This window comes from Billgrantia saliphila (genome assembly GCF_002930105.1).
Lineage (GTDB): Bacteria > Pseudomonadota > Gammaproteobacteria > Pseudomonadales > Halomonadaceae > Halomonas > Halomonas saliphila.
Genome location: NZ_PJRN01000011.1, coordinates 1 through 55870 on the forward strand (window position 1 = coordinate 1; position 55870 = coordinate 55870).

The 55870-nt window shown below is 63.6% G+C and carries 55 protein-coding genes, 1 tRNA gene and 1 pseudogene (1 of these 57 cut by a window edge); 25 read left to right on the plus strand and 32 right to left on the minus strand.

Going from position 1 to position 55870, the window contains the following annotated elements; genetic code table 11:
- Positions 1–160: 160 nt before the first annotated feature.
- A pseudogene (locus CYJ07_RS13000) lies at positions 161–403 on the plus strand (FAD-binding protein); the annotation flags it as partial.
- An 87-nt stretch (positions 404–490) separates the two neighbouring features.
- On the opposite strand, the gene CYJ07_RS13005 reads toward CYJ07_RS13000, so the two are convergent.
- The 6 genes from CYJ07_RS13005 to CYJ07_RS13030 all read right to left on the minus strand — a co-directional run bounded on the left by CYJ07_RS13005 (position 491) and on the right by CYJ07_RS13030 (position 9463).
- Complete coding sequence (locus CYJ07_RS13005) at positions 491–1609, minus strand: acyl-CoA dehydrogenase family protein (RefSeq protein WP_104204139.1); 1119 nt, start codon at positions 1607–1609, stop codon at positions 491–493.
- A 10-nt stretch (positions 1610–1619) separates the two neighbouring features.
- The gene (locus CYJ07_RS13010; RefSeq protein ID WP_104204140.1) at positions 1620–2813 is read right to left on the minus strand and encodes an acyl-CoA dehydrogenase family protein; all 1194 of its coding nucleotides are present in this window, start codon (positions 2811–2813) and stop codon (positions 1620–1622) included.
- On the minus strand, positions 2810–4231 hold the full coding sequence (locus CYJ07_RS13015; RefSeq protein WP_104204141.1) for an enoyl-CoA hydratase/isomerase family protein: 1422 nt from the start codon (positions 4229–4231) through the stop codon (positions 2810–2812). Before CYJ07_RS13015 ends, CYJ07_RS13010 begins: the two co-directional genes overlap by 4 nt.
- A gap of 8 nt (positions 4232–4239) precedes the next feature.
- Positions 4240–6264, minus strand: coding sequence for a TRAP transporter permease (locus CYJ07_RS13020; protein ID WP_104204142.1), 2025 nt, complete (start codon positions 6262–6264; stop codon positions 4240–4242).
- A gap of 65 nt (positions 6265–6329) precedes the next feature.
- Positions 6330–7490 (minus strand): TAXI family TRAP transporter solute-binding subunit, encoded by a 1161-nt coding sequence (locus CYJ07_RS13025; protein WP_104204143.1) that lies wholly within the window; start codon positions 7488–7490, stop codon positions 6330–6332.
- Positions 7491–7747: 257 nt separating this feature from the next.
- On the minus strand, positions 7748–9463 hold the full coding sequence (locus CYJ07_RS13030; RefSeq protein ID WP_104204144.1) for a SulP family inorganic anion transporter: 1716 nt from the start codon (positions 9461–9463) through the stop codon (positions 7748–7750).
- A 132-nt stretch (positions 9464–9595) separates the two neighbouring features.
- On the opposite strand from CYJ07_RS13030, the gene CYJ07_RS13035 reads away from it, so the two are divergent.
- Together CYJ07_RS13035 and CYJ07_RS13040 are read left to right on the plus strand one after the other, a co-directional pair.
- Positions 9596–10870 carry an O-acetylhomoserine aminocarboxypropyltransferase/cysteine synthase family protein gene (locus CYJ07_RS13035; RefSeq protein ID WP_104204145.1) on the plus strand — a complete coding sequence of 425 codons (1275 nt, stop codon included), beginning with the start codon at positions 9596–9598 and terminating at the stop codon, positions 10868–10870.
- Positions 10871–11072: 202 nt separating this feature from the next.
- On the plus strand, positions 11073–12665 hold the full coding sequence (locus CYJ07_RS13040; RefSeq protein WP_231489632.1) for a methyl-accepting chemotaxis protein: 1593 nt from the start codon (positions 11073–11075) through the stop codon (positions 12663–12665).
- A 24-nt stretch (positions 12666–12689) separates the two neighbouring features.
- Here the strand turns inward: CYJ07_RS13040 and CYJ07_RS13045 are convergent, their stop codons facing one another.
- Both CYJ07_RS13045 and rarD read right to left on the minus strand, forming a co-directional pair.
- Entirely contained in the window at positions 12690–13853 is a 1164-nt protein-coding gene (locus tag CYJ07_RS13045) for an NAD(P)/FAD-dependent oxidoreductase (protein WP_104204146.1), read from the minus strand.
- Between the two features lie 3 nt (positions 13854–13856).
- Positions 13857–14798 carry an EamA family transporter RarD gene (gene rarD, locus CYJ07_RS13050; RefSeq protein WP_104204147.1) on the minus strand — a complete coding sequence of 314 codons (942 nt, stop codon included), beginning with the start codon at positions 14796–14798 and terminating at the stop codon, positions 13857–13859.
- A gap of 166 nt (positions 14799–14964) precedes the next feature.
- Here rarD and CYJ07_RS13055 point away from each other — a divergent pair, with 166 nt between their 5' ends.
- Positions 14965–15780: an amidohydrolase gene (locus CYJ07_RS13055; RefSeq protein ID WP_104204148.1), complete on the plus strand. Its 816-nt coding sequence runs from the start codon at positions 14965–14967 to the stop codon at positions 15778–15780.
- Positions 15780–16481, plus strand: coding sequence for a pseudouridine synthase (locus CYJ07_RS13060; RefSeq protein WP_104204149.1), 702 nt, complete (start codon positions 15780–15782; stop codon positions 16479–16481). The genes CYJ07_RS13055 and CYJ07_RS13060 overlap by 1 nt, the downstream gene beginning before the upstream one ends.
- A gap of 3 nt (positions 16482–16484) precedes the next feature.
- Here the strand turns inward: CYJ07_RS13060 and CYJ07_RS13065 are convergent, their stop codons facing one another.
- From CYJ07_RS13065 to gloB, 7 genes are all read right to left on the minus strand, one after another.
- On the minus strand, positions 16485–18227 hold the full coding sequence (locus CYJ07_RS13065; protein ID WP_104204269.1) for a sensor domain-containing diguanylate cyclase: 1743 nt from the start codon (positions 18225–18227) through the stop codon (positions 16485–16487).
- Positions 18228–18403: 176 nt separating this feature from the next.
- Entirely contained in the window at positions 18404–19996 is a 1593-nt protein-coding gene (locus CYJ07_RS13070; protein WP_104204150.1) for an ABC transporter ATP-binding protein, read from the minus strand.
- Complete coding sequence (locus CYJ07_RS13075; protein ID WP_104204151.1) at positions 19989–21062, minus strand: ABC transporter permease; 1074 nt, start codon at positions 21060–21062, stop codon at positions 19989–19991. The genes CYJ07_RS13070 and CYJ07_RS13075 overlap by 8 nt, the downstream gene beginning before the upstream one ends.
- Before the next feature lie 4 nt (positions 21063–21066).
- Entirely contained in the window at positions 21067–22140 is a 1074-nt protein-coding gene (locus CYJ07_RS13080; protein WP_104204152.1) for a microcin C ABC transporter permease YejB, read from the minus strand.
- 39 nt (positions 22141–22179) lie between these two features.
- Positions 22180–24015, minus strand: coding sequence for an extracellular solute-binding protein (locus CYJ07_RS13085; protein WP_104204153.1), 1836 nt, complete (start codon positions 24013–24015; stop codon positions 22180–22182).
- A gap of 110 nt (positions 24016–24125) precedes the next feature.
- On the minus strand, positions 24126–25280 hold the full coding sequence (locus tag CYJ07_RS13090; protein WP_104204154.1) for a transglycosylase SLT domain-containing protein: 1155 nt from the start codon (positions 25278–25280) through the stop codon (positions 24126–24128).
- Between the two features lie 51 nt (positions 25281–25331).
- On the minus strand, positions 25332–26099 hold the full coding sequence (gloB, locus tag CYJ07_RS13095) for a hydroxyacylglutathione hydrolase (protein ID WP_104204155.1): 768 nt from the start codon (positions 26097–26099) through the stop codon (positions 25332–25334).
- A gap of 172 nt (positions 26100–26271) precedes the next feature.
- Here gloB and CYJ07_RS13100 point away from each other — a divergent pair, with 172 nt between their 5' ends.
- The 4 genes from CYJ07_RS13100 to nudC are packed head-to-tail and all read left to right on the plus strand — an operon-like array spanning position 26272 to position 29087.
- Positions 26272–27057, plus strand: coding sequence for a class I SAM-dependent methyltransferase (locus CYJ07_RS13100; protein ID WP_231489633.1), 786 nt, complete (start codon positions 26272–26274; stop codon positions 27055–27057).
- The gene (gene rnhA, locus CYJ07_RS13105; protein ID WP_231489634.1) at positions 27050–27547 is read left to right on the plus strand and encodes a ribonuclease HI; all 498 of its coding nucleotides are present in this window, start codon (positions 27050–27052) and stop codon (positions 27545–27547) included. The genes CYJ07_RS13100 and rnhA overlap by 8 nt, the downstream gene beginning before the upstream one ends.
- 2 nt (positions 27548–27549) lie before the next feature.
- Positions 27550–28311 (plus strand): DNA polymerase III subunit epsilon, encoded by a 762-nt coding sequence (gene dnaQ, locus CYJ07_RS13110; RefSeq protein WP_104204157.1) that lies wholly within the window; start codon positions 27550–27552, stop codon positions 28309–28311.
- Entirely contained in the window at positions 28311–29087 is a 777-nt protein-coding gene (nudC, locus tag CYJ07_RS13115) for an NAD(+) diphosphatase (protein WP_104204158.1), read from the plus strand. Before dnaQ ends, nudC begins: the two co-directional genes overlap by 1 nt.
- Before the next feature lie 65 nt (positions 29088–29152).
- On the opposite strand, the gene CYJ07_RS13120 is transcribed toward nudC, so the two are convergent.
- Positions 29153–29464 carry an SCP2 sterol-binding domain-containing protein gene (locus tag CYJ07_RS13120; protein WP_104204159.1) on the minus strand — a complete coding sequence of 104 codons (312 nt, stop codon included), beginning with the start codon at positions 29462–29464 and terminating at the stop codon, positions 29153–29155.
- A gap of 158 nt (positions 29465–29622) precedes the next feature.
- Here CYJ07_RS13120 and sohB point away from each other — a divergent pair, with 158 nt between their 5' ends.
- Positions 29623–30663 carry a protease SohB gene (gene sohB / locus CYJ07_RS13125; RefSeq protein WP_104204160.1) on the plus strand — a complete coding sequence of 347 codons (1041 nt, stop codon included), beginning with the start codon at positions 29623–29625 and terminating at the stop codon, positions 30661–30663.
- Between the two features lie 21 nt (positions 30664–30684).
- Here sohB and CYJ07_RS13130 read toward each other — a convergent pair whose 3' ends face one another.
- Positions 30685–31005: an ArsR/SmtB family transcription factor gene (locus CYJ07_RS13130; protein ID WP_104204161.1), complete on the minus strand. Its 321-nt coding sequence runs from the start codon at positions 31003–31005 to the stop codon at positions 30685–30687.
- A 370-nt stretch (positions 31006–31375) separates the two neighbouring features.
- On the opposite strand from CYJ07_RS13130, the gene CYJ07_RS13135 reads away from it, so the two are divergent.
- The 3 genes from CYJ07_RS13135 to CYJ07_RS13145 all read left to right on the plus strand — a co-directional run bounded on the left by CYJ07_RS13135 (position 31376) and on the right by CYJ07_RS13145 (position 34967).
- Complete coding sequence (locus tag CYJ07_RS13135) at positions 31376–33286, plus strand: propionyl-CoA synthetase (RefSeq protein ID WP_104204162.1); 1911 nt, start codon at positions 31376–31378, stop codon at positions 33284–33286.
- Between the two features lie 202 nt (positions 33287–33488).
- Entirely contained in the window at positions 33489–34160 is a 672-nt protein-coding gene (locus CYJ07_RS13140) for a 7-cyano-7-deazaguanine/7-aminomethyl-7-deazaguanine transporter (RefSeq protein WP_104204163.1), read from the plus strand.
- A gap of 24 nt (positions 34161–34184) precedes the next feature.
- Positions 34185–34967 carry an alpha/beta fold hydrolase gene (locus CYJ07_RS13145; protein ID WP_104204164.1) on the plus strand — a complete coding sequence of 261 codons (783 nt, stop codon included), beginning with the start codon at positions 34185–34187 and terminating at the stop codon, positions 34965–34967.
- A 20-nt stretch (positions 34968–34987) separates the two neighbouring features.
- Here CYJ07_RS13145 and CYJ07_RS13150 read toward each other — a convergent pair whose 3' ends face one another.
- Positions 34988–36265 (minus strand): ABC transporter substrate-binding protein, encoded by a 1278-nt coding sequence (locus tag CYJ07_RS13150; RefSeq protein WP_197038364.1) that lies wholly within the window; start codon positions 36263–36265, stop codon positions 34988–34990.
- Between the two features lie 144 nt (positions 36266–36409).
- Between CYJ07_RS13150 and CYJ07_RS13155 the strand changes: the two genes are divergently transcribed.
- The 3 genes from CYJ07_RS13155 (at position 36410) to CYJ07_RS13160 (ending at position 38946) form a co-directional block, all read left to right on the plus strand.
- The gene (locus tag CYJ07_RS13155; protein ID WP_104204166.1) at positions 36410–38116 is read left to right on the plus strand and encodes a potassium/proton antiporter; all 1707 of its coding nucleotides are present in this window, start codon (positions 36410–36412) and stop codon (positions 38114–38116) included.
- Positions 38117–38400: 284 nt separating this feature from the next.
- A complete protein-coding gene (locus CYJ07_RS20955; RefSeq protein WP_474082802.1) occupies positions 38401–38487 on the plus strand; it encodes a small membrane protein YohP in 87 nt (28 codons plus the stop codon).
- A 198-nt stretch (positions 38488–38685) separates the two neighbouring features.
- Positions 38686–38946 carry a hypothetical protein gene (locus CYJ07_RS13160; protein ID WP_104204167.1) on the plus strand — a complete coding sequence of 87 codons (261 nt, stop codon included), beginning with the start codon at positions 38686–38688 and terminating at the stop codon, positions 38944–38946.
- A gap of 58 nt (positions 38947–39004) precedes the next feature.
- On the opposite strand, the gene nhaD is transcribed toward CYJ07_RS13160, so the two are convergent.
- Positions 39005–40489, minus strand: a complete 1485-nt coding sequence (nhaD, locus tag CYJ07_RS13165; protein WP_104204168.1) for a sodium:proton antiporter NhaD — start codon at positions 40487–40489, stop codon at positions 39005–39007.
- A gap of 172 nt (positions 40490–40661) precedes the next feature.
- A tRNA-Ser gene (locus tag CYJ07_RS13170) sits at positions 40662–40751 on the minus strand.
- Positions 40752–40827: 76 nt separating this feature from the next.
- On the opposite strand from CYJ07_RS13170, the gene CYJ07_RS13175 reads away from it, so the two are divergent.
- From CYJ07_RS13175 to CYJ07_RS13205, 7 genes are all read left to right on the plus strand, one after another.
- Positions 40828–41265, plus strand: a complete 438-nt coding sequence (locus CYJ07_RS13175; protein ID WP_104204169.1) for an NUDIX hydrolase — start codon at positions 40828–40830, stop codon at positions 41263–41265.
- Positions 41266–41374: 109 nt separating this feature from the next.
- Complete coding sequence (locus CYJ07_RS13180; RefSeq protein ID WP_104204170.1) at positions 41375–42043, plus strand: Bax inhibitor-1/YccA family protein; 669 nt, start codon at positions 41375–41377, stop codon at positions 42041–42043.
- Positions 42044–42111: 68 nt separating this feature from the next.
- Positions 42112–42504, plus strand: a complete 393-nt coding sequence (tusD, locus tag CYJ07_RS13185; protein ID WP_104204171.1) for a sulfurtransferase complex subunit TusD — start codon at positions 42112–42114, stop codon at positions 42502–42504.
- Between the two features lie 23 nt (positions 42505–42527).
- Positions 42528–42905, plus strand: a complete 378-nt coding sequence (gene tusC, locus CYJ07_RS13190) for a sulfurtransferase complex subunit TusC (RefSeq protein WP_104204172.1) — start codon at positions 42528–42530, stop codon at positions 42903–42905.
- A gap of 28 nt (positions 42906–42933) precedes the next feature.
- Positions 42934–43224 carry a sulfurtransferase complex subunit TusB gene (gene tusB / locus CYJ07_RS13195; protein WP_104204173.1) on the plus strand — a complete coding sequence of 97 codons (291 nt, stop codon included), beginning with the start codon at positions 42934–42936 and terminating at the stop codon, positions 43222–43224.
- Positions 43224–43577 (plus strand): TusE/DsrC/DsvC family sulfur relay protein, encoded by a 354-nt coding sequence (locus tag CYJ07_RS13200; RefSeq protein WP_104204174.1) that lies wholly within the window; start codon positions 43224–43226, stop codon positions 43575–43577. Before tusB ends, CYJ07_RS13200 begins: the two co-directional genes overlap by 1 nt.
- 10 nt (positions 43578–43587) lie before the next feature.
- On the plus strand, positions 43588–44160 hold the full coding sequence (locus CYJ07_RS13205; RefSeq protein WP_104204175.1) for an acyl carrier protein phosphodiesterase: 573 nt from the start codon (positions 43588–43590) through the stop codon (positions 44158–44160).
- A gap of 15 nt (positions 44161–44175) precedes the next feature.
- On the opposite strand, the gene CYJ07_RS13210 is transcribed toward CYJ07_RS13205, so the two are convergent.
- From CYJ07_RS13210 to CYJ07_RS13230, 5 genes are all read right to left on the minus strand, one after another.
- The gene (locus CYJ07_RS13210) at positions 44176–45384 is read right to left on the minus strand and encodes a molybdopterin molybdotransferase MoeA (protein ID WP_104204176.1); all 1209 of its coding nucleotides are present in this window, start codon (positions 45382–45384) and stop codon (positions 44176–44178) included.
- On the minus strand, positions 45377–45898 hold the full coding sequence (gene moaB, locus CYJ07_RS13215) for a molybdenum cofactor biosynthesis protein B (RefSeq protein ID WP_104204177.1): 522 nt from the start codon (positions 45896–45898) through the stop codon (positions 45377–45379). Before moaB ends, CYJ07_RS13210 begins: the two co-directional genes overlap by 8 nt.
- Complete coding sequence (locus CYJ07_RS13220; protein WP_104204178.1) at positions 45895–46215, minus strand: DUF1244 domain-containing protein; 321 nt, start codon at positions 46213–46215, stop codon at positions 45895–45897. Before CYJ07_RS13220 ends, moaB begins: the two co-directional genes overlap by 4 nt.
- A 75-nt stretch (positions 46216–46290) precedes the next feature.
- Positions 46291–46923, minus strand: a complete 633-nt coding sequence (locus CYJ07_RS13225) for a helix-turn-helix domain-containing protein (protein WP_104204179.1) — start codon at positions 46921–46923, stop codon at positions 46291–46293.
- A 78-nt stretch (positions 46924–47001) separates the two neighbouring features.
- Positions 47002–47937 (minus strand): histone deacetylase family protein, encoded by a 936-nt coding sequence (locus CYJ07_RS13230; protein ID WP_104204180.1) that lies wholly within the window; start codon positions 47935–47937, stop codon positions 47002–47004.
- A gap of 105 nt (positions 47938–48042) precedes the next feature.
- Here CYJ07_RS13230 and CYJ07_RS13235 point away from each other — a divergent pair, with 105 nt between their 5' ends.
- Positions 48043–50790: a bifunctional acetate--CoA ligase family protein/GNAT family N-acetyltransferase gene (locus CYJ07_RS13235; protein WP_104204181.1), complete on the plus strand. Its 2748-nt coding sequence runs from the start codon at positions 48043–48045 to the stop codon at positions 50788–50790.
- A 45-nt stretch (positions 50791–50835) separates the two neighbouring features.
- Here CYJ07_RS13235 and pdxH read toward each other — a convergent pair whose 3' ends face one another.
- The 5 genes from pdxH to CYJ07_RS13260 all read right to left on the minus strand — a co-directional run bounded on the left by pdxH (position 50836) and on the right by CYJ07_RS13260 (position 53525).
- A complete protein-coding gene (pdxH, locus tag CYJ07_RS13240) occupies positions 50836–51477 on the minus strand; it encodes a pyridoxamine 5'-phosphate oxidase (RefSeq protein ID WP_104204182.1) in 642 nt (213 codons plus the stop codon).
- 79 nt (positions 51478–51556) lie between these two features.
- Complete coding sequence (locus CYJ07_RS13245; protein ID WP_104204183.1) at positions 51557–51970, minus strand: DUF2069 domain-containing protein; 414 nt, start codon at positions 51968–51970, stop codon at positions 51557–51559.
- A complete protein-coding gene (gene wrbA, locus CYJ07_RS13250) occupies positions 51967–52590 on the minus strand; it encodes an NAD(P)H:quinone oxidoreductase (RefSeq protein WP_104204184.1) in 624 nt (207 codons plus the stop codon). Before wrbA ends, CYJ07_RS13245 begins: the two co-directional genes overlap by 4 nt.
- A gap of 34 nt (positions 52591–52624) precedes the next feature.
- Positions 52625–52984 (minus strand): arsenate reductase (glutaredoxin), encoded by a 360-nt coding sequence (gene arsC / locus CYJ07_RS13255; RefSeq protein WP_104204185.1) that lies wholly within the window; start codon positions 52982–52984, stop codon positions 52625–52627.
- Between the two features lie 91 nt (positions 52985–53075).
- The gene (locus CYJ07_RS13260) at positions 53076–53525 is read right to left on the minus strand and encodes a gamma-glutamylcyclotransferase family protein (RefSeq protein ID WP_104204186.1); all 450 of its coding nucleotides are present in this window, start codon (positions 53523–53525) and stop codon (positions 53076–53078) included.
- Between the two features lie 136 nt (positions 53526–53661).
- Between CYJ07_RS13260 and smrA the strand changes: the two genes are divergently transcribed.
- A complete protein-coding gene (smrA, locus tag CYJ07_RS13265) occupies positions 53662–54255 on the plus strand; it encodes a DNA endonuclease SmrA (protein ID WP_104204187.1) in 594 nt (197 codons plus the stop codon).
- A 92-nt stretch (positions 54256–54347) separates the two neighbouring features.
- Here the strand turns inward: smrA and CYJ07_RS13270 are convergent, their stop codons facing one another.
- Positions 54348–54884 (minus strand): DUF934 domain-containing protein, encoded by a 537-nt coding sequence (locus tag CYJ07_RS13270; RefSeq protein ID WP_104204188.1) that lies wholly within the window; start codon positions 54882–54884, stop codon positions 54348–54350.
- A protein-coding gene (locus tag CYJ07_RS13275) for a nitrite/sulfite reductase (RefSeq protein ID WP_104204189.1) crosses the window boundary here: on the minus strand, positions 54877–55870 show its 3' portion. 659 nt of this gene lie beyond the right edge of the window; only the last 994 of its 1653 coding nucleotides appear in the window; its start codon lies beyond the right edge, outside the window — the gene reads right to left on this strand; its stop codon occupies positions 54877–54879. The genes CYJ07_RS13270 and CYJ07_RS13275 overlap by 8 nt, the downstream gene beginning before the upstream one ends.

Genomic DNA, 55870 nt, shown 5'->3' on the forward strand with positions numbered 1-55870 from the left:
GGGGCGATCCAGCACCTGGCCGGCATGAAGGACTCCAAGGTGATCGTGGCGATCAACAAGGACGAGGAGGCGCCGATCTTCCAGGTGGCGGATTACGGCCTCGTCGGTGACCTGTTCCAAATCCTGCCGGAGCTGGAGCAGAAACTCTGACCTTGCTCGTGCGGTGGACGCCGGCTTCGTGCCCAACGACATGCAGGTGGGGCAGACCGGCAAGATCGTTGCGCCGGAGCTCTACATCGCGGTGGGCATCAGCGGGGCGATCCAGCACCTGGCCGGCATGAAGGACTCCAAGGTGATCGTGGCGATCAACAAGGACGAGGAGGCGCCGATCTTCCAGGTGGCGGATTACGGCCTCGTCGGCGACCTGTTCCAGATCCTGCCGGAGCTGGAGCAGAAACTCTGACCTTGCTCGTGGCTACCCAGGCAGAGCGCAACGAGAAAGGCCCCACGCAGGGGCCTTTTTCATGAGGGCAGAGGAACGGCGGGTACGTCAGGCGGCGGTGAACCGCTCGCTGACGAACTCCAGGTGATGGTCGACGTCACCGAGGTAGTGATCGAACATCACCAGGCGCTTGGCGTGATGGGAAACCCGGCACTCATCGGTCATGCCCATGGCGCCATGTAACTGGATAGACTGTTCGGCGACGAAGCGCGCGGCCTCGCCGCAATAGGCCTTGGCTGCGGCGACGCGATAGTCGCGTTCGGCGGCGGGGCGCTCGAGGCTGGTGGCGGCAAGGATCGCCATGGAACGGGCCTGCTCCAGGTTCATGTGCATGTCGACCATGCGATGCTGCAGCACCTGGAAACTGGCCAGCGGAGCGCCGAACTGGCGGCGCTCCTTCAGATACTCAAGTGTCTGGTCGCAGGCGGCCTGCATGGCGCCTACCGCCTCGGCGCAGAGCGCGGCGCGCCCCAGCGCCAGTGTGGCGTCGAGGGCCTCGGCGGCGTCCCCGCCGAGGCGGGCGTCGTTGTGTACGGAGACCCCCTCCAGCCGCACGTCGCTGGCCGCCTGGTCGTCGAGAGTGCGGTAGTTCCGGCGGCTCAGGCCCGGGGTATCGGCGGGCACCAGGAAGACGCCGAGCGAGCCGTCGTCGACCCGCGCAGTGACCAGCAGCGCCTCAGCCGAGGACGCCACCTGCACTCCCTGCTTGGCACCGTCGAGCACCCAGCCGTGCGGCTGCCGCCGGGCGCGGGCATCGATGTCGTGGGCGTCATAGCGGGCTTCGGCTTCCTGCCAGGCCAGCGCCAGCCGGCGTTCGCCAGCCAGCAAGGGAGTCAGCCAGCGTTCCTGCTGTGGCTCGTTCGCCAATGTCGCCAACAGCGTACCCGGCAGCAGCAAAGCGGCAAGGTAGGGCTCGCGCACCAGGCCTCGCCCCAGCGCCTGCATCACGATCATGACGTCGATACCGTCACCGCCCAGGCCGCCGACCTCCTCGTCGAACGGCAGCTGCAGCAGCCCAAGCTCGGCGAAGGTAAGCCACAGGGCGGAGGGAGCCGCGTGCGCGGCACTCCTTTTGTGGGAGGCCGCCTCGGGTGCGCCCTGGTCGGCGATGAGGCGCTCCAGGGTGTCGGCGAGCATGCGCTGCTCGTCGCTATAGGAAAAGTCCATGTGGGGCTCCTTACATGCCGAGTAGCGTCTTGGCCACGATGCTCTTCTGGATCTCGTTGCTGCCACCGTAGATCGAGAGTTTGCGACGGTTGAAGTACTGGGCGCCCGCTGCGGCATGCTCGGCTTGTCCGGGTTCCAGCGCCTCGTCACCGTAGAGAAAATCGGCAAGGAAGGGCAGTGCTGACGGTCCCAGGGCGCGACGGGTCAGCTCGCTGAGCTCCTGGCGCAGCTCCGAGCCGCGAATCTTGAGCAATGAACTCTCGGCGCCGGGGGCGCCGCCGTCACGAGCGGCGGCGAGCACGCGCAGATGAGTAACTTCCAGTGCCATCAGCTCGAGCTCAGCCTTGACCACGCGCTGGCGGAAGCTCGCCAGCTCGAGCAGCGGGCGGCCGCGATGGCGGACACGGCCGGCCAGCGCCTTGAGGTGGCGCAGCGCCTGCTTGGCATGGCCGAGCCCGGCAATACCGGTGCGCTCATGCGTGAGCAGGAACTTAGCGCAGGTCCAGCCTTGGCCCTCATCGCCCACGCGGTTGGTCACGGGTACACGCACCTCGTCGAGAAACACCTCGTTGACCTCGTGGGCGCCGTCCAGAGTGACGATGGGGCGCACGCTGATGCCGGGGCTGTGCATGTCGATTAGCAGAAACGTGATGCCGGCCTGCTTCTTGACCTCGGGGTCGGTGCGCACCAGGCAGAACATCATATTGGCGTGCTGGCCCAGGGTGGTCCATGTCTTCTGGCCGCTGACGACGTAGTGCTCGCCGTCGCGTACGGCTCGGGTGCGCAGGCTGGCCAGATCGGAGCCGGCACCGGGCTCGGAGTAGCCCTGGCACCACCAGTCGCGGTTGGCGAGGATGCGCGGCAGGTAGTAGCGCTTCTGCGCCTCGTTGCCGAACTTCATGATTACCGGAGCGACCATACTGACGCCGAAGGGCACGACGGTCGGCGCGTGGGCGGCGGCGCACTCCTCGTCGAAGATATGCCGCCGCACCGGGCCCCAGCCCGGACCGCCGTGTTCCTTGGGCCAGTTGGCGCCGAGCCAGCCGCGCGCACTGAGTATGTTCTGCCAGCGTAGGTGATCGTCGGCGGAGAGGCGCCGGCCGAGGCGCACGCGTTCGCGGATGTCGTGGGGAAGTTCGGCGGCCAGGAAGTCACGGACTTCCCGACGAAACGCCTGCTCTTCGGGAGTGAAGTCGAGGTTCATGAGGCGCACCCTCCGGCTGTGGCCTGGCGGTGGGGGCCGCCCAGGTGACGCGGGTAGCCGAGTGCCTCGATAGCGAGCAGGTCGATATCGCTCTCACGGTAGGCCCAGCCGCGCTCGGCCAGCATCAGGCTCGCCGCCTCCATGGCGGCGTGTGGGTTGGCGGCATCGTCGCGAGCCGCCCCGCTCAGGGTGGCCAGCAAGCTGCCCACGCGGCTCACCACGACTGCCTGACGCAGCGCCTTGAGCGCGTTGGCCGCGGCCTGTTGCTGCGCTGCGTCGGCACGCAGCGCGACCAGCTCCGTCATGCCAGCCGCGTCAGGCGTCACCAACGCCAGGTCGGCGTTGATGGCATCGAGGTCGGCCGCCTCCACGCTCGTCAGCAGGGCGATGTGCAGGCAGTGGGCGGGGCAGGCCCGACCGGCTCCGGGGGGGACGAGGCAGGCCTGGGTATCTTCATCGGGGCGCTCGGTAAGCTCGATGCCGGCGCGCTCGGCCGCGCCCTGCAGACGGGCGAACAGCGCATGCTCGCCGAGCATGGCGATGCGGGCCAGGGCGGGCACTTCGCCGGCACTGGGCACCTTGTGCGGAGTGCGCGCGGCGAAGAAGGCATGAATCAACCCGGCGCGCTGGGGCGAATCCATGCAGGCAAGGAACAGCTCGCGCTCGCGGCGAAGGCCGTCGGCGAGGCTTCCTTCGCTGCTCGCGGCGATGGCGTCGACGCAGCGGAAGGGCGAGAAGAGTTCAGGGACTTCGGCTTCGAGCCGTGATCGGGCTCGCTCGATGGCCTCGGGAGCAGCTGCGGGGGGCGGGAGTTCGCCGGTGACACGCGGCGTTCGCCTGCCGTCGAGCACGTCGCGTGCCGCCGCCAGCCCAGCCTCGAACGGGTTGTCGACTTCGAGCACGGCATCGACGATACCGAGCTCGAGCGCCTCGTCGGCGGAGGCGAAGCGTCCGCTGGTGATCAGGTCCAGCGCCGCCGCGATGCCGACGAGTCGCGGCAGGCGCTGGGTGCCGCCGGCACCGGGCAACAGCCCCAGCTTGACCTCGGGCAGGCCGACCTTGGTGCCGGGCAGCGCCACACGTAGCTGGCAACCCAGCGCCACCTCGAGCCCGCCGCCAAGTGCCGTGCCGTGCAGGGCGGCGACGATGGGCTTGGCGCTGGCTTCGAGATGAGCGATCACCTCGGGCAGGATCGGCGTCTGGGGCGGCTTGCCGAATTCGCGGATGTCTGCACCGGCAATGAAAGTGCGGCCGCGGGCGACGAGCACCAGGACACGGGCCTCGGTGTCCTCGTTGCCCTGCGCGACGGCCTTCACCAGGCCTTGGCGCACGGCCTGGCCCAGCGCGTTGACCGGTGGATTGTCGATGGCGATCACGCCAATGTCGCCGTGGCGATGATAGCTGACGGGAGACGTCATGCGGTTCCTCATGAATCGATGGGTGAGGTCAAACGCGACGCGCGTTGCCCGGCCTGGCGCTGGCTCCAGCGAGACAGCACGACGGCGGGGATGAGAGCGGCCAGCGCAATGGCGAGCAGTTCGAGCTGGGAGAGCGGCACCATGCCGCCGCCCGGCAGGGCAAGCATGAGGCCGGCCAGCAGAACCAGGGCGCGCGCAATGCACTCGGACACGATGCCGGTGCCCAGCCGGCCCACGCCGATCAGGTAGCCCTGCATGGCCGAGGCGAACAGCACGATGCCCACCAGCGCCTGGACGAAGACAAGGCCGATCTGCAGCGGCTCGCCCTGCATGATCAGCGCCGGGTTGAGCACGAACAGGAACGGGATGAAGTAGATCACGCTGCCCAGTCGCATGGCCTGCAGGCCGGTGGCCATGGGTCGTGCGCCGGCCACGGTGGCGGCGGCGAAGGCGCCGAGCGCGACGGGAGGCGTGATGAAGCTGAGCATGCCCCAGTAGAGGATGAACATGTGCACCGCCATGGGATCGAGACCGCCGCCCTGGATCAGGGCGGGCGCCAGCGCCACGGCAAGGAAGATGTAGGCGGCAGTGACGGTCATGCCGATACCCAGCACGAAGCTGGTCAGCGCGCCCATTATCAGCAGCAGCGGCACGCTACCCCCCGCGATATGAATGAAGTCGTTGGCGATGGTGCCTGAGAGGCCGGTCATAGACAGCGCACCGACCAGCATGCCGACGCCGGCCAATATGGCGATAAGCTCGGCGAACAGCTTGGCCGCCGAGGAGAGCGATTCGCCCAGCTCGCGAAGCCCCCAGCGGTTGCGGGGAGAGAATTGGTTGAGTACCAACAGCAGGGCGGTGGCATAGAACGGCGCCACGGCTTCGCGCTGCATGATCAACAGCATCCACACCAGCAGGGCGAAGACGAAGATGAAGTACCATCCCTGCTTGAGGGTCTGCCACAGGGAAGGCAGCTCCTCGGCGGGCAGGCCCTTGATGTCATGGCGCGCGGCGTAGGCATCGATCTGGATGAACAGCCCCAGGAAGTAGAGGATCGAAGGGATCACCGCGGCCAGCGCCACGGCGGCGTAGGGTACGTCGAGGAACATCGCCATGACGAAGGCGGTGGCGCCCATGACGGGGGGCATCAACACCCCACCGGTAGAGGCGCAGGCCTCGACGCCGCCAGCGAACGAGCGGCCCATGCCGATGCGCCGCATGGCGGGAATCGATAGCACGCCGGTGGTTAGCACGTTGCTGATCACGCTGCCGCTCATCGAGCCCATCAGCCCGCTGGAGAAGATCGAGACCTTGGCGGGCCCGCCACGCACGTGGCCCAGCAGGGCAAAGGCGAGGTCGATGAAGAACTTGCCGCCACCGCTCTTCTGCAATACCACGCCGAAGACCAGAAAGCCGATGACCAATCCGGCGAAGGCCTGGAGCGGCACGCCCATGATGCTCTCGGTGCTCATGGTGTGGTACATGGCGGTTTCCTCCAAGGTGGAGGGAAACGCCTGTATCGGCCCGGGCACGATATCGGCGACCAGCGGATAGAGCGAGAACGTCGCCGCGATCACGGCGATGGGCCAGCCCCCGGCGCGACGAGCCGCCTCGATGATCAGCAGCCACCAGGCATAGCTGGCCATGATCGCGGTGTCGGGAGCGGCAAAGGCCCAGCCGCGCTCGAGGATCGACTCGGCGTGATAGACGAAATAGCCGCCGACGATCAGCGTCAAAAGGCTCAGCGTATAGTCGTACCACGGCACCGGACGGTACTGTCGCGACGAGGTGATCGGCCACAACAGGTAGACCAGCGGCAGCAGCAGAGCCACCACGGCATAATAGAACTGAGTCTCCAAGCCGGTGACGAAGCGCAGCCAGCCCAGGTTGAACAGGTAATCCAGGGTCATCAGCATCAGCGCCACCGTCACGGCGCCGGGAATCCAGCGCAGGGCGGTGGGCAACGGACGAACGTGTGTGACCTTTTCCTTGAGCTGGCGTGACGACTCGGGGGGCGAGGTGGTGGTGGTCATGGCGGCGTCCGTGAATCGGGAGAGGGGCGGCGTCGCCGCCCCGGGGCAGGCTCTCTACCGGTAGATCATTCGAAGACCGGATCGAAGCCGGCATCGCTGAGCGCATTCGCGCGCGCCTTCATCCAGGCGTCGCGGAACTCGTCCTCGTCCTCGGGAGCGTCCTCGAGGAAGGCGTTCCACGTTTCGAGCAGCAGCTCCTGACGCTCGACCAGAGAGTCCTGGTGGGCCTGCATCTCGTCGGTCCACTCGCCGATCTCCTTGTAGTACTCGATCACGGCATCGTGGAAGGGCAGCACCCAGGTCAGATCCTGCTGCTCGAAGGCGTAGCCCACGGCACCCGGCGCCGCGTCCTTGTACTCGTCGTAGTTCTCCTGCAGTGCCTTGATCAGACCGTAGGCCACCTTGTCGTCAAGATCCTGGTTGGCCACCACGATCGGGTAGGGGTAACTGGCGCTGGGCACGGGATTGTCGGCGCTGACGTCGCCGGCACCGGCGGTCACTTCGTGAGGCTGGAAATACGGCGCCACCGCCAGCATGCGCTCCCAACCCTCGGTGTCGTCGGGGTCGAGCACTGGCCAGCTGATACCGCGGGGGCTGCTGGCGAGCTGCTGGGCGGGTGGGGTCACGGTGGTGGTGAAGGAAGCATCAACGTCGCCGGCGATGATGCCGTCGAACGAGCGCGCATAGCCGGGGTAGTCGATGCGTTCGACGTCGTCCCATGTCAGGCCGCCGAAGGCCAGATATGCCTCGGTCCCCTTGTTCAGGGCATCGTCGCCGCGAATGTAGGCGATACGCTTGCCGGCGAGATCCGCCGGTGTTTCCACGCCCAGGTCTCCGGCCACGGCCAGCGATAAGCCGAAGGAGGCGGTGGAGGTAGTGATCACGCGGATCGGCTGCGGGCCCCACTCGCGGTTGGCGAACATCATTACCCCCTCGGCGCCGTAGTAGCTGGCGATGCCGCAGGCGCAAAGATCGACACGCCCCTGCTTGAGGGGTGTCATGCGCGACACGTCGTTGTCGCCGGGCAGGATACGCACCGAAGTGCCGTAATGTTCCTGCAGCATATTGCCGATGGCCACGGCCTGGGCATAGCCGCTGGAGTTGGTGCCGTAGGCAGTCCAGGCCATGGTGCCGGGTAGCTTCACTTCGGCGGCCTGGCTGCCGGCGCCAGCCAGCAATGCAAGCGGTAGAGCGGTCAGGGCAAGGGGACGGGCGAGCTGTCGCATAGGAGACTCCTGTGGTGGGATAACGTTGTTGTTTTGCTATGCGGTATTTAATTCCGAAACCGTGATCGATACTAGGAAGGCGTCGACCTAGTGTCAACGCGTGCTCGCGGGACTTGACGCAACGTTTTGTCCGCCTGGCGGAACGCGGCAGTCAAGGTCTTGAAAAAGCAAAAAAAGCGAGGGATTAGGGATACCGACGGTCAGGCACAAAAGCGTGTCGCATGCGACCAAGGTATAGCCCCGGGCGGCAGCCTCGATCAGTCGGTCGAGGGGCGGGCCAGCTCTCGCCAGGCGGCATAGGAGCTGAGAAAGACTCGCCCGGTCATGTCATCGAGGAAGTCGCTGCGCTTCAGGCGATCCATGACCGGTCCCTTCACCTCGGCAAGGTGCAGGGTGACCCGGGAATCCTTGAGCCGGGCGTTGATCGCGTCCAGGCTCTCGAGCGCCGAAGCATCGACCAGGTTGACCGCCGAACAGATCAGTACCACGTGCTCCAGCTCTGGACGGGTGGCCACGAGATCGTAGACCGTATCCTCGAGATAGCGGGCATTGGCGAAATAGAGGCTTTCGTCGATACGCAGCAGGGCCACGTGGCTGACGCTCTCGGTTTCGTGGCGTTCGACATTGCGGAAATGCTCGGTGCCGGGTATGCGACCGACCAACGCGCTATGGGGACGACTGGTACGATAGAGGAACAAGCCGATAGAGAGCGCAACGCCGCTGATGATGCCGGTTTCGACGCCTTCGACCAGCGTCAGCACGATCGTGATCGCCATTGCCGAGAAATCGCTGCGCGAATAGCGCCAGGTCTGGCGAATCATCGGAATATCGATCAATGTCAGGATCGAGACGGTGATCGTCGCCGCCAGGGTGGCAATGGGCAGGTGGTAGAGCGCCGGCGTGAACAGTAGCGTCACCGTGCCGATACCGATGGCGGCAAACAAGCCTGCCAGCGGTGTCTGGGCTCCAGCGTCGAAGTTGATCACGGTCCGGGTCAGCCCGCCGGAAACCGGCATACCCGCCGAAAAGGCGGCGACGACATTGGCGCCGCCCAGGCCGACCAGCTCCTGATTGGGCGAAATGCGCTCACGCCGTCTGGCCGCCAGCATCTGCCCCATGGAGACGGATTCGACGAAGCCCACCACGCTGATCAGCAGCGCCGGCACCAGCAGTGCCTGCCACAGCGAGAGGTCGAAGCCCGGCAGGGTCAGCGGCGGCAAACCCTGGGGGACCGCGCCGATGACCTGTACGCCGGTTTCGGCCAGCCGAAAATGCCAAGTGACGAGCGTGGTTGCGACCACGGCGAAAATGGGGCCGGCTCGGGTGAGCAGATCGGCCAGCGGCTTGGACAGACCCATACGGCGCAGGCTGGACCGTCCGTACTCGCGTAACAAAAGCAGAAACAGGAGGCTACCGCCACCGATGGCAAGAGTCGGAAAGTGGATGCCGGACAGGCCCATGGCAAGCTCCGCCAGCCGCGGCAGCAGGTCTCGGGCCTCGAGCTCGACGCCGACCAGGTAGCCCGCCTGGCTTGCCGCAATGAGAATGCCCGAAGCCGTGAGGAAGCCGGCAATCACGGGGTGACTGAGGAAGTTGGCCACGAAGCCCATGCGCAGCAGCCCCATGAGCAGCAGGATGATCCCCGAAAGCAGGGACAGTACCAGGGCCGCTTGCAGGTACTCAGCCGTGCCTGGTGCGGCGACGCCCGATAGCGCTGCCCCGGTCATCAACGCGATGATGGCGACCGGCCCCACGGCCAGGGTGCGGCTGGTGCCGAGCAGGGCATAAGCCACTGCCGGCAGCAGACTGGCGTACAGGCCTACGACTGCCGGCAGCCCGGCGAGTACGGCGTAAGCCAGTGACTGGGGAATCACCATCACGGTAACGATGAAGCCCGCCAGCAGGTCGGCGCCGCCCAGCCGGCGATTGTAGTGGGGCAGCCAGGTGAGAACGGGCAGGTAGCGTTTCAGCATTCGTCTCTTCGCTGTCGGGGGCTGGCGTCAGGAACGGTCACCAGACTAAACGATATTGGTGCATGGGTTGAGTGTTGGTTAGCATCTTGTGAAATAACACACTTCCGAATGACCTTCTTGCCAGGACACGACATGAAGCCCGAGACCATCGCCCTGCATCACGGTTACGCTCCCGACGATCAGAACGCCGTAGCGGTGCCGATCCACCAGTCCACCTCCTTCGCCTTCGACAGCGCCCAGCATGCGGCCGACCTGTTCGATCTCAAGGTCGAGGGCAATATCTATTCGCGCATCATGAATCCCACCTGCGCGGTACTGGAACAGCGCATCGCGGCGCTGGAAGGGGGAATCGCCGGGCTGGCGGTGGCTTCGGGAATGGCCGCGATCACCTACGCCATCCAGACCATCGCCGAGGCCGGCGACAACATCGTCTCGATCAGCGAGCTCTACGGCGGCACCTACAACCTGTTCGCGCATACCTTGCCGCGCCAGGGCATCGAGGTACGTTTCGCCGACAAGGACGACATCGACGGTATCGAGTCGCTGATAGACGCGCGCACCAAGGCGGTATTCTGCGAGAGCGTGGGCAACCCTTCGGGCAGCGTGATCGACATGGCGAAGCTGGCGGAGGCTGCCCACCGGCACGGCGTCCCGGTGATCGTCGACAATACCGTGCCGACGCCGTTCCTGTGGCGGCCGATCGAGCAGGGCGCCGATATCGTCGTCCACTCCGCCACCAAGTACATCGGTGGGCACGGTACGACCGTGGGTGGGGTGATCGTCGATTCGGGCAAGTTTCCCTGGGCAGATCATCCGCAACGCTTTCCGCTGCTCAACGAGCCGGACGTTTCCTACCATGGGGTGAGTTACACCCGCGACGTGGGTGAGGCGGCCTTCATCGCTCGGGCGCGTGTGGTGCCGCTGCGCAACATGGGCGCGGCGCTCTCGGCGCAGGCCGCCTGGAATCTTCTGCAAGGGCTCGAGACGCTTTCGCTGCGCATCGAGCGGATCTGTGACAACGCCCGCCAAGTGGCCGAATACCTGGAGGGGCATCCGGCGGTGACCTGGGTTCAGTACGCAGCTCTGCCCGGTCACAAGGATCATGCCCTGGCCCAGCGCTACATGAGCGGCCGCGCCTCGGGCATTCTCAGCTTCGGCATCCAGGGCGGACGCGACGCCGGGGCTCGCTTCTACGATGCGCTGGGGATGATCCTGCGCCTGGTCAATATCGGCGACGCCAAGACCTGTTCGTCGATTCCCGCCGCTACCACCCACCGACAGCTGAGCGACGACGAACTCGCCGCCGCCGGGGTGACGCCGGACATGGTGCGCCTGTCGATCGGTATCGAACACGTCGACGACATCATCGCCGACCTGGAGCAGGCACTGGCTGCCAGCCAGGCCTGAGGATGCGCCGGATGCCTTGCGCTTCAAGACGTCCGGCATCGCATCGTGTCGATGAAGAGCGCCGCGCTGGCCAAAGAAGCACTATCGGCCACTTGAGATAGCACTTGAGTAGCGCTTTGGTCTGTCAGGCGAAAGTGGTGATGCGAACTTCGCTTACATAAAGTTAAGCTTCGCAGACACCTATAACAAAGAGACGACACGCATGCGGATACTGATGCTCCTGCTGGCCGCGGTTGCGCTTGCCGCCGGCTTTTTGGTCAGCTACCGCGGCGGCGCCGAATGGCAGGCGCTCCTCTCCGTGGGGCTGGCGTCGCTCGCGGGTGCCATGCTCGCGCTGAGCGGCCTGGCCGCGATCTATCGCGCGGGCGCTGGCCCGTTGGCAAACGACCGTTTCCACGTCTGGCTGCCCGCTTCCCGCGACTATCTCTCGCTGCGGCGCATGGCGCATGGCCTGATTCAGCAGGCCAGCACCACGGCGATCGCTTCCGCCGAAGTGTCGCATCACGCCGATCGCATGGATCAGCGCCTGGAGCGTCAACAGCAGACCGTGCGTGAGGCGTCGTCGAGCATGGGCGCGATCACGTCGGCCATCGAGCAGGTCGCTGCCAGCGCCGCCAATGTCGCCACTCTGGCCAGCCGTTCTCGAGACGCCAGCCATGTCAGCCGTGAGTCGCTGGGACAGGTGATCGAGGAGATGCAGGCGCTCGCCGAACGTTCGGAAGAGGCGTTGGAGCTGCTCAACATGTTGAGCGAGAAGGCCGACAGCGTGCGTCACGTGACCTCCTTGATCGAGGAGATCGCCGAACAGACCAACCTGCTGTCGCTCAACGCCTCGATCGAGGCGGCGCGTGCCGGGGAACATGGACGCGGCTTCGCGGTGGTGGCCGGCGAGGTGAGGCAGCTGGCCGGGCGAACCGCTGACGCCACGCGCAACGTCGAGGCGCTGGTAGGCGATATCGGCGACAGCAGCCACCGGGTGGTCGACACCATCGGTCACCTGATGCAGCGTGTCGGCGATCGCGCCAAGGAGATGAGCAAGGTGGGCGAGCAGCTCACCGAGATGACCGGTCATTTCGACCAGGTGGAAGGCGAGATTCGCTCCATCGCCAACGCCATGGACGATACCAACCAGCATTCGCAACGGGTGGCGAGTACTCTCTCAACGCTGGAAGAGGACGCCGATCAGGGCAACCGCGACATGCACGGTCTGGCGAGCCAGGCACGGGCACTCATGGCCGGGGCCGAAGCCGTCGATGCTTCGCTAGCGCAGCAGCGTCTCGAAGGGCGGCATCAGCAGGTCTTCGAGGCCGCTCGCGGGGCCGCCGCCAAGATCGGGGCGCTGCTCGAATCGGCGCTCAAGCATGGCGAGCTGGACGAGCAGACCCTGTTCCATGCCCAGTACACGCCAATCCCCGGCACCAATCCGCTGCAGTACGAAACCGGTTTCGTCCACTACACCGACGAGCATTTTCCTGAGATCCAGGAACCGCTGCTGGAGCGGCTGGGCGTTGCCTACGCCATCGGCATCGATCGTCGTGGCTATATTCCCACGCATAATGCGCAGAGCAGCCAGCCGCCCACCGGCGACTACGATCATGATCTCAAGTTCTGTCGCAACCGGCGGATCTATGAGGACACCACCGGTCAACGTTGCGGTACCCACGAGGAGACCCTGCTGCTGCAGACCTACAAGCGCGATACCGGCGAGGTGATGCACGATCTGTCGGTGCCGATCTACGTAGGCGGCAAGCACTGGGGCGGTTTCCGCGTCGGCTACAAGCCGGAAAGCGCCTGAATCCTATTGCTGCGGTAACGGTCGTCAATGCCGGTACTGCGCCATGAAACGGCCGTCCAGCCAGCGTTTCCACCATAGGCTGGCACGGCCTGTCCACCATAGACGGCCGCGGATCGCCAGCGCCCGACCCTGTCCCAGGTCGAGGATGGCGAGCGCCCGGGCCTGGGGGACGTAGCGGCGCAGCGGCCGGCCGGCCAGGCTGCCCGCGAGGTTGTCGAGTAGCACCGGTGCCTGGCGCACGCCATACACACCGAGCCTGGGGAGCGGTCGATCGACCAGCGCGGCGCAATCGCCCGCGGCGAAGATGCCCGGATCGTCGATGCTTTGCAGCGTATCGCCTACTGCCAGGCCGCGCCCCTCGATCATCGCCAGCCCCAGCCGCTCGAGCACTGGCGGCGGCTTCAAGCCGCCGGCATGAACTACGTGGTCAGCGGCGAGCGGCCGAAGGTGATCCGCTACCGGGACAGCTCCCCCCAAGGCCATTTCCGCCGCCACCAGCAGGCCAGCCGGATGATGAGCGACGGCTTGCGCCCCACCCAGGAAATGTATGTCTCTGCGCAGCAGATGGTTCCGTAGCCAGCGCCTGGCCCCGAATGGTGCTTGGGCGAGCGGCTCGTGGCGGCGCGAGACAAGCGTGATCCTCGCGTCGACACGATGGCGGTCGGCCAGCGCGCGCAGGTTGCAAGCCAGTTCGATGCCACTGGCACCACTGCCGACCACGACCAGCGAGAGCGACTCGCGCCGGAGAAATGACGCTTCGAGGCGATGACGCAGAGCGATCAATTGCTGGATCGGTTTGACCGTCCAGACCTGTGGGCCATCGTCACAGGCTGGGAACACGGTAGCCGCCGAGCCCACGTTGAGCGACAACAGCTCGAAGGGTAGCTCCCTACCGTCATCCAGGCAGGCCAAGCGTCGGTTGAGAGAGAGCGATGCCAGGCGGCCGCGGATGGCCCTTACACCGTACCGACGAGCGAGAGGCATGGGATCGAGACGATCCTCGGCGGGGCTCAGGCGCGCGCCGAGGACACCGGCCGCCATGCCGGAGTACCAGAAGCTGCCCGGATCGACCAGGCTCACGTCGGCCTCGGCCAGACGCGAACGGTGGCGTACCAGATGCAGGTGTGCATGACCCGCTCCCACCAGCAGGATCCGCGGACGGCGTGAGGCTCCCGGCTTCACGCCCATGCGTCAGCTCTGCTGTTGCTGCGGCGGCGGTGCGCCGGCGGGCGCCAGTGGCGAGCGCGCTCGCTCGTTCCAGGCCGACCAGGAGTAGAGTGCCAGACCGAGCCAGATCAGCATGAACGTGGCCAACTGGATCGGTGATAACGGCTCTCGGAACACCAGCAGCGCGATGAAGAACTGGATGCTGGGGTTGAGATACATCAGGAAGCCCAGCGTCGCCAGACGTAGGCGACGCGCGGCACCGGCAAAGGCCAGCAGGGGCAATGCCGTGATGACGCCGCTGGCTACCAGCAGCAGCGTGGCGTAGGGAGCGGCGAGAAAATGGGAAAGCCCCGCGAGGCTCAGCCAGGCAAGAGCGAGCAGCCCCAGCGGCAGCAGTAGCAGCGTTTCCACGAACAGACCCGACAAACCATCGAGCGGGACCTGTTTGCGTAACAGGCCGTAGGTGCCGAATGAGAGCGCCAGGGTCAGGCTGATCCAGGGCAGTTCTCCAAGCAGCAGCAGTTGTATGACGATGGCTGCCCCCGCCAGCAGGATCGCCAGGCGTTGCAGGGTGGCCAAGCGCTCGCGCAGCACCAGCAAGCCCAGGGCGACGTTGACCAGCGGGGTGAGGAAGTAGCCGAGGCTGGCCTGAAAGACCTGGCGCGTCTCGACGGCATAGATGTAGAGCCCCCAATTGATAGCGATCAGCAGGGCGCAGCCCAGCACCCGACCCAGCCGGCGGGGCTCGGCCAGCGCCGAGCGTATAGGCCCCCAGCGTTTGAGGATCGTCACCAGCGCGACCAGGAACAGGCACGACCAGATGATGCGATGAATCAGCACTTCATAGGCGGGAATGCCCTGGAAGAGCGCAAAGAACAGCGGGAAGCAGCCCCACATGCCATAAGCGGCCAGGCCAAAAGCCACGCCACGGGTGGCCTCACGATCGGTCAAGGACTGCGCGGACATGCCATGTTCTCGTGTCGTTGGTTCAATGAGATGTTTCTACTTAGCAGCCTATCCGAGTAGTGGGGCTCACCGCCAGCGCCGTGTCGGGCTTATGCCTTGGCGGCTGACGTTCGTGCCGAGCTGGGTTAGGCTGGTGCGGGAGGGAGCCATTGCAAGGGAAACCGACATGAGTGAGCTGCGTACGACCCTGGTGCAGTGTGACCTGCGCTGGGAAGACCCAGAGGCCAACTGCCGAATGCTCGAGGAGCAGCTGGGTGGGCTCGATGCCAGCCAGACCGATTTGATCGTGCTGCCCGAAATGTTTTCCACCGGCTTTACGATGAATTCGCGTGAAATGGCCGAACCGATGGAAGAGAGCTCGGCCGTGGCCTGGCTGCGTGAACAGGCCATTCAGCGCCAATGCGTCGTGACCGGCAGCGTGGCGGTGGTCGAAGATGGTCACTACTACAACCGGCTGGTGTGGGCCCGCCCGGATGGCAGCCGTGTCTGTTATGACAAGCGACACCTGTTCCGCATGGCCGGCGAGCATGAGCGCTATGCCATGGGGCACGATCGCGTTATCGTCACGCTCAAGGGCTTTCGCATACTGCTCAGCGTCTGCTACGACCTGCGCTTTCCAGTCTGGCTGCGGCAGAGTCCGGGACCCGGCGAGCATTTCGAATACGACGCTCTGCTTTGCGTCGCCAACTGGCCGGCGCCGAGGCGACATCCCTGGCGTATCCTGTTGCAGGCGCGTGCCATCGAGAATCTAGGTCCGGTGATCGGCGTCAACCGTGTCGGTGAAGATGCCAATGGCATGCGTTATGCCGGCGATTCCATGTTGGTCGACTTCAAGGGTGAGGCGGTCATCGACCAGCCACGCGATACCGCCTTCATCGAAACCGCTACGTTGTCGCGGGACGATCTCGAGGCCTTCCGCGAGAAGTTCCCCGCCTGGCGCGACGCCGATCACTTCACGCTTTCCGACGGGGTCGGCTTCTGATGCGTCTCGATCGCTTCCTGGCGGAGACTACGGATCTGACGCGCAGCCTGGCGAAGAAGGCGCTGCATCGTGGCGAGGTGAGCGTCAACGGGGAGATGACCAAGCAGTCGGCGCTCCACGTCGAGCCGACCGATCGCGTGGAGTGGGACGGCCGACCGCTGTCGCTTGTGGGGCTGCGTTACGTGATGCTCCATAAGCCGACCGAAGTTGAATGCAGCGCACGTCGCGGCCTCTATCCGCGTGCAGTGGACCTGATCGACCTGCCGAAGGCGGAACGCCTGCAGACGGTGGGACGCCTCGACGTCGATACCACGGGACTGGTGCTGCTTACCGATGATGGCCAGTGGTCCCATCGTGTCACCTCGCCGCGCCGACGCTGCGCCAAGGTCTATCGTGCGACCCTGGCGGAACCGCTCGAGGGGGAGGCGATGGAGGCGGCCAGGACTCGCTTTGCGGAAGGCATCCTGCTCGAGGGCGAGGACAAGCCGACGCTACCGGCCGAGTTGATCATGAATAGCCCATACGACGCCGAGTTGACCCTGTACGAGGGACGCTACCATCAGGTCAGGCGCATGTTTGCGGCCCTCGGCAACCGGGTCGTCGCCCTGCACCGGGAATCGATCGGGACGTTGTCGCTGGGCTCGCTCGGCGAGGGCGAGTGGCGCGAGCTGTCAACGGCCGAGATCGAGGCTTTCAACTGATCGTCAGTTGACCGGCGCCGAGGTCTCGCTCCTGTCTCGTCCGCGCCGCTTGGCACGGTAGAGCGCCATGTCGGCCAAGTGGATCAGCTCCAACGGGTCGCCGGCGTGCTCCGGATAGGTGGCGATGCCACAGGAGAGACTGACAGGGCCTAGCTCGCGTTCGGCGTGGACGAAGCGCTGCCGGCGCATCGCTTCCAAGAAGCGTTCGACCCTCTCGGCAGCCTGGTTCGCCGATGCGCCGGGCAAAATCACCACGAACTCCTCTCCGCCCAGGCGACAGACGACGTCGGCATCGCGAAAGTGCTGACTGAGCAGGTGGCTCGTTGCCACCAGCACCGTATCGCCTGCCTCGTGGCCGTGCAGATCGTTCAACCGCTTGAAGTGATCGATATCGAGCATGACCAGAGTGAGCGTTTTTCCGCGGCGGGCGTTGGCCGCCTCGTGGGCGAACACCTCGTCGAAGTGCCGGCGATTCTTCAGCCCGGTCAGGGGGTCCTGATAGGAGAAGGCGTGCAGCCTCTCGACCATTCCCTGCAAGGCTTGGGTGCGCTCCGCCACCTGTTTTTCGAGATGTTGGTTGAGCTGGACCAGTTCGCGCTGGGTGCGCGCGTAGTGGTGCAGTGAGATCGCCACGATAGCGAGGCTGAAGACCAACGCGCCAACGCTGACCGGTACTCGTCTCCAGGGAAGCAGGCCATGGGCCACGGCCATGTCGATCAGCAACAGTAGCGCGAACAGTCCGTAGGCGGCGATGATCAGTTTCTTCTCGCCGCTCAGGCGCCTCAACCGAGCGATCACCAAGGTAAACAGCACGGGCAGGGTAACGGCCAGCAGCGCGTCGAATACCGGGAAGGTGCTGGACAGGTTGACCGCGCCGCTTGCTGCCAATGCCATTGCGCCGAGCAGATAAGCCAGATGACCCTGCCACAGACGGCGAATCCAGCGCGAATGGCGCGACTCGAACCAGGGTTCTAGCAACAAGCCGATGCCGACCGGCAGGGCATAATAGCCTGCAGCGGCCAGATAGTCCCACAACAGGGGCGCCGCGATGAGTAGCTGGCTGGCCTGGCTCTCGGCGAGAATCATGATGCCGGAAGCCAACGAGAAGAGAGCGGTCCCGACGAAGCTTCGGCGCTCGGTTTGTATCACCGAGAAGATACCCGCCAGCAGGGATAGCAGCAGGCAGAAGGCGCTGACGATCAGCTCGTCGGCCGAGCGCTTGAGAATGTTGCCGAGCAGCTCAGGGCGATCCGCCAGCTTGACCTCACCCCATAGGCCGATATCGGTATAGTCGGAGAAGACACGAAAGGAGAGCTGGCGGCCGGCAAAATCCTCGGGCAGGCTGATCACGTGCCAAGGCCAACCGGCGAAACGTCCCTCACCGTTGGCATCGAAGCGGCCGTGCTGGTAGATCAGTTCCGTACCCAGGAAAACCTGTGCGATGAGATCGATGCTGTAGACGTACAGCACCGGATCGCGCCATTCACCGGCGGGCAGGGTGGTGCGGAACCAGACATGGCGGTTACCGTTGCGGGCCGGTGGGTTGGAAGGAAAATCGATGGCGTTCCATTCACCGGCGGAGGGCTCAAGAAGCCAGGTCGGCCGACCGTCTGCCTGTAGAGGCGAGTCGCCCCAGCGATATTCCCAGCCCGTATCGATATCCAGCGCGGACGCCGATGCTTGAACGATCGGAGAATGCAAGGTGATCAGCAAGAGTAACCACCAGGAGCCGGAAAGAAGTCGCATGGGGAGGATTACCAAGCGCGCCGCGAGGGCACCAGTATAGGGCAAGGCTGGGCACGAATATCCCTCCATTCGTCATGTGCGGTTCATGGTGTATAAACGCTAGGCTTATTTATACCGTTATCTTTTAGTAGAAAAAATTCATCCATCGCTCTCCGAATTCGTTCGTAGACCGAGCCTCAACCACTGAGGCCGGCGGCCTTGACCAACGCTTGCGTGTAAGCACTCGACGGTTCCGCCAGCAAGGTCTGGCAGTCTCCCTGTTCCACTAGGGCGCCTTCCTTGAGCACCATGACGCGATGTGCCATGGCTCGCACCACCGCCAGATCGTGACTGATGAACAGATAGCTCAGGCCGCGTCGTGCTTGCAGATCACGCAGAAGTTCGACCAACTGCTTCTGTACGGTGCGGTCGAGAGCCGAAGTGGGCTCGTCGAGGACAACCAGCTCGGGCTCGAGCACCAAAGCTCGAGCGACGGCGATGCGCTGGCGTTGCCCGCCGGAGAATTCGTGGGGATAACGGGCTGCACAGTCGACCGGCAGGCCGACCTCTTCGAGCGCCGTCCTCACGCGCTGCGTTATTTCGCTAGCGGAAAGGTCGGGGTAGTGAAAGCGAAGACCCTCGCTGACGATATCGGAGACCGGCAGGCGAGGAGACAATGAGCCGTAGGGGTCCTGGAAAACGACTTGAAAACGTCGACGCCGGCGGCGCAGGGCATTGCCCGAGAGACGATCGAGTCGCTCGCCGTCGAAGTCGATCTCGCCGCGACTCTCCACCAGCCGCAGCAGTGCCATGGCCAACGTGGTCTTGCCCGACCCCGACTCCCCGACAATACCGAGGGTTTCGCCGGGAGCCAGGTGAAGATCGATCGGTTTGACCGCTTCGAAGGCGGGCGGGCGCGGCGCAAAGAGTCGCCTGGGGCGCTGGAAGCTGACCGACACGCCACGCGCCTCGAGCAGTGGCTGGCGTGAAGTCGGCGGCGCCGGCCGGCCGGTGGGCTCAGCATCGAGCAGCGTTCGCGTGTACTCGCTGCGTGGTGATTGGAACACCTCGCTCACCGGCCCCGTCTCCTGTTCGACGCCATCGTAGAGAACGCAGACGCGATCGGCGTGACGCCTCACCAGGTTGAGATCGTGCGTAATGAACAGCATGCCCATGCCGTGGCGATCACGAAGCTCGGCGAGCAGGGCAAGAATCTCCTGCTGCACGGTGACATCGAGCGCCGTCGTCGGCTCGTCGGCGATCAGCAGCTCCGGATCGTTGGCAATCGCCATGGCAATCATTACCCGCTGGCGCTGCCCGCCCGAGAGCTGGTGGGGCCAGGCGTCGAGCAGCTCATCGGGGCGTGGCAGCCGCACCTGCTCAAGCAGCGTGCGGGTGCGCTCACGAGCCGCACGCCCCGACAACCCTTGGTGCAGGCGCAGCGTCTCGCCAATCTGCTTGCCAACCGTATGCAGCGGATTGAGCGAGGTCATCGGTTCCTGAAAGACGAAGCCCACGCGGCCACCACGAAGCGCCTGCCAATCGCGCTGGCGCAGCGTTGCCAGGTCCGTGTCGACCAGCCAGCGTCCGCCGCTGACCGTGGCATTGTCGGGGAGCAGGTTCATGGCGCCCAGCGCCGAGACCGACTTGCCGGAGCCGGATTCACCGACCAGTGCCAGGGTCTCGCCACGGCGAACCTCGAGCGAGAGTTTCTCGAGTACCGGCTTGCCGTCGAAGGTGATCGACAACCTGTCGAGACGCAGCAGAGGGGAGGCGCGAGAATCAGGCATTGGGCTGGGTCCTGGTCAACGGGGTGGCACTCGGTGCGTGCTGGATATGACGTGGGTCGAAGGCGTCGCGCAGGCCTTCTCCGATGAAGACAAGCAGCGAGAGCATCAGCGACAGGCTGACGAAGGCAGTAATGCCGAGCCAGGGCGCGTGCAGATTGTTCTTGCCCTGGGCGACCAGCTCCCCAAGCGAAGGGGAACCCGGCGGTAGCCCGAACCCGAGGAAATCGAGCGCCGTCAGCGTGGTGATCGCACCGGTGAACAGGAAAGGGATGAAGGTCAGCGTGGCGACCATGGCGTTGGGCAGAACATGCCGCCACATGATCAGGCGGGAGGGCAGGCCCATCGCCCTGGCCGCGCGCACGTATTCGAGATTTCGCGCACGCAGGAATTCGGCACGCACCACATCGACCAGGCCGAGCCACGAGAACAGCAGCATGATGCCGAGCAGCCACCAGAAGCCGGGCTGCACCAGGCTGGCCAGAATGATCAGCAGGAACAGTACCGGCAGTCCCGACCAGATCTCGGTGAGGCGCTGTCCGATCAGGTCGGTCTTGCCGCCGAAATAGCCCTGGATGCCGCCAATGAGCACGCCCATGACCAGCGAGCCGGCCGTCAGCACCAGAGCGAAGGCGACCGACAGACGAAAGCCGTAGATGACACGTGCCAGGACGTCGCGCCCCTGGTCGTCGGTACCCAGCCAATGCCGGCCGTCCGGCGGCGAGGGCGAAGGGCGCATCATCTGCATGTCCAGAGTCTGGTAGGAGTAGGGGATCAATGGCCACAGCGCCCAGCCGTGCTCCGCGATCTGCTCGCGTATGAAGGGGTCGTGGTAGTCGGTGCGGGTGGGTAGGAAGCCGCCGAATTCGGTCTCGGGATAATCGATCAGCAGCGGCATATACCACTGGCCGTCGTAGCGCATGACCAAGGGCTTGTCGTTGGCGATCAGCTCGGCCCCCAGGCTCACGACGAACAGGACGAGAAAGATCCACAGCGAGACGCGGGCGCGTCGATTTCGGCGGAAGACGCCGATGCGGCGACGGGCGATGGGAGAGAGCGCAAGAGGCATCGTGTCAGGACTCCCGTGTCTCGAAGTCGATACGTGGATCCACCCAGACATAGGTCAGGTCGGAGACCAGCTTCAGGATCAGCCCGATCAAGGTATACAGGAACAGCGTACCGAAGATTACCGGGTAGTCGCGCTGCATCACCGCCTCGAAGCCGAGCAGCCCCAGGCCCTCCAGCGAGAAGATCACCTCGATCAGCAGGGAGCCGGTGAAGAAAATGGTCACCAGAGCGCCAGGCAGGCCGGCAATGATGATCAGCATGGCGTTGCGAAACACATGCCCGTATAGGGTACGACGATCGCTCGCTCCCTTGGCCCGAGCGGTGAGCACGTATTGCTTGTGTATTTCATCGAGAAAACTGTTCTTGGTCAGCATGGTCAGGGTGGCGAAACTGCCGATGGTCATGGCCGTGACCGGCAGGGTGATGTGCCAGAAGTAATCCTTGATCTTGCCCCAGGCTGAGAGCTCCTCGAAGTCCGGTGAGGTGAGCCCGCGCAGCGGAAACAGATCCCAGTAGCTGCCACCCGCGAACAGCACGATCAGCAGGATGGCGAACAGGAAGCCGGGGATGGCATAGCCGACGATCACCAGGCCGGAGGTCCAGACATCGAAGCGCGAACCGTGGCGCAGCGCCTTGCGGATACCTAGCGGAATCGAGATCAAATAGACCAGCAGGGTGGTCCACAGCCCCAGTGAGACCGATACCGGCAGGCGTTCGATCATCAGCTCGACCACCGGTCGGTCGCGAAAGAAACTGTTGCCGAAATCGAAGGTGACGTAGTCGCGCATCATGCCCAGGAAGCGCTCGTGAGCCGGCTTATCGAAGCCGAACTGCTGCTCAAGCTGTTCGATGAAACGCGGGTCGACACCCCGGGCTCCGCGTGATTCGTCGCGCACCACCACGTCGCCTCCGCCGGCGTCCAGGCGCGTGCTCGCCATGCTGTCGAGGCCCTCGAACCGCGCCATCATCTGGTCGATCGGCCCGCCCGGTGCGGCCTGCACAATGACGAAATTGAGCAGCATGATGCCGATCAGAGTCGGTATCATAAGCAGCAGACGGCGAAGAATATAACGGCTCACGTCAAGGATACCCTCGTGCAGCGATGGCTGACTGGCGGCCTAGCGGCCCCGCAGGCGCTGGTTGATCTCGCGTTCGCGCTCGGCGTCGACCCACCAGGTGGTCAGGTCGAAGCCGTATTCGGGAAAAGCCTCGGGATAGCCGAACTTGTCCCAGATCGCGATGCGTGTCTCGCCGGAATGGTAGTGGGGGATCACGATGAAGCTCCACAACAGCACCCGATCCAGAGCGCGTGCCGCGGTATTGAGTTCCTCCCGGCTATCGGCGCGTATCAGTCGCTCGACCAGCGCATCGACGGCGGGGTGTTCCAGTCCCATCAGATTACGGCTCTGGGGACTGTGGGCGAAGTCACTGGTCCAGTATTCGCGCTGCTCGTTGCCGGGATTGTTGGATTGCGGGAACTGCCCGGTCACGATATCGAAGTCGAAGCTGCGCAGCCGATTGAGATACTGATTGATGTCGACGATGCGCAACCTGCCCTGGATGCCAAGGCGCGACATGTTGCGCAGCATCGGTTGCACGACCCGCTCCATGCCGCTGTCGAAAAGCATCACTTCCACGCTGAGCGGCCGGCCGCTCTCGCTGTCCACCAGCTTGTCACCACGCACCTCGTAGCCCGCTTCGAGCAGCAGCTCATAAGCCAGCCGAAGACGCTCGCGCCTGTCGTCGGGAAACTCGATGGGCAGCGGCGCGTCGAAGACCCGTTCCGGCAGTATGTCGCGGTAGGGCTCGAGCAGCTCGAGCTCCGCTTCGCTGGGCAGACCCTCGGCGGCCATTTCCGAATTCTGGAAAAAGCTCTCCGTGCGTTGGTAGGTGTCGTAGAACAGGTTGGCATTGAGCCAGGGGAAGTCGAATGTGAGGTTGAGCGCCTCGCGTACGCGCGGATCCTTGAACTTGTCGCGCCGCAGATTGAAGACGAAGGCCTGCATGCGGGAAGGCTGTCCGTCGGGTACGGTCAGGCGCTTGACCAGGCCCTCGTGGTAAGCCGGAAAATCGTAGCCGATGGCCCAGGTCGCCGCGCGCGCATCGGTGCGGTAGTCCAGCACGCCGGCCTTGAAGGCCTCCCAGGCGATATCGCGGTCACGGTAGTAGTCGTAGATCAAGCGATCGATATTGTGCCGCCCCACATTGACCGGCAAATCGCGCCCCCAGTAGTTCTCGACGCGCGCATAGACGATCCGGCGACCGGGCTCCACTTCGGCGATGCGATAGGGGCCGGAGCCGGGATGGCGCGCAAGCGTCGGGGAGCTGAAGTCGCGCTCCTCCCAATAGTGCTGAGGCAGGATGGGCAGCTGCCCGACGATCAGCGGTAGTTCGCGTGAATGGTTGGAAGCGAACTCGAAGCGCACGGTATGCGTATCGAGCGCCTCGACCCGTTCCACGTCGGCGTAGTAGCCCCGATAGAACGGATTGCCTTCCTCCATCAGCAAGTTGAAGCTGAAAACCACGTCTTCGGCGGTAACTGGCTCGCCATCGTGAAAGCGGGCTTCTGGGCGCAGGTCGAACTCGATCCAGAGACGCTCCGGATCCAGGCGTATGCCCTCGGCCAGCAGACCATAGACGCTGAACGGTTCATCGAGGTTACTCGCCAGCAGCGTGTCGTAGATCTCGCCGATACCGATTGCCGGCGTGCCTCGAATGATGAAAGGGTTGGTCGAGTCGAAGCTACTGCCGACCGCGGCCTGGGTCATGCTGCCACCCTTTGGCGCGTCGGGGTCGACGTAGGGAAAATGCGTAAAATCAGCGGGTAACGCCGGCTCATCGTAGAGCGCCAGGCCGTGGACGGTGGGAACCGTGTCATGATCGTCAGCCAGAGCCGACGACGACCAGGCAAGCACCAGGCAACAGACGAGTACGCAACGCAAGACGAACCGCATCAAATGACATCCTTGGTAGATCTGGCCCGGTTGGGTCGGGCATTACCGCCATAAGGTGTCAGGCCGTCCATCGCTTGTAAACCTTCGCCTGGCCTCGAACGTCACCCCCCTCAACGCGATGCCAGGCTACGCCTCGGAATATTCAATACCTGTCCTGCGTGGATGACGTCGCCACGCAGGCCGTTGTGCCGCCTCAGTTCGGCTATCGTGATACCGTGCCGGGTTGCGATGGCGGACAGACTGTCGCCGCGCTGGACGAGGTGCTGGGAATCGTCGGTGCTTGCGGGAGTCGGGGCGCTGAGCTCGGCCAGCACGGTCTCCTCGTGTTCGACTGGAACCAGTACCACCTCGACCGCGGCGGGGGAAGCGCTTCCGTTGGTCAGGCCTGGATTGAGCGCAGCCAGCTCCTCCGGCGCGACCCCGGTCACGTCGGCTAGTTGCGAGAGGTGGAAGTGTGTTTCCACTGGAACCGTGGCGAAGGCGGGTGCATCGTCGATCTTGGGCAGCGCAACGCCGTAGCTCTCGGGATCGTCGATAATGGCGGCAATGGCGTTGAGCTTGGGTAGGTACTGCATGGTCTCGCCCGGTAACTGGAGACCCCAGTAATCGCTTGGTGCGCTGCGCGCCGCTGCCGCATGACGGGCTCGGTTGACGGTGCCCGCACCCGCGTTGTAAGCCGCCAGGGACAGTTCGATGTCACCATCGTACCACTGCTCGGCCTGCAGTTCGATGTAGTCGAGAGCGGCCTGAGTGGAGGCTACGACGTCCAGGCGTCCGTCGTAGCCCTGTTGTCGCCTCAAACCCAGGGCATCCGCAGTACCGGGCATGAACTGCCATAGACCGGCAGCACCACGATGACTGCGCGCATGCGGATCGTAGGAGCTTTCGACGAAAGGAATCAGCGCGACTTCGCCAGGCAGGCCGCGTCGCTCCACTTGTTCGGTGATCCAGGCGATCCAGGGGCGGGCGCGCTCGATGATCTCAACCACGTTGCCAGGGTTGGCGCGATAGTGTTCGATCCACTGCTGCACGCGGGGGTCCTGGCGCCGCTCGTGCCAGGCCAGGCTGTCGCGCAAGCGCTCCCAGGCACTGCCTGGCATGGCTTCGAGCTGCAGATCGTCCCAGAAATGGTGAAGGGGAAGGGCCGGTGCGGCCCCGGGGTGGGGGGCGGCGTGAAGCTCGGGGCTGGCCGCTGCCAAGGCGCCGATCAGGGCGACTCCGCCGGCCAGACTCAAGGTCCACTGCCGCGTCGTTCGATAGGTCATTCTTCCTCCTTCTGGGCATGCATTCGCGATGCCTTTGGGATGCGTCGATGCTCAGAAACTGTCTTTCCAGGCGCGCAGGGTGGCAAACGTCGCCTGGTCGCTGTCGGTGCTGCCGTGTTGCGCAGCGGTGGCGCGAACGTCAGGCACGGCGCAGCGCAAAAACGGATTGATGTTCTTTTCGCGCCCCAGGTTGCTGGGCAGGGTGGGGCGATCGAGGTCGCGCGCCCGGCGGGTCTCGTCCAGCGCTGCGGTCACGTCGGGATTATTCGGATCGGCGGCCTGGGCGAAGGTGAGATTGGCCAGGGTGTACTCATGAGCGGCGAACACGAGGGTGTCGTCCGGCAGCGCGGCGAGCTCCCGCAGCGAATGGTACATCTGCTCGGGCGTGCCTTCGAACAGACGTCCGCAGCCGCCCGAGAAAAGGGTGTCGCCGCAGAACAGCAGCGGGGGGATGCCGGGTGTAAAGAAGGCGATATGGTCGAGGGTATGACCCGGTACCTCGAGGACATCGAAGCGACGCCCCATGACGCGGCAAGTGTCTCCATCGCCGACGCGCTCGTCGATCCCGTCGATCTGAGGGTTGTGCGGTCCGATCACCTTGGGCGAGTAGCGTTGGATCAGCTCCGCCAGCCCCCCCACATGGTCCGGATGATGGTGGGTAATCAGGACGCTTCCGAGGGTCAGCCCCTCGCGCTCGAGAACGTGAATCACGGGGGCCGCTTCACCGGGGTCTACCACACAGGCTTCAGGGCTCGTATCCTGACGAAGTAGCCAGATATAGTTGTCGCTCAAAGCGGGAATCGGTGTCACGCTCAGCATGGGCAGTCCGTCCTTGTTGCGTCGTCAACCGGATGCGCTGCAGGTCGCGGCCCCTTCCTCACGCCCCTCGCTGGTTGGAAGGACGCCGAGAGCCATCGACTCGACGGTCTTGCGCCGCCAAGTTCATGGAAGTTGCCTGCAAAACCGGTGATCATGGAGGTATTGGCAAGTCATGTCAAATTCGCAGGAGACGGTCGCGCTGACCCAGCTGTATCGCGAAGGGCAGCGCTACTGGTCGAGCGAGAGCGGCCGCGCCCACTGGCGCGCCGAGCGAGCGTGCCTGGGGCCGGTATGCGAGCGGCTGCATGGCGGCCATAGCCTGGAGTTCGGCATGGCCCCTGCCCTGAGTGACATGTCGCCGATCCGACACGGCATCCGCTGGGCACCCACGGTGGAATTGACGGAGTCCTCCTCCACGCTGGTCTGTCCGCTGGATGCGATCCCCTTGCCCGACGAGTGCTTGCACCTGGTCATCGTGCACCATCTCCTGGAGGTGATCGCCGATCCACATCGGCTTCTGCGCGAGGCGGCCCGAATCACCGCCGATGATGGCTGCCTCATCGTGCTGGGGTGGATGCCCCTTGGCCTGTCGGGACTGTCCCGGCTGACACCGGGCCGGCGGCAACGCCTGCCGTGGCGGGGCCAATGGCGCACCCCGGCCAAGCTGAGCGACTGGCTGGCGATTGTCGACTTTCGCGTCGAGCAGGTAGACTATTGCGGCTTTCATCTCCCCGGCAGCCTACCAGGCAATGCGACGCTGGAAACTCTCGGGCGTCGCCATAACGTGCCCTTCGGTGACAGCTTCATCATTCATGCACGGCGCCGCACTCGGCTGGCCCAGGTACAGCGGCCTCGATTGCGGCTGCAGGGCTCGCTGGGTGGCGGCGCGCTGGGTCACGCCACCCGTCTCGGCAGTTCCGCGCCGGAGCCAACCAGAAGGACCACTGAAGTTGAGTGACAGCGACCACGACAGGCCGGCTCCCGGCGTAACCATCTATACCGACGGCGCCTGTCGCGGCAATCCGGGGCCGGGAGGCTGGGGCGCGGTGCTGGTGAGCGGCCGTCACGAAAAAACGCTCAACGGCTTCGAAGCGAATACCACCAATAACCGTATGGAGCTGATGGCGGCCATCATGGCACTGCACACGCTCAAGCGCTCCTGTGAGGTCGAGCTTTGGACCGACTCCGAATATCTGCGGCGAGGTATCACCGAGTGGATCCATAACTGGATGAAGCGAGGCTGGAAGACGGCCAGCCGCCAGCCGGTCAAGAACGCCGAGTTGTGGCGCGAGCTGCACGAGGAGACCCAACGGCATCGCATTCACTGGCACTGGGTCAAGGGGCACAACGGCCACCCGGGCAACGAACGGGCCGACGCCCTGGCCAACGCCGCCATCGATGCACACTGGAACCGCACGCGACCATCCGCCAAGCAATCCGAGACATAGCCATGCGACAGATCGTCCTGGATACCGAGACCACCGGTATCGACCCTCGGGAAGGGCATCGCCTGATCGAGATCGGCGCCGTGGAGCTCGTCAATCGCCGACTCACCGGCCAGACCTATCACCAGTACATCAATCCCCAGCGCGAGGTGGAAGCCGAAGCCATCGCCGTGCACGGCATCACCAACGAATTCCTGCAAGACAAGCCGCCCTTCGCCGATGTCGCCGATGCCTTCTGGGACTTCATCCGTGGCGCCGAACTGGTGATCCACAACGCGGCCTTCGACGTCGGCTTCATCGACCATGAGTTCAAGCGTCTGCATGCAACTCGTGGAGAGCCCCGTCTGGGCCCGGTGGCTGAACACTGCGGCATTCTCGATACCCTGCAGCTTGCGCGTGAACGTCATCCGGGGCAGCGCAACAGCCTGGATGCGTTGTGCAAGCGTTACGAGATCGACAACGGGCGTCGTGTGCTCCACGGCGCACTGCTCGATGCCGAGATCCTCGCCGACGTCTATTTGGCAATGACTGGCGGCCAGACGGCGCTGATTCTGGATGCCGAGGAGAGCCGAGGGAGCGAGGCTATGGCCAGCGGACTCTCGATTCGACGCATGTCTTTGCCGGCGGGAAGCCTGCGTGTGCTGCAGCCCGACGATGCGGAACGGGCGGCCCACCTCGCCAAGCTGGAGCAGATACGCCAGGCGGCAGGCACCTGTCAGTGGGATGTGCTGGGCATGGTCGAAGGTCCGCTGGAAGAGGCGCACTAATGCTGCGCCGCGAACTGCCCCATAATGCCACGGCGGGGCGCCTGATTCGCCTGGCTGCGGGGCGGATCGCACCGGCCTCCGATGGTACCCCCCTGCAGGCAGCGCAGGTCTGGCCGAAAGGTGCTCAACCGCTGGGATACTGGCACGACGAGCCGGTTGCGCTGGCGATCGAGGAGCAGGGCGGCCAGGATTGGCCGGATGGCCGACATTGGCTGGCCCAACTGCCGGAGTCCTGGTTTCCGCTGATCGCCACCGCGCTGCAGGTGGCCGCGTGGCTGCGCGACCATCGCTACTGTGGACGCTGCGGCGCGCCTGCCGCCAAGCTAGACGTTGAGTTCGCCATGCATTGTGAACGCTGCGGCCATCGCAACTATCCGCGCATCTCGCCTTGCATCATCACCTTGGTCACCCATGGCAATGCGATGCTGCTGGCACGCAGCCCCCGCTTTCCACCGGGGCGCTATTCGACGCTGGCGGGCTTCATCGAGCCGGGCGAATCCGCCGAGGATGCCGTGCGTCGAGAGATTTACGAGGAAGTCGGGGTGACGGTAGGGCGGGTACGTTACTTCCGCAGCCAAGCCTGGCCCTTTCCCCACGCCTTGATGCTGGGCTTCTTTGCCGAAGCCGCCAGTAGGCACATCCGCATCGATGGCGTCGAGATCGCCGATGCTGCCTGGTTCCTGCCCGGCAGACTGCCCCAGCTGCCGCCGCTCTATTCGATCTCCCGTGCGCTGATCGAGACGCACCTCGCCGATGTGGCCAGTGGCATTCGTTAGGTCATGCAGGCATGCGAACGGGCCGCCTCAAGGGCGGCCCGTTCGTTTTCGTCGATGCGATCCCGTTACCGGTTGGGGAACAGGCTCGTCAACTTGGTCGCCAGCATCACATTGCCCGTCGCCTTGAGCTTGCCGGTCATGAAAGCCGTCATGCCGTTGATCTCACCATTCATGATGCCCTTGAGCGTATCGCTGCTCATGGATAACGATACCGACGGATCGTCGTGCTCGCCTTCCCCGATCGACAGGGTGCCGTCCTTCACTACCAGATAGAGGCTGCCGTCGTCGCTGAAGTGAAACTGGAAGACATCATCCATGCCTTGGGCGGCATGGGGATCGAAGCGATCCTGCAGCTTGTCGAAAGTCGAGGTGGACATCGGGGTATTCCTTTCTTGGTGATTCAGGGCTTGAGGAGCTACGGCTCAGAGCTTTTCGTCAGAGAGTATTTCAAACGATTGTTTCAATCAAGCCCATTGTCACTGCCGCCGCGCAAGGTCAGGATTGAACCATCAACCAGAGCAAGCGGAGTGACAATGTGAACGAATGGCTGATGGACCTGGGGCGCTTTACGGCGCAACTGACGATTCTCACTCTCTTGGTCGTGGCGGCCGTCGCCTTGATAGCGCGAGCCAGGAGCGAGTCGGGAGAGCGGCTGCGTCTAAGAGTCGACGAGCTGAATCGCCAGCGCGAATACCGGCGCCGGCGCCTGGCGCTGGCCGCCACCGAGCCCAGTGCGCGAAAGCGATTGGTCAAAGCGTTCCGCCGCGACGACAAGCGCCTCACCCGCTCCGCTCGCAAGCCGCCGGAAGAAAGTCGCGCTACGGTCTGGGTGCTGGATTTCCGGGGCGATATCAAGGCCACCGGGGTGGGACGCCTGGCCGAGGAGATCTCTGCCGTGATCGCGGCAGCGGGAGAGGGCGATGAAGTGATGATTCGCCTCGAGTCCGCCGGTGGCCTGGTACACGCCTATGGCTTGGGTGCCGCCCAGGTCGATCGGCTACGCGAGGCCGGCTTGAGTGTCACCGTCTGCGTCGACAAAGTCGCCGCGAGCGGCGGCTATTTGATGGCCTGCGCCGCCGATCGCCTGCGTGCCGCGCCGTTTGCCGTGTTGGGATCTATCGGCGTGGTAGCTCAGCTACCCAATGTGCACCGCCTGCTCAAGCGCCACGATATCGATGTCGAACTACTTACCGCCGGTGAGTACAAACGCACCCTGACCGTCTTCGGCGAGAACACCGAGGAGGGACGCGAGAAATTCCAATCCGACCTGGAACACATTCATGAGTTGTTCAAGCGGCACGTGGCAACGCGTCGCCCAACCCTGGATATCGAGGCGGTAGCCACCGGGGAGGTCTGGTACGGCCAGGATGCCATGGAAAAGCGCCTGATCGACGAGCTGGGTACCAGCGAGGCTTACTTGATGTCACGCATGGAGCAGGCCCGAGTGGTGAGTGTACGCCTCGAAGCCCGCCAGTCGTTGGGGGATCGCTTCGGCAAGACCATCGGCAGAGGAGTCGAGAACGGCATAACACGCCTTCTCGAGAGGCTCGATGCAGGTCGCTGGGAGAAGCGGTGAACGAGCGCCCGCGGCGATCCTTCACGCTTCCTGCAGCTGCACCAGCGCCTCGATCATTTGACGCGCCTGCTTTCCCTGCAGAGAGTAGTAAATGGTCTGCGATGCTCGTCGGGTCGAGACCAGGCCCTCGCGTCTCAGAATCGCCAAGTGCTGCGACAATGCAGACTGGCTCAGCGAAAGCCGCTGGTTGAGTTCGGTGACCGATAGCTCGCTGTCATCCAGCAAACACAGGATACGCAGCCGGTTGTCATTGGCCAAGGCCTTCAGTAGGGCAGTGGATTGGTCGATAGCCGGCGTGCCGGCCTGCAGGAGACGGGTTGCAGCGCTTTGCGAGGTGCTCATGACGATGATCTCCCCGTGTTGCTCTCCGGCCGCTGTCACGGCTCGGTGGCGGCTTCGGCGGCTACCTCGTTTCATGATCGCGCGAGTCGAACGAGACGTCGCGGACAATGCGATTCGGCAGAGCCTGATTGTGTTATGGCTTTACTGATTTAGTCATCATTGATAGTGACCTCGCGACTGTCAAACGAAGAATCAACCGAAAGCAATGAATGTACGCGGCTTAATAGGACAAGTTGTCGACAACAATTCTCTTTTCACTTAGGAAAGGTGCCGTTTTCGCGTCCTTTAGCCGATGGTATGAGAGAAAAACCTGTCGTTTTCTCTACAGTGTCAACAATTATGCCTCTCCTTGCTGTCGGACAAGACGCTCATGACAACCTACAAGACCGAATTCCAACGCTCCATCGACCAGCCGGAATCCTTCTGGGCCGAACAGGCCCAACGGATCCCCTGGTTCACTCCCCCTCGGCAGATTCTCGAGTATGACGAACAGGGTCACGCGCGCTGGTATGTCGATGGCGAGTTGAATATCTGTCACGCGGCGCTGGATCACCACGTCGAGCAGGGTCGAGGCGACCAGCCGGCCATCTACTGGGATTCCCCCGTGACCGGCAGCCGACGCACATTGACCTACCGCGAACTTCGCGACCAGGTGGCGCAATTCGCCGGTGCGCTCAAGGGGCTCGGCGTGGCCAAGGGCGACCGGGTCGTCATCTACATGCCGATGGTACCGGAGGCCCTTGTCGCCATGTATGCCTGCGCCCGCCTGGGGGCAGTGCACTCGGTGGTCTTCGGCGGCTTCGCCCCGCATGAACTGGCGGTTCGCATCGACGATGCCCAGCCCAAGGTGGTCGTGGCGGCCTCCTGTGGGGTAGAGGTCGACCGCGTCATACCTTACAAGCCGAACATCGATGCAGCGATCGAGCAAAGCGCACACAAGCCTGACGCCTGTATTTACTTGCAGCGCGAGGGGCAGGCAGTCGAGCTCGGCGAACGCGATCATGACTGGCGGGCCCTGGCGTCGCGAGCCGAGCCGGCCGACTGCGTGGCGGTGAAGGGCAGCGATCCGCTTTACGTGCTCTATACGTCGGGCACGACCGGCAAGCCCAAGGGCGTCGTTCGTGATACCGGTGGCTACGCGGTGGCGCTGCACTATTCAATGGAGGCGATCTACGACGTGGCGCCGGGCGACGTCTTCTTTTCCGCTTCCGATGTCGGCTGGGTAGTCGGGCATTCCTATATCGTCTACGCTCCGCTGCTGCGCGGCTGCACCACCGTGGTTTACGAGGGCAAGCCGGTCAGAACGCCGGATGCCGGTGCCTTCTGGCGTTTGGTCAGCCAGTATCGGGTCAAGAGCTTCTTTACCGCGCCGACGGCCTTCCGTGCAATCAAGAAGGAAGACCCTGACGGCAAATTGCTTCAGCAGTACGACATCTCATGCCTTAAGGCGCTGTTCCTGGCCGGTGAGCGGCTCGATCCGCCGACTTTCCACTGGCTCGACGACTTGCTCGAGGTGCCGGTAATCGATCACTGGTGGCAGACCGAGACCGGCTGGCCGATCGCCGCCAACCTGCAAGGGTTGGAACCGATGCCAACCAAGGCCGGCAGCGCCACGGTCCCGGTTCCCGGCTTCAACGTGCAGGTTCTCGACCGTGAAGGCCAGACCGCCAAGCCGATGGAGCAGGGCAGCGTGGTGATCCAGCAGCCGATGCCGCCCGGCTGCCTGGTGGGCATCTGGGGCGACCCACAGCGCTTCCACAGCGCTTACATGGCGGCGTTTCCGGGTTACTACCTGACCGGGGACGGCGGCTACTTCGATGAGGAGGGATACCTTTTCGTCATGGGCCGCACCGACGACGTCATCAATATCGCCGGCCATCGCCTCTCCACGGGAGAAATGGAGGAGGTGGTCGGCGCCCATCCGGCCGTTGCCGAGTGCGCGGTGATTGGTATTCACGATGCGCTCAAGGGACAGGTTCCGGTCGGGTTAGTGATCCCCAAGGATGGCTTCGATGGCGATGAGGTGGCACTCGAGGAGGCGTTGATCGCTCTGGTGCGCGACAGGATCGGCCCGTTCGCCTGCTTCAAGCAGGTGTTGGTGGTAAACCGCCTGCCCAAGACCCGTTCCGGCAAGATCCTGCGCAAGCTGCTGCGCAACATTGCGGATGGCAAGGAGTATGGCATCCCCTCAACCATCGATGATCCGGCCAGCCTGCAGGACGTCCACGACGCCATGATCCAGCGTGACGTGGGCGCAGCGCACGAGGCGCGACAGGTCTGAGGCCTGCCGCCCGAAACGATGGCGCCGCCCGAAGAGCGGCGTTCATCGTTTCGGCCCCGCCCATCTGGCTATGGTTGATGGTTGGCCCAGGCGCGGTACAGCACGTATAATGCCCGCCGCATTTCGGGCGCCCTGCACCCCGGGCTCATCGAGGGTTCCCTCACCCCTCTCACCGGCCTAGGCCGAGCAAAAAGGATTCGACATGTTCGTACTCACCGAGACGCAGCAGCGACGCTGCCTTGCCCTGCTGGTCGCCTTCCACATCTTCGTGATCGCCGCCAGCAATTATCTGGTTCAGCTGCCTTTCACCCTGTTCGGTTTCCATACCACCTGGGGCGCGTTCAGCTTTCCCTTCATTTTCCTGGCCACCGACCTCACCGTCAGGCTCTTCGGCAAGGAGCCGGCACGCGCCATTATCATGCGCGTCATGTGGCCGGCGCTGCTGATCTCCTATGTCGTCTCGGTCACGTTTCCTCGCGGCAGCTTTGCCGGTCTGGAGGCGTTGGGCGAATGGAACCTGTTCGTCGCCCGCATCGCGCTGGCTAGCTTCATGGCCTACGTGCTCGGACAGTTGCTCGACGTCCAGGTCTTCGATCGTCTGCGCCGGCTGAAGGCGTGGTGGATAGCGCCTGCCGTTTCGACCGTACTGGGCAACCTGGCCGACACGGCGGCCTTCTTTGCCATGGCGTTCCACCGCAGCCCCGATCCCTTTATGGCGACCCATTGGGTGGAGATTGCCGCGGTGGATTACGTCATCAAGCTCGGCATCAGCCTGCTATTCTTCCTGCCGCTGTACGGCATACTGCTGACATGGCTGAGTCGCCGTATGGTGGCACTGACCGGACAGCAGGACCTGGCACCTCAGCGCCCCTGACCGACCCATGAGAGCGGAGATGAGATGAGCGTCGAACTCAACTATCAGGATACGGGTGGCGAAGGCACGCCACTGTTCGTGATTCACGGCCTGCTGGGCAGCGCCGACAACTGGCGTTCCCATGTTAAACAGTGGCAAGCTCATCATCGCGTAGTGGCCGTGGATCTTCGCAACCATGGCCGTTCGCCGCATGCCGAGGGCATGGGCTACAGCGAAATGGCGCAGGATCTGTTGTCATTGATGGATCGGCTGGGCATCGAGCGTACCCATCTGTTGGGACATTCGATGGGCGGCAAGGTCGCGATCAGTGTCGCACGCCTGGCGCCCGAGCGAGTAGCCTCGTTGATCGTGGCCGATATCGCGCCACAGGCCTACGGGCATGGGCACGATGCGGTCTTCGCCGGTTTGCGTCGGGTCGAGGAAGGGAGCCCTACCAATCGTCGTGAAGCGGATGAGCTACTGGCCGAGCACGTCGACGAACGCGCCACGCGGCTGTTTCTCGCGACCAATCTGGTGCGAGGCGATGACGGTGTCTTGAGGTTGCGTATCGGGCTGGGCCAAATCGAGCGCGACTACGACTCGATCATGCAGGAGCCGGCCGGAGAGGGCGCTTACGAAGGCCCCACGCTCGTGCTGCGCGGCGGGTTCTCGCCCTATGTACCGGACGAAGCGTTGCCGGCACTGCGCGACGTGCTGCCGAAAGCGCAACTCGTGACACTAGAGCAGGCCGGTCACTGGTTGCACGCCGAGCAGCCCGAAGCCTTCCAGACGGCAGTCAACGACTTCCTGGCATCGCTCGCTTCCTGAAGCGAGCGAGCCCCCCGCGATTATGGCGCGGCGCCCAGGTCGACGGCGAGCCGCTCGAGAGGGGTACCGTTGTCAATCACACTCTGCTCGAGCAGGTACTGGTCGAAGCGCAGGTAGCGTCTATGATCAAGTGCGGCGGGCCGCAGCGACAGGCGGGGCAGAATATCGATCCAAGCGTCGCGAATCGTCAGATCATTGAGGGCGGGTTCGGTGGAAACCAGCAATTCCCAGGCCTCCTGGGGGTGATTGAGACTCCACAGCGCAGCCTCTTCCAGCGCCGCCACCAGTTGACGCACGGCTTCGCGCTTGCCGTTGAGCCGGTCACGGTTCGCCATCAGAATAAGCCCATCGTGTGGTGGCAACCCGTGCTCCTCGACCGGCAAGACGCGCAGGGTAATGCCTTCATCGGCGAGCTGTCGCGGCAGTAGGAAGCGTTGGTGGACCAGAACGCCATCGACCTGCTCCTCGCGCAGCGCACCGAGTACCGCATAATTCACGTCGACGGCCTCAACCAGGGCCAGCCCATCGCGCAGCGACATCAGCTCCGCCATTAGCCCCGAAAGCAGGATGTCGCGACCGTCCTGGTCGGTGTAGCCGATGCGCAATCCCTCGAGCTCGTGCGCCAGAGCTTCTCCCTCCGCTTTCGCATTTACGTCCGCACGCAGCATGAGTCCCGCAAGTGGTGTATCGATCAGCGTGGCGACACGCATCAGCGGCAACCCCTTATCCGCCAGCAGGTGCAGCTGCGTCTGACGTCCCACCGCCAGGTCCGTTCTGCCGGCCGCCAGCAGCTTCGCCGGTACATTGGGATCGGCCGGGACCGATAACCGGACATCGAGCCCACGGCGCCGGAACATGCCCTTTTCGCGGGCCACCAGCAGGGCGGCATGCTGAGGGTTGAGATACCAATCGAGCATCACTTCGAGCTGGACCATGGGGGGCGGGATGAGGGGAGCGGCCGGCTCGGTAACAACGGACGGCACCTCGGCCGGCGCCTCGAGATAGGGTAACGGCGCGGCAAACGGATCGATCGCCAACAGTTTCTCGAGAAATCCCGGCCCCTTGACCATCGGCGGCACCTCGACGATGGAAGTTGCTTCCCGCTCGGCCAAGGCTTCGGTTGTGAGCAGGCGAGGCGGTACCACGACTCTGGTTTCGAGCTCCTGTGGGGGAACAATGAGCGCTTCAGCCTCGCTGTCGTCGGCAACGACGAAGGCAGCCGCCAGCCACAGCAAGGTCAGGGCAGCGAATGCTCCCGTTATTGCGCGGGATAGGAACCTGCGAGAAGGGATGTGCATCCAGGGAAGCGTCTCCAGCAAACAATGTAAGCTTCGGTAAGCGCTCATTTTATCGCTGTCGCGATGGTGCTGGCTAGGCGAACCGTACTCTGCCTGCCGCTGGCGTCCATGTCATAATGGCGACCTCCCACCAAGAGGTCATGCATGGACACCATCAACACCCTGTTTCTTCTGACCGGTTTCCTGATTGCTCTGAGCGTCGTCGCCAGCCGCCTCTCTTCGATGATGGGGCTGCCACTGCTGTTGATCTTCCTGGGGCTCGGAATGCTGGCAGGGGAGGAGGGTGTCCTCGGCATTGAGTTCGACGATTACTCTCTCGCCTTTCTGATCGGCCATCTGGCATTGGCGATGATCCTGCTGGACGGTGGCTTGCGCACACGGCTCAAGACCTTCCGCGTCGGCTTCAAGCCGGCGTTGTCGCTGGCCACCCTGGGCGTTTTCATGACCAGTGGGTTCGTCGGGGTCTTTGCCATGTGGATCTTCGAGCTGACGCTAGTGCAGGGGCTGTTAGTGGGGGCCATCGTCGGGTCCACCGACGCCGCTGCGGTCTTCTCGATGCTCAGCGGTCGTGGCGTACATCTCAACGAGCGGGTCAGCGCCACTCTCGAGATCGAATCCGGCACCAACGACCCGATGGCGATCGTTCTCACCGTCCTGCTGGTCGAGTTTCTGGTGGGGGACATACGCGGCCCGTTACTGACCCTGATGTTCCTGGTATTTCAGTTCGGCCTGGCCCTGCTCATCGGCCTCGGTGGCGGTTGGCTCAGTGCCAAGTTGCTGCGCTGGCTCGATCTGGCGCCCGGTCTCTATTCGCTGCTGGCCCTGGCGCTTGGCTTCTGCGTCTTCGGCGCCACCAGCTTTCTCGGCGGAAGCGGATTCCTGGCGATCTATCTTACCGGCCTGATGATCGGTAACCAGCCCGGCCGACATCTCAATTTCATCCTGCCCGTTCACGATGGCCTGGCGTGGCTGAGCCAGATCGGGCTGTTTCTCATACTGGGATTGCTGGTCAGCCCCTCGGGTCTGATGGATTATGCGCTCCCGGCTTCACTAGTGGCACTGGTACTGATCTTCGTGGCCCGCCCCTTGGCGGTGTTGATCACCGTCAAGCCATTCTTTCGCTTCCGCTGGCGAGAGATCGCTTTCATCTCCTGGGTCGGGCTGCGTGGAGCGGTCCCCATCGTGCTCGCCATCTTTCCGGTCATCGGCGGCGTGGAGAATTCCGCGCTCTACTTCAACGTGGCCTTTGCCGTGGTATTGATGTCATTACTGGTACAGGGTGGCACATTGCCGCTGATGGCCCGCTGGACCCGGGTGGAGCTTCCCACGGCCATGGCACCCAACCATCGCGGACCGCTGGGGATCCTGCCGGAGAACGATTACGAGATGTTCGTCTACCAGGTCGACAATCAGGATCTCGACGACGTGCCGATTCGTCTGTTGCGATTCCCTTCCGGCGCCATCATCTCGGCGCTGTTCCGCCAGCATGCCATGCTCCATCCCAAGGGCAGCACCCGGCTCAAGTTCGGTGACGTCATCTGCGTCATCGGTCGCAGCGGCGATCTGCCGGCACTCAACCGATTGTTCAGCGGCGAGGCCAAGCTTAAGCGCGAGCGGGCATTCTTCGGCACCTTCACCTTCGACGGCGATGCTTTGATGAGGGATATCGCCAGTGTCTACGGCCTGACGCTGAGCCCCGGGGAGAGCGAGATGACCCTGGGCGAGTTCGTCTCGCTGCGGGTGGGAGGCCACCCGGTGGTCGGCGACGATGTCGACTGGCATGGTATCCACTGGGTCGTCAGCGAAATGGACGGCAACCGGGTCACAAGGGTCGGCTTGCGTCTCTATTGATGGAACGGTTTCGTCCTTGCTTCGATGAGCAGTGCGTTTGGACTGATGATGATTTTCACTTCTTGTCGCTTGGCAGCGAATGTAACATTGCGTGTCGATTTGTAGGGCGCGATTTGCATCGCTTGAAGCCGCCTGACGCAATGCCTATCTTCCTTCTTAACTGACAGCTTCGCCAATGGTGACAGCCAAGGAGATTGCTAATCGGTGACGTGGAATAACGGCTCTCGAGGAAAGCCGAACAGGCTTAAGGAACGTTCAAGGACGACGAACAGAGAGGTGCGGTAATGCTTAAATTCCTGGCAAGTACGGTGGGAATCATATTCTTGATAGGGTTGGTCGTCGTTATCGGCCTGCTGATGCTCATATTCTGATAGGTTGCCAGCCGTCAGTAAAAAGGACCAGGAGTTCGCTCGATGAGCACGTTCTCTAAATAGCGTACCTTCTGTAAAGTGGATCAAAGGGTCAGGTAATCGCCTGGCCTTTTTTCATTGCCATTGAACTCAACGGCTATCGCAGACACAGTGCAGACTTGGTTAGACTCAATAGCATAAGGATAACCGGAGCCTGCGATGTTGCTTTCTCGTTATCAATGGATGGTACTGCTCTGTGGCCAATTAGGGGGAACGTTCCTGTTTCAGATTCTCAAGTGGCCACCGGATGACAATCATGATCTATTCATCTCGTTCGGTGCCATGCTAGTGCCAACGACCCTGGCTCTCGTCGGCGCCCTGTTGGGACGCATCCGCGGACGACAGGGAGCCACGACCGGCCTGGTAATCGGTTATGTCATTTTCTTCGCTCCTGCCAGCGTCGTCATGCTCGGGAGTTGATATAACGAAGTGCGCCCGGCCAAAGCCGGGCGCCAAGAGAGACACAAGAGTGGGCTAGTTAGCCGGGAATGGCGAAACTTCCAGCGTTGATCCAGAGGTGGGTGGCAACGCTAGCGGCATAGCCAAGTGCGATGACAGGCGCCCAGCGCAAGTGCCCCAGGAAGGTGTAGTTGCCACGTGCCTGGCCCATCAGGGCGACACCCGCAGCGGAACCGATCGATAGCAGGCTGCCGCCAACGCCGGCCGTCAGGGTGATCAGTAGCCAGTGCCCATGCGACATTTCGGGTTCCATGGTCAGTACAGCGAACATCACGGGGATGTTGTCGACCACGGCGGATACCACTCCCAGCACGATATTGGCCCAGGTGGCGTCCCAGCCGGCGTAGAGCATTTCGGAAAGCATGCCGAGATATCCCAGGAAACCCAGACCGCCGACCGCAACTACCACACCATAGAAGAAGAGCAGGGTATCCCACTCGGAGCGTGCCACGCGGTTGAAGACATCGAAGGGCACCACGCTACCCAATTGGCGCAGCTTGCGCTCATCGCCGCGTCGGGTGTAACGGATGCGCTTCTTTTCCAGTGAGCGCGGCAGGGTCATGCGCAGGAAGTAGCCGAAGAACTGCAGGTAGCCAAGACCGGTCATCATGCCCAGCACCGGCGGCAGGTGCAGCAGGGTATGACAGGCGACGGCAGTGGCGATGGTCAGCAGGAACAGCAGGACGATACGCCGCGCACCGCGCTTGAGCCACACATCCTCATAGACTCCCTCCGGCTTGCGGTTATTGATGAAGAAGGTCATCAGAACGGCGGGGATCAGGAAGTTCACCAGCGACGGTACCAACAGGGTGAAGAATTCGTAGAACTGCACGATGCCGGCCTGCCATACCATCAGGGTAGTGATGTCGCCGAAGGGGCTGAAGGCACCGCCGGCGTTAGCCGCGACGACGATATTGATGCAGGCCAGGTTGATGAAGCGCTTGTCGCCTTCCGCCACCTTGGTGACCACGGCGCACATCAGCATGGCCGTTGTAAGGTTGTCGGCGATAGGTGAGATGACGAAGGCAAGACCACCTGTCAACCAGAACAGCTGCTTGTAGCTGAAACCCTTGCGAATCATCCACGAGCGTAGCGCATCGAAGACCCGCCGCTCGTCCATGGCATTGATGTAGGTCATCGCCACCAGCAGGAACAACATCAGCTCGGCGAACTCGAGCAGCGTCTCGCGAAACGCATGCTCGGCTTCGTTGGGCATGCCGGACTGCACATAGACCCAACCGATCATGAACCAGATCAGGCCGGCGGCCACCAAGACCGGTTTCGACTTGCGCATGTGCAATTTTTCCTCGCCCATGACAAGCGCATAGGCAAGTACGAAGATGGCAACGGCAATGTAGCCGACGGTCGAATCGGTCAGGTTCAGGCTGCCTGTAACCGCCAGGGCGGCGGGGCTGAACAATAGGAGAAAGAAAGCGAGCAATAGGATACCCGGCCATCGGGAGGTTTCCCGTAGCCTGGGTTTTGAGCTGCAACCAGTTGGCATGGAGGTAAGTCCTGTTTGTTAAGGTTTTCAGGGAGAGGTGAAAAAAGCGCCTGAATTTTACCATGCCCTATTGCGGTGCAACAGTTATGAAAAGGGGGTAGAAAGGGGGTATATCGAGACTTTGGTCAATAAAAAACCCCTGCTTTTGCAGGGGTTTTTTGAAGAAAAGAAGTGGCGGAGGGACAGGGATTCGAACCCTGGGAGGGCGTTAACCCTCGCCGGTTTTCAAGACCGGTGCATTCAACCGCTCTGCCATCCCTCCGGCTCACGGGGGCGAATATTACCAGCTATCCTCTTGAGGTCAAGGGGTTCCAGGCATCATCCCTCAGGGAGACTCCATGTCCGCTCATGAACATTCCGAAGTACGACCTTCTCCTGCTGTATCGGTGGCCCTGATACGCCGCGGAAGGATTCTGACGATACGCCGCCGCAATCCGCCCAACGCCGACATGCTGGCCCTGCCTGGCGGCCGTGTCGAAGCCGGAGAGTCGCTGCTGGAAGCCGCGACTCGCGAGCTATTCGAGGAGACTGGCGTCGAGGCGGTAGTCGAGCGCATTTACACCGCCTTCGATCAGCTCGACCATGACGAGACAGGCCGGCTTTCGAGCCATTTCGTCATCGTAGTGGTACTGTGTCGCTGGCAGCGGGGCGAAGGAGTGGCCGGGGACGATGCCAGCGAGGTCAAATGGCTGGATGCGGACCAGGTGCGCCGCGAGCCGAGCCTGTGCGCCAGCGCACGTCGAATCGCTGCCGAACTGCTCGACGCGGCGCGCTGAAGAGCCGTTGAGACTTGCAGAACTAAGGACTTGCGTCGGGAACCAACCGACGGCATTCTTGGTCCACTGCCAAGATCAATCAAGATCAACCACAGGGAGCTTTGGATCAATGGCCTATCACGACACTCACGTGGCCCAGCGCTCGTCGGCATCCGTCAGTTCCAGCAAGGTGCTGCGCAACACCTATGCGCTGCTGGCCATGACACTGCTGTTCTCCGCTGTGACAGCGGGTGCCGCCGTGGCGATGGGCGTCGAACGAATGAACATCTTCGTTTTCTTCGTTGGCGCTTACGGGCTGATGTTCCTGGTGCACAAGACGGCCAACTCGGCTGCCGGCCTGTTGGCTACCTTCGCCTTTACCGGCTTCATGGGCTTTACACTCGGTCCGATCCTCAACGCCTATCTGGCACTGCCCAACGGCGCCGCGCTGATCATGAACGCGCTGGCAATGACGGGCCTGACCTTCATCGGCCTGTCCGCCGTGGCGCTGGTGACAAAGAAGGACTTCAGCTTCCTTGGCAACTTCCTGATGGCGGGTGCCATCGTGCTGATCCTGGCCATGGTGGCAGGCCTGATCTTCCAGATCCCGACCCTGATGCTGATGGTGTCGGCCGGCTTCGTGCTGTTCGCCTCCGCGGCCATCCTGTACCAGACCAGCGAGATCGTCCATCGCGCCGGCGAGACCAACTATATTCTCGCCACGATCACGCTCTACGTCTCGATCTACAATCTCTTCGTCAGCCTGCTGTCGCTGCTCGGCATCATGAGCAACGACTGAGGCTTCGCTACAGGTAAGCACGGGCCTCGCGCAAGCGGGGCCTTTGCGTTTGAGAACGGAAGGCTTCGATGCGCTACGGTCTGCTCGTCCAGGGCGCGCCTTACAGCAGCCAGGCGTCCCATTCCGCGCTTCGCTTCGCCACGGCGCTGATCGCTCGCGGTCACCAGCTGGAGTGCGTCTTCTTCTATCATGATGGGGTATACAATGCCTCGCGGCTGGCGGCACCGCCTCAGGACGAACCGCATCTCGTCGACGCCTGGCGTGGCCTCAACGCCGGACACGGCACACAGCTGCAGGTTTGCATTGCCGCCGCCCTGCGACGCGGCCTGCTCGACGAGCGCGAATCCGCGCGGCATGGAAAGACGGGGCACAGCATTGAGCCGCCTTTCGAGTTGACCGGACTTGGCCAGCTGGTCGACTTGGGGAATCAGGTCGATCGCCTCGTCACCTTCGCGCCCTGAAGCATGCTCCGAGGAGAGCACCGATGTCTTCATCCCTTGCTGCCAACGGCGACATGCTGGTCATACTGCGTCACGCCCCCCATGGGAGCAGCTGGCTGCGTGAGGGCCTGGATGCTGCCCTGGTCGCCGCCGCCTTTGGCCAGCGTGTCAGCCTGCTATTCCAGGGAGACGGTATCATGGCTCTCGTGCCGGGCCAGGAGCCAGGTGCTCTGGGCCAGAAGGGCACCGCCGCGACGCTGGACATGCTGGCCATGTACGATATCGAGTCGTTCTACGCGGATGCTTCGGCGCTGGATCGATTCGACATGGCTCCCGACGATCTACAGCTCCCGTCGCTACCCGTCGATGGCGCGACGATCGCCCAACTGATAGCCAGTCATCGGCTCGTACTGACTTTCTGACCATAGCGTCAACACGACGAGGGCGCCCATGATCCTGCATATTCTCAATCGCTCGCCCGGCACCAGCCTGGTCTATCGCGATACTCTGTCCGCCATGGGGCCCGAGGATCGCCTGCTCTTGATCGAGGATGGCGTGCTGGGTGCACTGACGTCGCAGGTACGCCATTTCCAATCCGTCGAGGGTCGCCTTTTCGCCCTGCGTGAAGACCTGGCGTCGCGTGGATTGGAAGGGCGCTGCGACGAGACCGTCCAGGTCGTCGATGTGGATGGCTTCGTCACCCTGACCGAAGAGGCAGACAAGACAGTGAGCTGGTTCTGATGGCTTCCACCGAGATCGATCGTTACCTGGTCGTGGAAGGGCGCGAGGTGGCTCTCGACCCTGAAGGTTACCTGGTGAACCTCGCCGACTGGTCGGCGGAGGTCGCCCGAGCCATGGCGAGCGAAGAGGGGCGCGAGCTGACCGACGAGCATTGGGAGGTCATCGCGGTGATTCGCGATTTCTACGCCCGTTACGAGGCGTCCCCGGCCATGCGGCCGTTGGTCAAGGCGGTCGCTCAGTCGTTGGGGGCGGAAAAAGGGCGTTCGCTGCATCTGATGAAGCTCTTTCCCGACAGTCCCGCCAAGGAGGCCGCGCGACTCGCCGGCCTGCCCAAGCCCACCAACTGCCTCTGACGATGGCGACATGAATTTCCTTGCCCATGCCTGGCTGGCCCGCGGTGGCAATGACGAGTTCCTTTACGGCAATCTGATCGCCGATGGCGTCAAGGGAAGCGACCTTACGGCCTGGTCCGGCGATGTGGCGGCGGGAATTCGTCATCATCGTCGGGTAGATGCCTATGTCGATGCGCATCCGATCGTGAGCGAGGCCCGTCGACGAGCTCCCCGGGCGCAGCGTCGCTATGCCGGTATCGCTCTGGACCTGGTCTGGGATCATTTCGTTGCGCGTGAGCTCGGCCTGCATCGTCAGCGCTCGGCGCTGGTGCAGCGAAGCTACGCCGTGCTGAGGCAACGTCCTGCCCCGGCACGCCTGGAACGCATGGTACCCGCGCTGGTGGCGCAGGACTGGCTGCATCGCTACGCCGACTTCGACTTCACCTGCGGCGCGGTGCGCGGTATCGGGCAGCGCCTGTCGGGGCCGAATCGATTGGCCGAACTGGTACCGTGGCTGCAGGGCGACTACGTCTCGTTGGAACGGGACTTCCAGCGCCTCTGGCCGATACTCGTCGATGAGCTCGAGGTCACTCCCGACGCCTGATGCCGAGGCGGCGGCTCAGTCGACTCGCAGCCACAGGCAGTCGATCCTGTCACCCTCTTCGATAGCCGCATTGGCTGGGATCACCGCCAGCGCATCGGCGCCGACGCAGGAGGAGAGCACGCCGGAGCCTTGGTCCGGGAAAGCATGCGCCTTGATGCCGTTGCCATCCATTGTCAGGGTGACGCGCATGTAATGCCGTCGCGGTCCGGTGCGGGTCGCGAAAGCGGCGTGGGTGGGCAAGATAGGCAGGCTGCCCATCGCCGGACAGTCGAGCAGGGCGCCAAGCAGCGGACGCAGGAATAGCCAGGCGGCGACGAAACTGGAGACGGGATTGCCCGGCAGGCCGACGAAACGAACCTCGCGCCCGTCGCTGGCGACGAGCCGTCCCAGTGCGAGAGGCTTGCCTGGCTTGAGTGCCAGACGCCAGAGATCGAGTTGACCGATTGCCTCGATAGCCGCCCTGACATGGTCTTCCTCACCCACGCTGACCCCGCCCGTGGTCACCACCACGTCGGCCTGCTCGGCGGCGAGCGCCAGCATGGCGCGGGTACCATCGGCATCATCGGGCATCGAGGCGATGAAAGTGACCTCGGCTCCGAAGCTTTCCAGCAGATCGCGCAGCATGGGGCGGTTGGTATTGTAGATCTGACCCGGCTCGAGCGCCTGCCCGGGCTCGACGATCTCGTCGCCACTGGTGAGCAAGGCGCAGCGGGGGCGGCGGCGCACCGCCACTTCGACAATGCCCTGGCTCGCCACGTAGCCCAGGGCCGCGGCATTCAGCCGTTCGCCGCGATGGAGCAGCACAGTGCCGGCCGCCACGTCGTTGCCGCGACGACGCACGTTGTTGCCTACCGGCACCGCTGCCGGAATCGATGCCTCGCCGCCTGCGACCTCGACATTTTCCTGCATGACGACACAGTCGGCACCGGTCGGCATGGCCGCACCGGTGAAGATGCGGGCGCAGGTGCCGCGGGCCAGTGGTTCGGGGGATGTGCCGGCCACGATGCGCTGGGCGACGGGCAACTGCATACCGGCGTCGGCATGGTGCAGGGCATAGCCGTCCATCGCGCTATTGTCGAACGGCGGCACGTCGAGGCGAGCGATGACCTCTTCGGCCAGGACGCGGCGGCCGGCCGCCTCGCAGGCCACGGTCTCCGAATCGACTGGAGCGACACCCTTGAGCAGCGCGGCCAATGCCGCTTCGACGCTCTGCAACTCAGCCATGTTGTCCCCGCTCGGGAATAACCAGATTGGCGAAATTGCACGGCTTGTGACGGCTGTCGAGCTGTTCGGCGAGCAGGCCATCCCACGCCGTGCGACACGCGCCGCTGGAGCCCGGCAGGCAGAACACCACGGTGGCGTTGGCCAGCCCGCCCAGGCAGCGGCTCTGGATCGTCGAACTGCCGATTTCCTGATAGGAAAGCTGGCGGAACTGCTCGCCGAAACCCTCTATGCGCTTGTCGAGCAGCACCGAGATCGCCTCGGGCGTGGAATCGCGCCCGGTGAAGCCGGTTCCGCCGGTGGTCAGAACGACCTGGATCAAGGGGTCGGCGATCCACTCGGATACCACCGCTCGGATACGGTAGACGTCGTCGATGACGATACGACGCTCGGCGAGCCGATGCCCGGCATCGGCAAGGCGCTCGGCAAGCAGGGCACCGCTGCGATCGTTGCTGAAATCGCGCGTATCGGAAATGGTCAGCACCGCGATATTCAGCGGAATCATCGTCTCGCTCATGCTTCCCGTTCCCGCTTGCGGGCCTGACGTGCCTCGAACGCAGCGAGCTGCTCCGGTGTCGCCGGCGGCTGGTGATTCGCCTTCCACTCTTCGTAGGGCATGCCGTAGACATATTCGCGCGCGGCTTCGTAGTCGAGTTCGGCGCCCTCGTCCTCGGCAGCGGCAACCAGCCATTTCGAGAGGCAGTTGCGGCAGAAGTCGGCGAGGATCATCAGGTCGATGTTCTGCACGTCCTTGTTGGCGTCCAGGTGGCGTAACAGGCGACGGAAAGCAGCCGCTTCCAGCCGGGTACGTGTCGCGTCGTCGAGATGCTGCATGACAAGGCTCCTTTGTGACGTTGCCTCAGGATAACAAATCCACTGGCGGAGTCGCGTGCCAGTCCCGACGGGCTGTCAGACGGCATCGCCGCGCGTACATACCGAGAGCACCACGGCATCTTCCTCGCTCACCGAGACCAGGGCGTGGCCCATGTCGCTGTCGAAATAGATACTGTCACCCTGGGCAAGCTGCAGCGGCTCGTAGAATTCGGTGTACAGCTGTATTTCGCCCTCCAGCACCATCAGGAATTCCTCCCCGTCGTGGCGCACCCATTCACTGAACTCGTCGAAGCTGCGCGCTCGCACAATGGTCTTGAACGGAATCATGCGCTTCTGAGCCAGCTCGCAGCTGAGCAATTCGTGTTCGTAGGTCGGGGTGGGATGGTGCTGGCCCTCGCCCTGGCGGGTCAGGTCGCGGCGTCCCATGGTCCGTGTCTGTACCTTGGGTGGGGTCAGCAGTTGGGGGAGATCGATGCCAAGCCCGTTGATCAGTTTCTGCACCGCAGTAAACGTGGGCGAGATCTGGCTGTTCTCGATCTTGGACAGCGTTGAGCGCGCCAGGCCGGTACGCTGACTGACGTCCTCCAGGGTCCAGTGGTTGGCGAGACGAATTTCCTTGAGTCTCTCGCCCAGGCGTAGCGGCTCGACAAAGGGCTTGCGCCCGGAGGCGATGCGCAGGGCGGCCTGCTGGTCGGTATTGGCGGGCATCGGCGGGGTTCACTATTGGAAACAGAATTTCCCAAAGCGTACCACAGAAGAAAGACCCTGCCTTGCCCAGACGCGACGCTACTTGGTGAAGGGAAGACCGAGCAGCGCCTTGATATGGGCTTCGGCGCTACGTCCAAGCGCATCCAGGTCGTAGCCGCCCTCGAGCACCGACACCAGGCGGTTGTCGGCGTAGAGCGCGGCGATGTCCAGTGCCAGCCGAGTGACCCAGTAATAGTCCTCGTCCTCCAGGCAGAGTTCCGCCATCGGATCCTCGCGATGGGCGTCGAAGCCGGCCGACACAAGCACCAGTTCTGGCTTGAAGGCGTGCAGGGCGGGTAGCCAGTCGTCCTCTATCGCCCGGCGGAAAGCAGCGCTATCGGTACCGGCCTCCAGCGGCGTATTGATCACGTTCTGCCACTCGCTGCGAAGGTAGCGCCATGGATAGAAGGGGTATTGATAGCTCGTGCAGATCAGGACGTCAGGATCGTCCTTGAAGATGTCGATGGTGCCGTTGCACTGGTGAACGTCGAAGTCGAGGATGGCGATGCGCTTCACCCCGTAACGGGCGCGGGCGTGGGCAGCCCCCACGGCGACGTTGTTGTAGAAGCAGAAGCCCATGGCATCGGTGGCTTCGGCATGATGTCCGGGAGGACGCACGGCGCAGAACACATTGTCCGCCTGGCCGCGATAGACCTGGTCGACACCGCGAACCACCGCGCCGGCCGCGACCCGGGCGGCTTCCAGGCTGTCGGGATTCATCATCGTATCGCTGTCAAGAACGACGATACCCGACTCGGGAACGCATTTGTCCAGCGCACGCAGGTGACGAAGGGCATGGACGCGGCCCAGCTCCTCCTCGGTGGCGGGGCGGGCTTCCGATTGCATGGTCTGTTGCAGCAGACCGGTGAGCGCCAGGCGAGCACGAATGGCTTCCAGGCGCAGGGGGCTTTCGGGGTGCTCCGGGCCCATATGGTGGAGGTCGCAGTTGGGATGCGAGATGAACGCCGTGATCATATGAACTCCAGAGTGACTGAAGCCACCTTAATGCGCGCGTGCGCTTGCACAACAGTGTCAATAAGTCGTACACAGGGGAGGAACCCTTGTGGCGGAGGCGACCTCTTGAGTACCCGATTCCTGCGGCACTTCTTCGAACCTCGTACCATCGCGGTGGTCGGTGCCTCGGAAAAACCCCATTCCATCGGCGGCATCGTGATCCGCAATCTGCAGGAGGCCGGCTTCGCGGGTACCGTCTGGGCGGTCAACCTGAAAGGGTACGAAACAGTGTTCGGCCAGCCCTGCGTGGCGCGTATCGGCGAATTGCCGGAGACGCCGGATCTGGCTGTCGTCTGTACCCCCGCCGACACCCTGCCAAAGGTGATCTCGCGACTGGGTCGGATTGGCGTCAAGGCCGCCCTGGTACTTTCCGGGGGGGCGCACCTCGATGAGGCCGAAGAGGGCAAGGGCTCGATTCGGGAACGCATGCTGGCCTCCGCGCGTGAGTCGGGCATTCGAGTGCTGGGCCCCGAGTGCATGGGGCTGATCGTCCCGGGGCGCAAGATCAACGCCTCATATGCCAGTCAGCCGGTCAAGGCGGGCAAGGTCGCTTACCTGGGCCAATCGGGCATGCTCGGCAACGCCATGATCGATTGGGCCGCGGGGCGTGGCATCGGCTTCTCCCACCTGATTACGGTGGGCGACAGCGTCGATGTGATGCTTCCCGACCTCATCGACTACATCAATCAGTATGCGCCGACCCAGGCCATCCTGCTTCATCTGGAACGTATTCAGGACGCCCTGCATTTCATGACCGCCCTGCGCGACGCCTCGCGCAACCGCCTGGTGCTGGCGATCAAGAGCGGCCGTACGCCGCAGTCGGACCTCTCCAACATGCCCCCGACGCCGGGCATCGCCAATCGCGACGTGGTGTTCGATGCCGCCTTCTCGCGCGCCGGCGTAGTGCGGGTCAACGACTCCGACGAGCTGTTCGACGCGCTGATGACCCTATCGCAAATGAAACCGCTCAAGGGCGATCGCCTGGCCATCGTCTCCAACGGCCTCGGTCCGGCCATGCTGGCCATCGACAAGTTGATCAGCGCCGGCGGTCGCCTGGCCGGCTTCGGCGACGAGACTCGCAAGGCGCTGCGCAGAGGCCAGTTCGACATGAGCAAGCCGGGCGAAAACCCGGTCGACCTGGGGGGTAATGCCACGCCGGAGAAACTGGTCGAGGCCCTGGAGATCGTGGCGGCCGACCCGAATGTCGATGCCGTGCTCGTGGTGCACGCACCGACCCGCCTGGCACCGTCGAAAATTACCGCTCAGGCGATCATCGCCAACCGCAAGCGCTTCCGGCGCAACCTGCTGACCAGTTGGATGGGGCTGGAAGGCGCGCTCTACGCCCGCCACGAATGCAGCATGGCCGGCATTCCCACCTACGTCTCGCCCGAGAAGGCGGTCAAGGCGTTCATGCACATGGTCGATTACCAGCGGGTCCAGGCACTATTGCAGGAGACGCCACCGAGCCTGCCGTTTACCACGACGAGTGATATCCGTGCCCAGTGCCGCACCCTGATAGAGAGAGCCAGGGAGGAGGGGCGTGAGACCCTGTCGCATTCGGAGACGGCCCAGGTCCTCGAGGCCTATGGCATTCCCGTGGCTCCCAGTCGCTACGTGCACACACCGGAGGAAGCGGCAAGCGCCGCCACCGAGCTGGAGGGGCCCTGGGCGCTGAAAATCGTACACGACGGCAACTGCCGTCCTTTCCGCTATCGCAAGCACCCGCACAAGCTGTCGGCAGGTTTGCTCCAGGATCTGACGGAGCCGCAGCAGGTCGCCGATGGCATCGCACGGCTCGGCGAGAAGGTCCACGAGAAATTCCCGCCGGTGAGAATCCACGAGTATTGCCTGCAGCCCATGCAGCGGGGCAAGCAATCGATGCAGATCTGCGCGGGCATTACACGCGACCCGGTATTCGGACCGCTGATCGTGTTCGGTATCGGCGGCTACAAGGTCAACATCCTGGCCGATCGCCAAGTGGCGCTGCCACCGCTGAACATGACGCTGGCGGCCGACGTGGTGGGGCGCACCCATGCCGCACGCCTGATACGCGAGCATTCCAGCCACGCCGAACGAGACCTGCAGCGGCTCTGCCAGCTGCTGGTCAAGCTCTCGCAAATGGCTTCCGACCTGACCGAGCTGCGCGGCCTGGAGCTCAACCCGCTGCTGCTCAATCGTGATGGCATGCTGGCCGTGGATTTCGCCCTCGATCTCGGAACGCCAGCACGCTTCGCCATTATTCCCTATCCCGAGGAGCTGCGTGAATGGGTGACACTGAACAACGGCATGCGGGTCGAGGTGCGCCCCATTCGCGCCGAGGACGCCCCGCTGATCACCAGTTTTCATAGCCAGCTGTCGGAGGAGAGCATTCGCTTTCGCTACTTCCACAACAAGTCCGACCTGAGCCAGCGCGACCTGTCGATCCTTTCGCATATCAATTACGACCGCCAGATGGCATTCATTGCCGAGCATCAGCAAGAGGATGGCAGCAAGGAGATGCTCGGAGTGGTACGCGTATGGAACGACCCTGACAACATCCGCACCGAATTCTCGATCATCGTGCGCGACGACATGGCGGGGCAGGGGCTCGGCAGCCTGCTGATGAAGAAGATGATCAGCTACTGCAAGAGCGTGGGTACGCTGGAGATGGTCGGCAAGGTGATGGTCGACAACCACCCCATGCGGGCGCTGATGAAGCACCTGGGCTTTCGCTGCCGATATAACATGGAGGAGCAGGTGGTCGACGCGGTCATGCGTCTCAACGAGCCGGAGAGCGAATGGCAGCGGCATCGTCTGGAGAGCCTGCCGGACTGAAGACGGCGAACGCCCCGCCGCATGACGGGGCGCGCCGGCACGGCTTCAGGGCGCCATGCGGAACGAATGCCAGGTGTCGTCACGTAGCTCGTAGCGAATGCGGTCATGCAGCCGGCTCGGCTGTCCTTGCCAGAACTCGATCATCTGGGCCACCACACGGTAGCCTCCCCAGTGCCCCGGGCGGGGAATCGTCTGGCCCTCGTATGCCTGCTCGAAACGGTGCTGGCGTTCCTCTATCCAGTTGCGATCGGGAATCACCACGCTCTGTGTCGCCACCCAGGCGCCCAGTTGGCTGGCCCGCGGACGGCTGTCGAAGTAGGCATTCGATTCCTCTTCACTGACCTGCTCGACGCTGCCCTCGATGCGGACCTGCCGACCCAGCGAGGGCCACCAGAACACCAACGCCGCATGGGGCACATTGGTCAACTCGCTGCCCTTGTGGCTATGGTAATTGGTGTAGAAGACCAGCCCCCGCTCGTCATAGCCCTTGAGCAGCACGATGCGAGCATGCGGCAAGCCCTGGCTGTCGACTGTGGCGAGCGTCATCGTGTTGCCATCGTCACCCTCGGACTCGAGGGCGAGCGTCAGCCACTCGTCGAAGAGCACCATGGGGTCTTCGGGGACCATGCCCTCTTCCAGCCTGCCGCCTTCGTAGTCGCGCCGAATGTCGGCAATGTTGCGTGTCATGGCGTTCTCCTCATCGTTTTTCTACATGGTCGCCGTTGGTGTCGAACTGCACAACACTCCGCGCAAACCATGGCGTCGTTCATCCCTGCGACCGTTCCCCGTGATAGGTCTTGAGCTGGCGGCTGCGAAAGCGGGCGTAGAACATGCAACCCGTGAACAGCACCAGCGAGGCCAGGGCTTCCAGCCCGCCCAGCAAGGCCTGGCCAGGCAGCGTGGCCACCATGACTCCCTGAACGAAGTAAAGCAGGCTGACGAAGGCCAGCCAGGCGTGCCCGCGAGGCCGTCGGCCGAGAATCGACGGCAGGAACAGCACGAGCGGCAAGATGCGCACGACAATGGGCGTCAAGGGATTGGTCCCTGCCTCCATCGACAGTCCGCTCCACACCAGCAGGACAAACAGAATGCCGTAGCTGCCCAGGACTAGATGACGGCTGCGCTCGGTGAGTGAGTCCAGCCCATGACGCGCCTCCAGTTCCTCGACCCAACGCCTCATGACCCGACTTCCCGCATGCCGTTGAGCGCCAGGGCCAGGCGGGCCAGGCGGCGCCCCTGGGCACGTACCAGGCGGCGCTCGGCGTCGGCGAGCGGTTGATCGCTGCGCTGGCCGGCGACGTGGCTCGCTCCGTAGGGCGTGCCACCGGCAGCGGTGGTCATCAGGTCAGTCTCGCTGTAGGGCAGGCCCGCATAAACCATGCCGTGGTGCAGCAGCGGCAGCAGCATGGATATCAACGTGGTTTCCTGTCCGCCATGCAAGCTCGATGTCGAGGTGAAGGCGGTTGCCGGCTTGTCCACGAGGGCACCGTTCAGCCATAGCGCGCTGGTCGAATCGATGAAGTACTTGAGCGGCGCGGCCATGTTGCCGAAGCGGGTGGGGCTACCCAGCGCGAGAGCGGCGCAGTGGCGCAGGTCGTCGAGATCGGCATAGATCGCGCCTTCGGCGGGGATCTCGGGATCGACGGCCTCGCAAGTGGGGGAAACCGGCGGCACGGTACGTAGGCGCGCCTCGATGCCGAGGCAGGATTCGACACCGGCGGCGAACTGTTCGGCCATGGTTCGCGTGGCACCATGGCGGGAGTAGTACAGGATCAGCACGTAGGGCAGGGAGTCGCGCATCGTGTTTCCCGGTTGGGGTGGACGGAGAGGCGTTTCAGTCGGCGGCATGAACCAGGGCGAGCACGTCCTCTGGAGGACGGCCGATCACGGCGCGCTTGCCGTCGTCGGCAATAGGGCGCTCCATCAGCTTGGGATGGGTAACGATGGCGCGAATCACCTGCTCCTGGTCCTGCAGGTTGGTGGTGTCCTCGAGCTCCTGCCATTCGGGCTCCTGGGTGCGCACCAGGCGTTCACCGTCGGCATCCAGGCGGGACATCAGGTCGCGCAGCTCGTCCTCGCTCAGCGGATCGTCGAGATAACGACGTACTTCCACCTCGACGCCGTGCTCCTCGAGCAGCGCCAGCGCCTGCCGGGACTTGGAGCAGCGGGGATTGTGATAGAGCGTGATGGCCATGCGAGACTCCTCGATCCTTGAAAGAGATCCGTATTGTAGAAGGGCCGCCATGCCGGCCACAACCGCAGTCTGCCCCAGCACCCTGGCTGCATCAGGTGCCGTCAGGCGCCGGATGCGCTTGTGCGACCTCGTCGAGGCGACGATAAACCCAGGCCAGCCGACCATCCGCCAGGCGCATGGGGACTCGCTCATAGCGAATACCGAGTCGCTCGTAACGGTCCAGGCGCCTCAGCTCTTCGGCATTGACTGTGATCACCTCGCCCTGGATCCGCTCATCGGGAGCCTCCTCCAGGTCGAGTGCCTCGCGGCGATAGCCCTCGATAGCCGCTGGCCGCGTTTCTCCAGCCCGCCCCATCACCAGCCAACGTACCGGGGCGAAACGCAGGGTGCCGTAGACGAAGACACGATGCTGACCTTGCTCGATATCGGGGAGATGCGCAGGCCGCTCATAGCTGAAGGGGCTGAGCAGGGTGAGCCACAGCCAGCCTAGTGGAGCGACAATCAGCATCAGTGTGCCAACGGCAACATGGCGTGGACGCATGCGGTTTCCTCGTAACGAGAGCGAAGAACGGTAACGAAAGCGGAGGACCATGCTGCCACGGGCGCCTGTTCGGTTCTAACCCCACTTGGCACTCTGCTAGCATGAGGGGCAAGGCTCGACCACAGCGGAGGATGCCATGACCCAGTCGGCACATGACGATCAAGATTTCAGGGCGCTGATGGGAGATGTGAAGCCGCTGCGCAGAAGCGACAATCGAGCCAATCCGGGACCGCACCGCCGCCATCCCACCGAAGCTCAATTGGCCAGGCGCGAGAGCGCTCAGGCGGAACTCGCCCAGGACAGCTTCCTGTCGGACGATTTCGTCGAACTGCTGCCGCCGTTCGATCCCATTGAATATCGGCGCGACGGCATCCAGCAGGGCGTGGTCGACCGCCTGCGGCATGGTGGCTATCCGGCCCAAACGCGCCTGCATCTGCTGCGCCGTCCCCTGGCGGAGTGCCGCCGCGTACTGCCGTCCTTCATTCGCGACGCCTATGCTCACGACCTGCGTTCCGTGCTTATCGTGCACGGCCGCGGCCAGGAGATCGACAGCCCCGCCAATGTCCTTCGCTCCTACCTGGCCAAGTGGCTGATCCAGTTCGATGAGGTGCAGGCCTATGTCTCGGCTCAGCAGGCCGATGGCGGTCTTGGGGCCACCTGGGTGATGCTGCGCAAGAGCGAGCGGGCAAGGGCGGAGAACCGCGAGCGCCAGCAGAAGCGTCGCGGCTGATGCCGCTCGCAACGCATCAAGCCGGCCTGGGGCCGGCTTGACGGTAAAGCGATCTCGCTGAGATAGCGAAGATCAGTAGTGTTACGAGCGTCTCAGACCAGCGCCGGTTCTGCCCGCTTCACAGCTTCCCGCAGACGATGGCGGAACAGCGGCTCCCGTTCATCGACGGCAGGCTGATAGGCGCGGCTGAAGGCGTTGAGCGCACGCAGCGCATCCTCGAGCCACTGGTCCTCGCGTAGCGACAGGGCATCGAAACCGCAGCGGGTGAGGAAGAAGACCTGGTCGACCAGTACGTCGCCGATGGCGCGAATCTCGCCATCGAAGCCATAGCGTTCACGCAGCAGGCGCGCCAGGCTGTAGCCGCGCCCGTCGGTGAACTTGGGGAAGTCGATGGCGATCACCGGTGCGGCCATCAATTCCTCGGCCAGCGCCGACGTCAGCTCGGTATCGCTCGACAGCCACGGAGCCAGGTCGCCGCTTCCTTCCCGTTCCTGCTGCCAGCGCGCCAGCGGCACGATGGCGGGGGAGCCGGGCAGCGCCGCGTCTTCATCGCGGACCAACACCCAGCGGTCCTCGGCTGGCTGGCCGCCGCGAATGAAGGGGCGTACGGAAGTGTCTTGATCAGGCATATACCTGCTCCTTGAAAGGCTTGAGGCCGATACGACGGTAGGTCTCGATGAAGGTTTCACCCTCGAAGCGCTGGCCGACATAGACCTGCAGCACCTTGTCGATGACCTCCGGAACGCTCTCGCGGTCGAACGAGGGGCCGAGAATCTTGCCCAGCGATGATTCGTTGCCCTGGGCGCCGCCGAGCGAGATCTGGTACCACTCCTCACCCTTCTTGTCGACACCGAGGATGCCGATATGACCGACATGGTGATGTCCGCAGGCGTTCATGCATCCGGAAATGTTGAGATCCAGCGGCCCCAGGTCATAGAGGAAGTCGAGATCCTCGAAGCGCTCCTGGATCGCCTGCGCGACCGGAATCGACTTGGCGTTGGCCAGGGCGCAATAGTCACCGCCGGGGCAGCAGATCAGATCGGCCAGGGTACCCACGGTGGGATTGGCCAGGCCAAGCTCCTCGAGCCGATGCCAAAGCGCCTCGAGCCGATCGAGCGGCACGTCGGCCAGCACCAGGTTCTGCTCATGGGTCACACGGATCTCGCCGTAGCTGTACTCGTCGGCCAGATCCGCGACCTGGTGCATCTGCTCCCAGGTGAGATCGCCGGGCGAGTGGCCGCGGCGCTTGAGCGCCAGCGTAACGGCCTTGTAGCCGGGTACCTTGTGCCCCTGCACGTTGTTGGTGACGAAGCGGGCAAAGGCACGGTTCTCGCCGCGCAAGCGCTCGAAGTCGGCAATCGCCTCCTCGCTGACGGGGCGGCGTTCGGGATCGACAAAGTGCGACTGCATCGCCTCGACGGCCTCGCTCGTCAGCGTCTGCGGCCCATCCTTGAGGTGTGTCCATTCGGCGTCGACACGCCGGCGGAACTCCTCGACGCCCAGCGCCTTGACCAGAATTTTGATGCGCGCCTTGAACTTGTTGTCGCGGCGCCCGAACTGGTTGTAGACCCGGACCAGGGCTTCGAGATAGGTCAGCAGGTGCTGCCAGGGTAGA

Coding starts and splice junctions, on each gene's coding strand:
- CYJ07_RS13155 (WP_104204166.1), top strand. CDS start 36,410: ATGGACACCATCAACACCCTGTTTCTTCTGACCGGTTTCCTGATTGCT.
- CYJ07_RS13065 (WP_104204269.1), bottom strand. CDS start 18,227: ATGCGACTTCTTTCCGGCTCCTGGTGGTTACTCTTGCTGATCACCTTG.
- CYJ07_RS13180 (WP_104204170.1), top strand. CDS start 41,375: ATGGCCTATCACGACACTCACGTGGCCCAGCGCTCGTCGGCATCCGTC.
- CYJ07_RS13020 (WP_104204142.1), bottom strand. CDS start 6,264: ATGACCACCACCACCTCGCCCCCCGAGTCGTCACGCCAGCTCAAGGAA.
- CYJ07_RS13160 (WP_104204167.1), top strand. CDS start 38,686: ATGTTGCTTTCTCGTTATCAATGGATGGTACTGCTCTGTGGCCAATTA.
- CYJ07_RS13260 (WP_104204186.1), bottom strand. CDS start 53,525: ATGCGTCCACGCCATGTTGCCGTTGGCACACTGATGCTGATTGTCGCT.
- arsC (WP_104204185.1), bottom strand. CDS start 52,984: ATGGCCATCACGCTCTATCACAATCCCCGCTGCTCCAAGTCCCGGCAG.
- CYJ07_RS13055 (WP_104204148.1), top strand. CDS start 14,965: ATGAGTGAGCTGCGTACGACCCTGGTGCAGTGTGACCTGCGCTGGGAA.
- CYJ07_RS13070 (WP_104204150.1), bottom strand. CDS start 19,996: ATGCCTGATTCTCGCGCCTCCCCTCTGCTGCGTCTCGACAGGTTGTCG.
- CYJ07_RS13270 (WP_104204188.1), bottom strand. CDS start 54,884: ATGCCTGATCAAGACACTTCCGTACGCCCCTTCATTCGCGGCGGCCAG.
- CYJ07_RS13175 (WP_104204169.1), top strand. CDS start 40,828: ATGTCCGCTCATGAACATTCCGAAGTACGACCTTCTCCTGCTGTATCG.
- CYJ07_RS13210 (WP_104204176.1), bottom strand. CDS start 45,384: ATGGCTGAGTTGCAGAGCGTCGAAGCGGCATTGGCCGCGCTGCTCAAG.
- tusD (WP_104204171.1), top strand. CDS start 42,112: ATGCGCTACGGTCTGCTCGTCCAGGGCGCGCCTTACAGCAGCCAGGCG.
- CYJ07_RS13015 (WP_104204141.1), bottom strand. CDS start 4,231: ATGACGTCTCCCGTCAGCTATCATCGCCACGGCGACATTGGCGTGATC.
- CYJ07_RS13010 (WP_104204140.1), bottom strand. CDS start 2,813: ATGAACCTCGACTTCACTCCCGAAGAGCAGGCGTTTCGTCGGGAAGTC.
- rarD (WP_104204147.1), bottom strand. CDS start 14,798: ATGTCCGCGCAGTCCTTGACCGATCGTGAGGCCACCCGTGGCGTGGCT.
- CYJ07_RS13225 (WP_104204179.1), bottom strand. CDS start 46,923: ATGCCCGCCAATACCGACCAGCAGGCCGCCCTGCGCATCGCCTCCGGG.
- CYJ07_RS13245 (WP_104204183.1), bottom strand. CDS start 51,970: ATGAGGCGTTGGGTCGAGGAACTGGAGGCGCGTCATGGGCTGGACTCA.
- CYJ07_RS13035 (WP_104204145.1), top strand. CDS start 9,596: ATGAAGCCCGAGACCATCGCCCTGCATCACGGTTACGCTCCCGACGAT.
- CYJ07_RS13120 (WP_104204159.1), bottom strand. CDS start 29,464: ATGTCCACCTCGACTTTCGACAAGCTGCAGGATCGCTTCGATCCCCAT.
- gloB (WP_104204155.1), bottom strand. CDS start 26,099: ATGCTGAGCGTGACACCGATTCCCGCTTTGAGCGACAACTATATCTGG.
- CYJ07_RS20955 (WP_474082802.1), top strand. CDS start 38,401: ATGCTTAAATTCCTGGCAAGTACGGTGGGAATCATATTCTTGATAGGG.
- nudC (WP_104204158.1), top strand. CDS start 28,311: ATGCTGCGCCGCGAACTGCCCCATAATGCCACGGCGGGGCGCCTGATT.
- tusC (WP_104204172.1), top strand. CDS start 42,528: ATGTCTTCATCCCTTGCTGCCAACGGCGACATGCTGGTCATACTGCGT.
- wrbA (WP_104204184.1), bottom strand. CDS start 52,590: ATGCGCGACTCCCTGCCCTACGTGCTGATCCTGTACTACTCCCGCCAT.
- CYJ07_RS13090 (WP_104204154.1), bottom strand. CDS start 25,280: ATGACCTATCGAACGACGCGGCAGTGGACCTTGAGTCTGGCCGGCGGA.
- CYJ07_RS13085 (WP_104204153.1), bottom strand. CDS start 24,015: ATGCGGTTCGTCTTGCGTTGCGTACTCGTCTGTTGCCTGGTGCTTGCC.
- CYJ07_RS13220 (WP_104204178.1), bottom strand. CDS start 46,215: ATGCAGCATCTCGACGACGCGACACGTACCCGGCTGGAAGCGGCTGCT.
- dnaQ (WP_104204157.1), top strand. CDS start 27,550: ATGCGACAGATCGTCCTGGATACCGAGACCACCGGTATCGACCCTCGG.
- CYJ07_RS13150 (WP_197038364.1), bottom strand. CDS start 36,265: ATGCACATCCCTTCTCGCAGGTTCCTATCCCGCGCAATAACGGGAGCA.
- pdxH (WP_104204182.1), bottom strand. CDS start 51,477: ATGACACGCAACATTGCCGACATTCGGCGCGACTACGAAGGCGGCAGG.
- tusB (WP_104204173.1), top strand. CDS start 42,934: ATGATCCTGCATATTCTCAATCGCTCGCCCGGCACCAGCCTGGTCTAT.
- smrA (WP_104204187.1), top strand. CDS start 53,662: ATGACCCAGTCGGCACATGACGATCAAGATTTCAGGGCGCTGATGGGA.
- CYJ07_RS13060 (WP_104204149.1), top strand. CDS start 15,780: ATGCGTCTCGATCGCTTCCTGGCGGAGACTACGGATCTGACGCGCAGC.
- CYJ07_RS13045 (WP_104204146.1), bottom strand. CDS start 13,853: ATGGGCGTGAAGCCGGGAGCCTCACGCCGTCCGCGGATCCTGCTGGTG.
- CYJ07_RS13040 (WP_231489632.1), top strand. CDS start 11,073: ATGCGGATACTGATGCTCCTGCTGGCCGCGGTTGCGCTTGCCGCCGGC.
- CYJ07_RS13075 (WP_104204151.1), bottom strand. CDS start 21,062: ATGCCTCTTGCGCTCTCTCCCATCGCCCGTCGCCGCATCGGCGTCTTC.
- CYJ07_RS13025 (WP_104204143.1), bottom strand. CDS start 7,490: ATGCGACAGCTCGCCCGTCCCCTTGCCCTGACCGCTCTACCGCTTGCA.
- moaB (WP_104204177.1), bottom strand. CDS start 45,898: ATGAGCGAGACGATGATTCCGCTGAATATCGCGGTGCTGACCATTTCC.
- CYJ07_RS13005 (WP_104204139.1), bottom strand. CDS start 1,609: ATGGACTTTTCCTATAGCGACGAGCAGCGCATGCTCGCCGACACCCTG.
- CYJ07_RS13130 (WP_104204161.1), bottom strand. CDS start 31,005: ATGAGCACCTCGCAAAGCGCTGCAACCCGTCTCCTGCAGGCCGGCACG.
- CYJ07_RS13140 (WP_104204163.1), top strand. CDS start 33,489: ATGTTCGTACTCACCGAGACGCAGCAGCGACGCTGCCTTGCCCTGCTG.
- CYJ07_RS13200 (WP_104204174.1), top strand. CDS start 43,224: ATGGCTTCCACCGAGATCGATCGTTACCTGGTCGTGGAAGGGCGCGAG.
- CYJ07_RS13100 (WP_231489633.1), top strand. CDS start 26,272: ATGTCAAATTCGCAGGAGACGGTCGCGCTGACCCAGCTGTATCGCGAA.
- CYJ07_RS13230 (WP_104204180.1), bottom strand. CDS start 47,937: ATGATCACGGCGTTCATCTCGCATCCCAACTGCGACCTCCACCATATG.
- CYJ07_RS13030 (WP_104204144.1), bottom strand. CDS start 9,463: ATGCTGAAACGCTACCTGCCCGTTCTCACCTGGCTGCCCCACTACAAT.
- CYJ07_RS13135 (WP_104204162.1), top strand. CDS start 31,376: ATGACAACCTACAAGACCGAATTCCAACGCTCCATCGACCAGCCGGAA.
- CYJ07_RS13145 (WP_104204164.1), top strand. CDS start 34,185: ATGAGCGTCGAACTCAACTATCAGGATACGGGTGGCGAAGGCACGCCA.
- CYJ07_RS13205 (WP_104204175.1), top strand. CDS start 43,588: ATGAATTTCCTTGCCCATGCCTGGCTGGCCCGCGGTGGCAATGACGAG.
- nhaD (WP_104204168.1), bottom strand. CDS start 40,489: ATGCCAACTGGTTGCAGCTCAAAACCCAGGCTACGGGAAACCTCCCGA.